The sequence below is a fragment of the Weissella coleopterorum genome (genome assembly GCF_011304355.1).
GTDB lineage: Bacteria > Bacillota > Bacilli > Lactobacillales > Lactobacillaceae > Weissella > Weissella coleopterorum.
In genome coordinates this window covers 1,499,458-1,557,128 of sequence record NZ_CP049888.1, presented here as the reverse complement: position 1 = coordinate 1,557,128, position 57,671 = coordinate 1,499,458, and the positions used below count along the sequence as shown (strand labels likewise).

47 protein-coding genes and 7 tRNA genes (2 of these 54 only partly in view) are annotated in these 57,671 nt (G+C 37.3%); 45 read left to right on the top strand and 9 right to left on the bottom strand.

The window, feature by feature from the left end:
- A protein-coding gene (locus tag G7084_RS07840; protein WP_166011559.1) for an aldo/keto reductase crosses the window boundary here: on the bottom strand, positions 1-9 show its 5' portion. The gene continues 945 nt to the left of window position 1, outside the view; the window shows 9 of its 954 coding nt (coding positions 1-9); it begins with the start codon at positions 7-9; its stop codon lies off the left edge, out of view.
- 246 nt (positions 10-255) lie between these two features.
- Between G7084_RS07840 and G7084_RS07835 the strand changes: the two genes are divergently transcribed.
- The 3 genes from G7084_RS07835 to G7084_RS07825 all read left to right on the top strand — a co-directional run bounded on the left by G7084_RS07835 (position 256) and on the right by G7084_RS07825 (position 5,181).
- The gene (locus tag G7084_RS07835; RefSeq protein ID WP_166011557.1) at positions 256-1,854 is read left to right on the top strand and encodes an L-lactate permease; all 1,599 of its coding nucleotides are present in this window, start codon (positions 256-258) and stop codon (positions 1,852-1,854) included.
- 212 nt (positions 1,855-2,066) lie between these two features.
- A complete protein-coding gene (locus tag G7084_RS07830) occupies positions 2,067-3,644 on the top strand; it encodes an accessory Sec system glycosyltransferase Asp1 (RefSeq protein WP_166011555.1) in 1,578 nt (525 codons plus the stop codon).
- A gap of 13 nt (positions 3,645-3,657) precedes the next feature.
- Positions 3,658-5,181, top strand: a complete 1,524-nt coding sequence (locus G7084_RS07825; protein WP_166011553.1) for a glycosyltransferase — start codon at positions 3,658-3,660, stop codon at positions 5,179-5,181.
- Between the two features lie 121 nt (positions 5,182-5,302).
- Here the strand turns inward: G7084_RS07825 and G7084_RS07820 are convergent.
- Positions 5,303-5,373: transfer RNA gene (locus tag G7084_RS07820), tRNA-Cys, on the bottom strand.
- Positions 5,374-5,570: 197 nt separating this feature from the next.
- Here G7084_RS07820 and G7084_RS07815 point away from each other — a divergent pair.
- The 10 genes from G7084_RS07815 (at position 5,571) to rpsI (ending at position 10,868) form a co-directional block, all read left to right on the top strand.
- A tRNA-Val gene (locus tag G7084_RS07815) sits at positions 5,571-5,643 on the top strand.
- A 2-nt stretch (positions 5,644-5,645) separates the two neighbouring features.
- Positions 5,646-5,719 (top strand) — tRNA-Asp (locus tag G7084_RS07810).
- A 7-nt stretch (positions 5,720-5,726) separates the two neighbouring features.
- Positions 5,727-5,799 (top strand) — tRNA-Phe (locus tag G7084_RS07805).
- Positions 5,800-5,832: 33 nt separating this feature from the next.
- Positions 5,833-5,903, top strand: a tRNA-Trp gene (locus G7084_RS07800).
- A gap of 12 nt (positions 5,904-5,915) precedes the next feature.
- A tRNA-His gene (locus G7084_RS07795) sits at positions 5,916-5,988 on the top strand.
- Between the two features lie 52 nt (positions 5,989-6,040).
- A tRNA-Leu gene (locus G7084_RS07790) sits at positions 6,041-6,124 on the top strand.
- 745 nt (positions 6,125-6,869) lie between these two features.
- Complete coding sequence (locus G7084_RS07785) at positions 6,870-7,604, top strand: Crp/Fnr family transcriptional regulator (RefSeq protein ID WP_166011551.1); 735 nt, start codon at positions 6,870-6,872, stop codon at positions 7,602-7,604.
- Between the two features lie 149 nt (positions 7,605-7,753).
- Positions 7,754-9,775 carry a YwqG family protein gene (locus tag G7084_RS07780; protein ID WP_166011549.1) on the top strand — a complete coding sequence of 674 codons (2,022 nt, stop codon included), beginning with the start codon at positions 7,754-7,756 and terminating at the stop codon, positions 9,773-9,775.
- A 232-nt stretch (positions 9,776-10,007) separates the two neighbouring features.
- The gene (gene rplM, locus G7084_RS07775) at positions 10,008-10,451 is read left to right on the top strand and encodes a 50S ribosomal protein L13 (RefSeq protein WP_166011548.1); all 444 of its coding nucleotides are present in this window, start codon (positions 10,008-10,010) and stop codon (positions 10,449-10,451) included.
- Between the two features lie 24 nt (positions 10,452-10,475).
- On the top strand, positions 10,476-10,868 hold the full coding sequence (rpsI, locus tag G7084_RS07770; RefSeq protein ID WP_006844908.1) for a 30S ribosomal protein S9: 393 nt from the start codon (positions 10,476-10,478) through the stop codon (positions 10,866-10,868).
- A gap of 597 nt (positions 10,869-11,465) precedes the next feature.
- Here rpsI and G7084_RS07765 read toward each other — a convergent pair.
- Positions 11,466-12,197, bottom strand: coding sequence for a DUF554 domain-containing protein (locus tag G7084_RS07765; protein ID WP_166011546.1), 732 nt, complete (start codon positions 12,195-12,197; stop codon positions 11,466-11,468).
- Between the two features lie 104 nt (positions 12,198-12,301).
- Between G7084_RS07765 and G7084_RS07760 the strand changes: the two genes are divergently transcribed.
- From G7084_RS07760 to gnd, 13 genes are all read left to right on the top strand, one after another.
- The gene (locus G7084_RS07760) at positions 12,302-13,186 is read left to right on the top strand and encodes a LysR family transcriptional regulator (protein ID WP_166011543.1); all 885 of its coding nucleotides are present in this window, start codon (positions 12,302-12,304) and stop codon (positions 13,184-13,186) included.
- Positions 13,187-13,232: 46 nt separating this feature from the next.
- A complete protein-coding gene (locus G7084_RS07755; protein ID WP_166011541.1) occupies positions 13,233-13,889 on the top strand; it encodes a DNA alkylation repair protein in 657 nt (218 codons plus the stop codon).
- Between the two features lie 82 nt (positions 13,890-13,971).
- Complete coding sequence (locus G7084_RS07750) at positions 13,972-14,619, top strand: YdeI/OmpD-associated family protein (RefSeq protein WP_166011539.1); 648 nt, start codon at positions 13,972-13,974, stop codon at positions 14,617-14,619.
- A gap of 123 nt (positions 14,620-14,742) precedes the next feature.
- The gene (locus tag G7084_RS07745) at positions 14,743-15,780 is read left to right on the top strand and encodes a zinc-dependent alcohol dehydrogenase family protein (protein ID WP_166011537.1); all 1,038 of its coding nucleotides are present in this window, start codon (positions 14,743-14,745) and stop codon (positions 15,778-15,780) included.
- Positions 15,781-15,987: 207 nt separating this feature from the next.
- Positions 15,988-16,833, top strand: a complete 846-nt coding sequence (gene kduI, locus G7084_RS07740) for a 5-dehydro-4-deoxy-D-glucuronate isomerase (protein WP_166011535.1) — start codon at positions 15,988-15,990, stop codon at positions 16,831-16,833.
- A gap of 13 nt (positions 16,834-16,846) precedes the next feature.
- Positions 16,847-17,671 (top strand): 2-dehydro-3-deoxy-D-gluconate 5-dehydrogenase KduD, encoded by an 825-nt coding sequence (gene kduD / locus G7084_RS07735; protein WP_166011533.1) that lies wholly within the window; start codon positions 16,847-16,849, stop codon positions 17,669-17,671.
- 96 nt (positions 17,672-17,767) lie between these two features.
- Complete coding sequence (locus tag G7084_RS07730; RefSeq protein WP_281346953.1) at positions 17,768-18,757, top strand: 2-keto-3-deoxygluconate permease; 990 nt, start codon at positions 17,768-17,770, stop codon at positions 18,755-18,757.
- Positions 18,758-18,776: 19 nt separating this feature from the next.
- On the top strand, positions 18,777-19,433 hold the full coding sequence (locus G7084_RS07725) for a bifunctional 2-keto-4-hydroxyglutarate aldolase/2-keto-3-deoxy-6-phosphogluconate aldolase (protein ID WP_166011529.1): 657 nt from the start codon (positions 18,777-18,779) through the stop codon (positions 19,431-19,433).
- A gap of 2 nt (positions 19,434-19,435) precedes the next feature.
- Positions 19,436-20,185, top strand: a complete 750-nt coding sequence (locus G7084_RS07720; RefSeq protein ID WP_166011527.1) for an apurinic/apyrimidinic endonuclease family protein — start codon at positions 19,436-19,438, stop codon at positions 20,183-20,185.
- Positions 20,185-21,147, top strand: coding sequence for a sugar kinase (locus G7084_RS07715; RefSeq protein WP_166011525.1), 963 nt, complete (start codon positions 20,185-20,187; stop codon positions 21,145-21,147). Before G7084_RS07720 ends, G7084_RS07715 begins: the two co-directional genes overlap by 1 nt.
- A 104-nt stretch (positions 21,148-21,251) precedes the next feature.
- Positions 21,252-22,010 (top strand): IclR family transcriptional regulator, encoded by a 759-nt coding sequence (locus G7084_RS07710; RefSeq protein ID WP_166011523.1) that lies wholly within the window; start codon positions 21,252-21,254, stop codon positions 22,008-22,010.
- A 225-nt stretch (positions 22,011-22,235) separates the two neighbouring features.
- Positions 22,236-23,321, top strand: coding sequence for a mannonate dehydratase (gene uxuA / locus G7084_RS07705; RefSeq protein ID WP_166011522.1), 1,086 nt, complete (start codon positions 22,236-22,238; stop codon positions 23,319-23,321).
- Between the two features lie 95 nt (positions 23,322-23,416).
- Positions 23,417-24,325 carry a phosphogluconate dehydrogenase (NAD(+)-dependent, decarboxylating) gene (gene gnd, locus G7084_RS07700; protein WP_166011753.1) on the top strand — a complete coding sequence of 303 codons (909 nt, stop codon included), beginning with the start codon at positions 23,417-23,419 and terminating at the stop codon, positions 24,323-24,325.
- Positions 24,326-24,482: 157 nt separating this feature from the next.
- Here the strand turns inward: gnd and G7084_RS07695 are convergent, their stop codons facing one another.
- Both G7084_RS07695 and G7084_RS07690 read right to left on the bottom strand, forming a co-directional pair.
- Positions 24,483-25,493 (bottom strand): D-isomer specific 2-hydroxyacid dehydrogenase family protein, encoded by a 1,011-nt coding sequence (locus G7084_RS07695; RefSeq protein ID WP_166011520.1) that lies wholly within the window; start codon positions 25,491-25,493, stop codon positions 24,483-24,485.
- Positions 25,494-25,523: 30 nt separating this feature from the next.
- Positions 25,524-27,062: a gluconokinase gene (locus G7084_RS07690; RefSeq protein WP_166011518.1), complete on the bottom strand. Its 1,539-nt coding sequence runs from the start codon at positions 27,060-27,062 to the stop codon at positions 25,524-25,526.
- A 632-nt stretch (positions 27,063-27,694) separates the two neighbouring features.
- On the opposite strand from G7084_RS07690, the gene G7084_RS07685 reads away from it, so the two are divergent.
- From G7084_RS07685 to G7084_RS07660, 6 genes are all read left to right on the top strand, one after another.
- Positions 27,695-29,233, top strand: coding sequence for an MFS transporter (locus G7084_RS07685; protein WP_166011516.1), 1,539 nt, complete (start codon positions 27,695-27,697; stop codon positions 29,231-29,233).
- 35 nt (positions 29,234-29,268) lie between these two features.
- A complete protein-coding gene (uxaC, locus tag G7084_RS07680) occupies positions 29,269-30,669 on the top strand; it encodes a glucuronate isomerase (protein WP_166011514.1) in 1,401 nt (466 codons plus the stop codon).
- Positions 30,670-30,692: 23 nt separating this feature from the next.
- A complete protein-coding gene (locus G7084_RS07675) occupies positions 30,693-32,309 on the top strand; it encodes a mannitol dehydrogenase family protein (protein ID WP_166011511.1) in 1,617 nt (538 codons plus the stop codon).
- A gap of 97 nt (positions 32,310-32,406) precedes the next feature.
- Entirely contained in the window at positions 32,407-33,288 is an 882-nt protein-coding gene (locus G7084_RS07670) for an aldose 1-epimerase family protein (protein WP_166011509.1), read from the top strand.
- Positions 33,289-33,340: 52 nt separating this feature from the next.
- Positions 33,341-34,084 carry a sulfite exporter TauE/SafE family protein gene (locus G7084_RS07665; RefSeq protein WP_166011507.1) on the top strand — a complete coding sequence of 248 codons (744 nt, stop codon included), beginning with the start codon at positions 33,341-33,343 and terminating at the stop codon, positions 34,082-34,084.
- Between the two features lie 271 nt (positions 34,085-34,355).
- Positions 34,356-35,030 (top strand): GntR family transcriptional regulator, encoded by a 675-nt coding sequence (locus G7084_RS07660; protein WP_166011505.1) that lies wholly within the window; start codon positions 34,356-34,358, stop codon positions 35,028-35,030.
- Between the two features lie 100 nt (positions 35,031-35,130).
- Here G7084_RS07660 and G7084_RS07655 read toward each other — a convergent pair whose 3' ends face one another.
- Positions 35,131-37,122 (bottom strand): BglG family transcription antiterminator, encoded by a 1,992-nt coding sequence (locus G7084_RS07655; RefSeq protein ID WP_166011503.1) that lies wholly within the window; start codon positions 37,120-37,122, stop codon positions 35,131-35,133.
- A gap of 164 nt (positions 37,123-37,286) precedes the next feature.
- Here G7084_RS07655 and G7084_RS07650 point away from each other — a divergent pair, with 164 nt between their 5' ends.
- The 9 genes from G7084_RS07650 to G7084_RS07610 all read left to right on the top strand — a co-directional run bounded on the left by G7084_RS07650 (position 37,287) and on the right by G7084_RS07610 (position 49,303).
- Entirely contained in the window at positions 37,287-37,745 is a 459-nt protein-coding gene (locus G7084_RS07650) for a PTS sugar transporter subunit IIA (RefSeq protein WP_166011501.1), read from the top strand.
- A 17-nt stretch (positions 37,746-37,762) separates the two neighbouring features.
- Positions 37,763-38,059: a PTS sugar transporter subunit IIB gene (locus tag G7084_RS07645; protein ID WP_166011499.1), complete on the top strand. Its 297-nt coding sequence runs from the start codon at positions 37,763-37,765 to the stop codon at positions 38,057-38,059.
- 27 nt (positions 38,060-38,086) lie between these two features.
- Positions 38,087-39,457 carry a PTS ascorbate transporter subunit IIC gene (gene ulaA / locus G7084_RS07640; RefSeq protein ID WP_166011497.1) on the top strand — a complete coding sequence of 457 codons (1,371 nt, stop codon included), beginning with the start codon at positions 38,087-38,089 and terminating at the stop codon, positions 39,455-39,457.
- 3 nt (positions 39,458-39,460) lie between these two features.
- Positions 39,461-41,437: a transketolase gene (gene tkt, locus G7084_RS07635; protein WP_206212039.1), complete on the top strand. Its 1,977-nt coding sequence runs from the start codon at positions 39,461-39,463 to the stop codon at positions 41,435-41,437.
- Between the two features lie 264 nt (positions 41,438-41,701).
- Positions 41,702-43,111 carry a glycoside-pentoside-hexuronide (GPH):cation symporter gene (locus G7084_RS07630; RefSeq protein ID WP_166011495.1) on the top strand — a complete coding sequence of 470 codons (1,410 nt, stop codon included), beginning with the start codon at positions 41,702-41,704 and terminating at the stop codon, positions 43,109-43,111.
- A 24-nt stretch (positions 43,112-43,135) separates the two neighbouring features.
- Entirely contained in the window at positions 43,136-45,274 is a 2,139-nt protein-coding gene (gene yicI / locus G7084_RS07625) for an alpha-xylosidase (protein WP_166011493.1), read from the top strand.
- Between the two features lie 28 nt (positions 45,275-45,302).
- Entirely contained in the window at positions 45,303-46,127 is an 825-nt protein-coding gene (locus G7084_RS07620) for an AraC family transcriptional regulator (RefSeq protein ID WP_166011491.1), read from the top strand.
- 196 nt (positions 46,128-46,323) lie between these two features.
- Positions 46,324-47,673, top strand: a complete 1,350-nt coding sequence (locus G7084_RS07615; protein ID WP_166011490.1) for an MATE family efflux transporter — start codon at positions 46,324-46,326, stop codon at positions 47,671-47,673.
- Positions 47,674-47,854: 181 nt separating this feature from the next.
- Positions 47,855-49,303, top strand: a complete 1,449-nt coding sequence (locus G7084_RS07610) for a sugar porter family MFS transporter (protein WP_166011488.1) — start codon at positions 47,855-47,857, stop codon at positions 49,301-49,303.
- A gap of 200 nt (positions 49,304-49,503) precedes the next feature.
- Here the strand turns inward: G7084_RS07610 and G7084_RS07605 are convergent, their stop codons facing one another.
- From G7084_RS07605 to G7084_RS08305, 3 genes are all read right to left on the bottom strand, one after another.
- A complete protein-coding gene (locus G7084_RS07605; protein WP_166011486.1) occupies positions 49,504-51,195 on the bottom strand; it encodes a glycoside hydrolase family 43 protein in 1,692 nt (563 codons plus the stop codon).
- Positions 51,196-51,320: 125 nt separating this feature from the next.
- Positions 51,321-52,184: an ROK family protein gene (locus G7084_RS07600; protein WP_246163799.1), complete on the bottom strand. Its 864-nt coding sequence runs from the start codon at positions 52,182-52,184 to the stop codon at positions 51,321-51,323.
- 89 nt (positions 52,185-52,273) lie between these two features.
- Complete coding sequence (locus G7084_RS08305; protein WP_246163797.1) at positions 52,274-52,498, bottom strand: winged helix-turn-helix transcriptional regulator; 225 nt, start codon at positions 52,496-52,498, stop codon at positions 52,274-52,276.
- Between the two features lie 296 nt (positions 52,499-52,794).
- On the opposite strand from G7084_RS08305, the gene G7084_RS07595 reads away from it, so the two are divergent.
- From G7084_RS07595 to G7084_RS07580, 4 genes are all read left to right on the top strand, one after another.
- Complete coding sequence (locus tag G7084_RS07595) at positions 52,795-54,231, top strand: MFS transporter (protein ID WP_166011484.1); 1,437 nt, start codon at positions 52,795-52,797, stop codon at positions 54,229-54,231.
- Between the two features lie 121 nt (positions 54,232-54,352).
- Positions 54,353-55,738: a xylose isomerase gene (gene xylA, locus G7084_RS07590; protein ID WP_166011482.1), complete on the top strand. Its 1,386-nt coding sequence runs from the start codon at positions 54,353-54,355 to the stop codon at positions 55,736-55,738.
- 102 nt (positions 55,739-55,840) lie between these two features.
- Positions 55,841-57,346, top strand: coding sequence for a xylulokinase (xylB, locus tag G7084_RS07585; RefSeq protein WP_166011480.1), 1,506 nt, complete (start codon positions 55,841-55,843; stop codon positions 57,344-57,346).
- 257 nt (positions 57,347-57,603) lie between these two features.
- Positions 57,604-57,671, top strand: partial view of a hypothetical protein gene (locus G7084_RS07580; protein WP_166011478.1) — the start only. The gene runs 421 nt beyond the window's last position; only the first 68 of its 489 coding nucleotides appear in the window; its start codon is at positions 57,604-57,606; the stop codon falls past the right edge of the window.

Genomic DNA, 57,671 nt, shown 5'->3' with positions numbered 1-57,671 from the left:
ATAGCGCATAGATAGTAATCCTTTCTGAGTTTTCAGGCTAAAACAATAAAACATTAATTAATTTAATTATAACAGGTATTGCAACGTTGGAAGCGATTGCAATTGCTTTTTTATAATGATAATTTTCATGAGCATTGAAGACATAAAAGGGAAAAGTCGAGGCCAGTTTAGATTTCCTGTATAATATATCTTTGAACGAACGATGGTAAATTGAAGATATTTGAAGATAAAAATAAATTGGTGGAGGTACAGTGAATGTTATTGATTGCATTGTTAGCGGTTTTGTTACCGTTAATTTTATTAGCAGGGCTTAATTTGCCGGCGGCTAAAGGCATGGCTATTAGTGCAGGAGTGGTTTTAGTTACAGCAGCACTTTTTTGGAAAATGTCGGGCTTGGTATTGCTCGCATCGATTTTACAAGGGTTACATAAAACTTTGCCTATTTTATGGATTTTGTTTGGTGCTTTATTAATGTTGGAAGTTTTAAAAAAAACTGGGGCAATTGAACGAATTAACCAAGGATTTATGCAGGTGACCACAGACCGGCGCGTCTTGACGGTTTTAATTGTATATTTATTTGGTGGTTTAATTGAAGGAGTATCTGGTTTTGGAACTCCAGCTATGGTGACAGCGCCGTTGATGCTCGCATTGGGATTTAATCCATTGGCAGCGGTCACGTTAGCACTTGTGGGAGATTCAACGGCGGCTTCGTTTGGAGCAGTTGGAACTCCATTAACTGTTGGATTAAGTAATTTATCAGGTGGAGCTAGCTATATTCAGTTAATTGGTCAAATGATTACAAGGGTTGAGTTAACGGCCGGAACCTTTGTGCCGACATTAATTATTTGGCTCTTAATCAAGTTCTTTGGTTCTAAAACTGATGATCAGGGTAAATTCAAAGAGATGATACCATGGAGTTTGGCTTTGGGGTTAAGTTATTCTTTGATAGCGTTTATTACGGTTCATTTAATAGGTTATGAATTCGCTTCAATCGTGACTCCTCTAGTGGTTTTGGGGCTAGCACTTTTGTCAATTCGGTTACATTGGTTGTTACCAGCATCGGTTTATCAAAATAATTTTGGATCGGCGATTGGAAAAACACCGGCTGATAATCCAGAGACCACGAAAACTATGCCGCTATGGTTGGCATGGCTGCCATATTTAATCGTGGTGTTGTTACTATTAATTTCACGGACAGTTGGCTCAGTTCGTTATTTGTTTGGGCAATATCTAGATTTATCGTGGGTCCAAATTTTAGGCTTTTCAGAGATTAATTCTAGTTGGCAATTCTTGTCATCCCCAGGAACGATATTAACGCTTGCTGCGGTGATTGGATTGATCCTGCAGAAACGAACCCTTAAACCATTGGTGGGAAGTGCCAAAAGTGTTTTAAGTGGAATGAAATTAACAGGTTTTACATTAGCAGTAACCTTGATGATGGTGCAAATTTTTAGTAATTCAGGTTTAAATCAAGGTGATTTAGCTAGTATGCCAACGTATATTGCTAATGCGGTTGCCGACGTGTTGGCCCCTGTTTGGCCATTTGTTGCTCCGTTACTTGGTGAGTTGGGGTCCTTTATTACGGGGAGTGCCACCGTGTCCACCTTAACTTTTGCACCAATTCAAGCCGATGTGGCGCAACAAGCAGGGCTGAATGGTCAATTAATGATGGCATTACAAGTCATTGGAGCAGCTGCTGGAAATATGATCTGTGTGCACAATATTGTGGCTGCCAGTGCAGTGGTCGGTTTAGCTGGGCAAGAAGGCCAGATTTTAAGACGGACCGCTATCCCGGCATTAGTTTACTGGATTCTCTTAGGAATAACCGGGGTATTTTGGTTGCTTTGGATTTAATGAAATTGCAGAAAATAGTTGATTAAAGTTGCAGGTGCTAAAAAGAGCCCTGCAGCTTTTTTTTGATGCGCTGGTATTGCGGGTTTGGGCAAAGTGCCGTGTTATAATTAATGAAATCAGATACTAATTTATGGATAATATAAATGGAACGAACGCAGCATAAATTGTTAATAGTCAAATCCGTAAAATAGGCGATCAATGGGGAGAAATAGATGATTTTTCATATCAACGCAACTTTACCAGCTAAAAAATCTGGAATTGAGCATGCCGAATTAAAGCGAATTCGTTTGTTTAAAAAAAATAAGTTATCTCAAAAATTGATTTTACGGGAATGGGATCCTAACTTGCATGCTCAAGCACGAAAAGAAAATTTAGATGATGACCAAATTTTAAATTTATTTGATTATTTTCAAGGGACTGAGGTGGTAAGCGCTAAGCATGTCACGTTGGAAGACCTTGATTGGGGCGTGCCAAATTGGAAAGTTGACCCGGAGCCGCAAAAACAACGTTTTTTAATTTGGCAAGGAAGTCAACTTTTGGCGCGGGTTAACTATGACCAAAATGATGGAGAACGAGTTAAATCAGTTGAGTGGTTTGATGCTTGGGATAATCTGTATCAAGTTCAACATTATGATGAACGGGGGTTTGTATCATTGGTGCAATGGTATACGCCTGACAATCAAATTCATCAAGAAGTTTGGTTAGATTTAAACGGTCGGCCAGTACTGGAAAATAGTTATAAGTATACGATGCAAAGTAAGCATCAACTATTGAAGACAAATTGGCTATTACGGCATGCAGGAAAAACTTATCAATTTGATACGCTAGATGAAATTATGGCGTATTTTTTGAATACAATTAATAATTTATATTATCAAAAAACGCAACCTAATATTTTTATTTTGGATCGAGCGCACTTGGGCGATGCAGGGCTATTGAAATTGGACTTACCAGCTTACCGTGTTTTACATTTGCATAACGCACATACTAGTGATGCGCAAAATCCGTTGGAAGCGGATTTGAATAATCATTATGAGTATGCGCTCGCTAATTTATCAGCGTATGATGCTGTCATATCGGCGACACCGCAACAAACGCATGATTTACAGGCGCGTTTTCGCCCTCAGAGTCAATTATTTACGATTCCAGTAGGGATTATCGAGCAACGCCTATTAGATCAGCCACCAGTGCCGTTGCAAGCGCGAACTTTTGGAAAAATGGTTGTCTTTGCTCGGATCGCCAATGAAAAACGGTTAGATGATTTAGTTCGAGCAGTTGCCCTAGGCCATCAAAGTATTCCAGAACTAACCTTGGATATCTATGGCTATGCTGATCCAACGGATAATTATGGTGCCCGGCGTGCGATTGAACAATTAATTACCACCGAAAAATTAGAGCAAGTCATCACCTTACAAGGTTATACCGAACAAATTGATGCGGTCGAAAATGATGCAATGTTGTATGGATTGACGTCGCGCATGGAAGGATTTAATTTAGCCCTCATGGAGGCGACTTCGCATGGATTAATTGGAATTACCTACGATGTTAACTATGGGCCTAATGAAATTATTCAAGATCAAGTCAATGGGCGCGTGGTTGAATATGGTAATTATGAAGCTTTGGCGGCGGCCATTGTTCAAATTTTACAAAATCCAGCATTATTAAATAAATATATGCAGGGCGCTTATGATCTATCCCAACGTTATTCTGAAGCAAATGTGATGCAGGCGTGGCAAACATTATTTGATGCTGCCAACACGTCTTTTAGTCCAGCTTTGAAGCACCATTGAAAGAAGTAAATAAATGAATTATTTAATTAATGAAAATATTTTTACACTTAATTCTGGAACCGAGCATGCCCAGGCCCGCCGGATTAAAATGCTAAATCAAAGTGGACAATCTAGTAAATTTGTGACGCGTCAGTATAACCGTTATTTAGATCGGGATCGCCAAAATTTAGATCTAAAGACCGATCAAATTATCAATATGTATGATTTTTTTCAAGGTACGCTTGAACGGACCAGCCAACCACAAAATCTTAGGGATCTGCCTAGTTTACCACTGCAAAAGTATCATTTGGAAAATTCATCGCCAGATTATGCCATCGTGAAACACCATGGGCGCCAAATTTCCCGTGTTAATATTTTACCCGCTACGATTGGGTTGGTGGGTGAGGTGCTTTACAATGATCGGGCCGATAATGTTACATTGCGTGAAAATTGGGATTGGCGTGGGTTTTGTTCCTCAATTGACCGTTTTATGCCCGATGGCAAACTCAGTAGTCGTCAATTTTTAAATTTAGCTGGGGAAGTGGTTATTGAAGTTGTCTATATGGTCGGCGCGGGTGAGCTTCAACCAACTCAATGGCACTTAATTCAATACCATGGACGCGATTATCGGTTTAAAACAGAGAATGAACTCTTCCGGTTCTTTTTAAATGAATTGGGACGTCTGGATCCAACGGCGTTATTTATTTCAGAGCGGCGGTCGATGGATTTGATTGTGGCACAAATAGAGACTGTTAAGCATAAAATCGCCATTCTACATGAAGCACATACTCCTGATAGTGATCATCCTCAGCAGGGCGCATTATATCCGAGTTATCAACCGTTATTAGAATCAGTTGGCAGTCAATTTGACCTGATTTTGACGGCTACTAACGAGCAATGTAGTGATTTAGCGCAACGGTATCCATCTTTAAGATTTGCCCGAGTCCAGGATACGACGTTGTTTGCCCCAGAACTCGCTATTCAACCAAATGATAAGCGGATTGCTAGGCATTTGTTATGGTTGGGTCGCTTAAGTCCCGAACGTAATCCTGAGGGAGCGTTGAAATTATTAAAACAGATTCAAAGCCAGGTTTCGGATGTGACTCTTGAATTTATGGGATATGCGCAAAGTCCAGAATATTTAGAACAGTTTAAGAAGAAGATTATTCAAATGGGCTTGGGGCAAGTGGTTTTTATTTCGCCATATGGTGGTCCAAAACAAGTCCAAGTGGCCCTGCAAAGAGCCAGTATTTTAATTAGTACCGCGCCTGGAGAGGGGCAAGGAATGCACTTGGTAGAGGGCTTAGCGAATGGTTTGCCGCTTGTAGTAGTGGAAAACCGGTACACAACGCAAAATAATCATATTATTGAGGATGGTCAAAATGGACTAATCATTAATTTGAAGCAACCAAAGAAGTGGTTGCCAGCGCTACAAATCATATTAGAAGATGAAACCGCTTGGGTGGCGCTGCAACAACAGAGTTATCACAAAGCCCAAGCCTTTACGGTGGCAGCAGGTATAAAAAATTGGCAGGCAATCTTAGCACAGCTAGGATAAATAATAAATAAAATAAAAAGTCTCTTAAATGATAAACAGGACTTAATCCAAGCGTTAATTAAACTAACCTGGATAAAGCTGTCACCATTTGAGAGACTTTTAAAATTTGGGCTGATTTAGAAGGTAGTGACCGGAATCGAACCGGCGATCACGGTTTTGCAGACCGATGCCTTACCGCTTGGCTACACTACCAAAATATCCTCAACAATCAAATATTATACGATATAATGTAAATAAATTCAATGGTTTCGATGGTTTAGGCCTTGATCTAGGTTGGTGATAAGTATGTTTAAAAAATAAAATATAAAAACTTTGCTGAAAAGGGTTGCTAATATCAAAAATATCTTGTATACTTATTTTTGTTGTTGCGGTTGTAACAAATTAAAAATGGACGTTTAGCTCAGCTGGGAGAGCACCTGCCTTACAAGCAGGGGGTCACAGGTTCGATCCCTGTAACGTCCATTGGTCGCATGGTCTAGTTGGCTAGGACGCCTGCCTGTCACGCAGGAGATCACGGGTTCGAGCCCCGTTGTGACCGTTATAATGGCTCGGTAGCTCAGTTGGTAGAGCATACGATTGAAGCTCGTAGTGTCGGGGGTTCGATTCCCTCCCGCGCCATTTGGGACATCAAGTTCCATTAAAGAAATAAATAGGGATATAGTATAACGGTAGTACGACGGTCTCCAAAACCGTTGGTGTGGGTTCGATTCCCTCTATCCCTGCTTGATATAATGGCGGATGTGGTGAAGTGGTTAACACATCGGTTTGTGGTACCGACATGCGTGGGTTCGATTCCCATCATCCGCCCTCGAGATTTATTTCTCAGTATATATCTCGATTACGTTTAAACGTAGTCATTGCCGTTGTGGCGGAATAGGTAGACGCGCGGGACTCAAAATCCCGTTCTCGCAAGAGAGTGTGGGTTCGATTCCCACCGACGGCATAAAGTGTTTCAAAGACTGTATAACAAAAAGATGATTGTTATCTTAATGTTATACAGTTTTTTTGAACAATATTTTTACTTGATTCAAATCAGTTTGATGCATTAATTGATAGTATTCGTTCCGATTTTTATTGAGAACATTGTACGCTTTTCGTGAAAATAGCCTGTAACAGGCGTGCTGAAATTATATTTTGGGGCTGTAGAAAGCAAGTTTAAATTAAAAACTTAATTACAATTATTAGGATTTTGATTCTTTGGATCAAGTGTAAATAAATATAAAAGAAGAAAGTGATCGGTGAATGATTCTCTTTTTAATTTGGGAAATTATCATGACGGAGTGACCACGGGGTATTAAAAAAATTGCGGATACGGATGGTTAGTGGGTGTGAATGAATTTTGGGTTGTATTTTATTGAATTTAAATAATTGCTTTGATCTGAGCCGGTTAGAAAGCTGGTGATTCGTATTTTGCAGAGAGTATGTTAGTGAGTTAAACGGGCGTTATGTTTGGAATCTGGCTTAAAATGTCTTCCAATTTGCTTGGTTCTTCCTAAAGGTAACAAATGTAACTTTATTCCAACGCAAAAAGCATGTTAATTGATCAATCAATTGTGATGTTTCAATGAATATGCCGTTATAATTATGATGGGGAAAGTATGAATAATATGATCGTACTATACAAGGTGGTCAAACTTAGAAATTAAAAGATAAAAAAGCTATAAGAGGGCGTTAGGAGGTTGAGGATCATGGATTCGAATCAAGTCGCTCAAAATACTTTCAAAACGGAAAGTGAATATGTCGATTATTTAATGCGTAGGTTAGATAAGCTCCCTGTTGAATTTGCTATTAAACAAACCCTTAGTGAGGGGGCAATCTTGGCATCAGCTGGAGGAGTTGAAAATAGTGTCTATATCTTAAAACGTGGGGTGATTAGAAACTCCATTGTGACTGAGTATGTTGATGAAAATTCAGAAGGTCTATTCATGAATTTTTCATATGTTTATAAAACAGGCCTGGTTTCCTTGTTTTATGATGATCAGGAGCGTTTGGTAATCCAACCCTATGATGTGCATATCGAATCAGAGACGGCAGAGTTTTATAAAATTGATCGAATCTATTTTTGGAAATTAGTCAAAAGTGATCCAATTTTAAATAATTATGTTTTATCTTATTATCAAAGTCAGTTAAAAGAATATATGAAAATGATCAAAACTTATACTTTCAATGGTAAGTATGGGATGATATGTTCATTCTTATATGACTGTACTAAGATATTTGGGATAGAGCTTGATGGTGGACGGATTGAAATTAATCATAATATTTCACAACAAACGATCGCTGATTTTTGTGGTATTTCTACTCGTAGTTCCGTCACCCGAATTATTACAAAGTTAACTCATTTAGGAATTATTGAAAGTAAAAACCACCATTTTATTATTAACGATTTAGCCTATTTGAAGCAATACACCTTTGAATTTTAATGCAAAGGGTTTAATGAAGCATTAATCTCAGACTTAGGTTAGAACTAGGTTTGGGATTTTATTTGAATTAAGTACCAAATCATATCACTGGAAGATAAATTAATATGTGATAATGATACTTAAAATGCGGAAATAAAGGAATAGATTTAATGAAATGGCTTGAAATTAGAAGACAATATAAGGCGCAAAGAACGCGCCATATTCAATTAGCGAATGATTTGAAGCAAATAATGGGCCAACTGGCAGATAGCCGCCGTCAATTATTTCAATTGGTTCAGACCTCAGTAACGACCATAGATGATCAAAGTGACCTGAATTTAGAATTAAAACAAGCTATTCATTACGAGCTTAAATATTTTGCCAACGTGGCGGAGCCCCAAGTGATGGTGAAAAGCTGGATAGCTGACTATAATTTGGTGCAATTGACTCAAGTTGGTAAAGTGAGAGATCGTTTGATTTTTAATATTGTTAGTATCAGTTTAATTACACTGAGTTTGTTGTTGATTTTTCAAGGGACGGGGTCAATTAAACGTGAGGGCTGGATGATGCCTGGTTTAATTATTTTAATTAGTTTTAGTGTGGGGATGGGTTCCACATATTTGGAAGAACGTAAGTTGCAAAATATTTTACAGCAACAAATGGCGAAATTTGACGAAAAAAAGTCGCCGTTGTTAAAAATAATGGCTGAATTTAAGCGTACGCTTGAATTGACCCAGAGTAAAGTTAGTGTAATTAAAGACGGCCCAATTATGTCGCAAGATACGCCAGTTAATTTCGCTAGAGCTCGTGAAATAAATGTTGAAAATCATCTTATAAATTTTAATCAAGCTAGTGATTTTCAAAAAAATTTGTATCTCGACGCAATATTAATGAACTTGAAGCTTAATGGCGGTCATCGGTTTGATGTTTATCGGATTCCAGCATCAATTGATGATTTGCGCTTCGTTAAATTAAAGCTGACACGTGGACCTTGGGGGACAATTGATGCACCTTTCCCATCCACAGTAGAATTACCAGTAGTATATCCTTTTAACTTTGAGATGGTTTTGCATCAATTAGCGGAGCAGGATTACTTTGGGAAACTGCAAACGGATGCGGTGTTGATTATTAAGCAAGATGAATTTGAGATTGGTACTGTGACTCAACATGGTTGGCAAGTATGGCGTCATCCATTCAACGTTGGCGATTCGGAGATTACATTTGAATATTATCCATCAAGCTGGGCACGTGCTCGGCAAATTTATTTTAGATATCAAGGAAATAAATATTATATGTCCCTAGATGGTATTTTATATGAATACAGTAATTACGATATTACAGAAAAAACAGAATTAGCATGGCAAAAGGACTTTGAAGCTGATGATACGACCTTGATTGCGGAAACAGATTTAAACCAATTCAAGGCCCATACGCAAAAACCCATGCTTCACTTAACTTTGACGCCGCTTATTTCAGAAAATCAGGCGAATTTAGTCGTTAGTAAAGTTGGGGGGCAACCATATTGGCCCAGTCAGCAAACTTACCCCTTAGATGAGAATGGTCAAGCCATGATTCTATTAGCCCAACTTAATTTCGCACAATTACCAACGTTAGAAGAATTCCCCAACCATGGGATTTTACAATTTTATATCACTCGTAATAGCTATACTTATGGTGCGGATTTTGATGACTTAATAACTCAACGTAATTTTCGAGTGATCTATCATGAAAATATAACATGGCCTGGTGAGTATGCTCCGAAGTATCAAATGGATGCAGAACTTGATAAACTACCGTTTGATCGCACGTATCAAATCTCTGGTCAGCGCAAGCTGCAAGCTTTAACCACTTCGGCCAAAGAATTTGAAGCCGAAATAAATCAATACTATGCTCAATATCGCCTCAAGGACGACATGAACTCTGTCGATTCTCAGATTTTTGAGGATCAATTTATTGAAAAATTACAGAAGGATAATTTTGAATATGACCATCAATTGGGCGGGTATCCTTCGTTTACCCAGTGGGATCCACGATCGGTAGATTCAGATTATGATGTCCTACTTTTACAATTAGGTTCTAGTAAAGATGATACATATTGGGGAGATATGGGAATTGCCAACTTCTTCATTAGTCATGAAAAATTAGCTCAGCTTGATTTTTCAGATGTTGTGTATACTTGGGACTGTTACTAATTAGTTGAATTGGGAGACTGTAACTCAGCATTTGGGGATGGATTTCACGATGATTTTTGATGAAAAATTAGAAGATTAAATTATTGATATTTCATAGATATCCATTGACTACTTCTCAAAAAAAGGGTAAGATAATCGTTGGTATTGTTTACCATGCCACATTTGGGAATGTCCTGGTACGACTTTTTATTATTGGTAATGTAAACAAACAGAATTATTGGAGGAAATTTCCATGCGTACAACTTATATGGCAAAGCCAGGTGAGATCGATCGTAAGTGGTATATTGTTGATGCTACTGACGTGCCTTTGGGTCGTTTATCAACGGTCGTTGCATCAATCTTACGTGGTAAGAACAAGCCTACTTTCACACCACACATCGATACCGGAGATAACGTTATTGTTATCAACGCATCAAATATTGCGTTGACTGGTAAGAAGGCTACTGACAAGATCTATTATCACCACTCAAACCACCCTGGTGGATTGAAGGAACGCCAAGCTGGTGACTTGCGCGAGAAGAACCCACAACGTTTGATTGAACTTTCAGTTCAAGGAATGTTGCCAAAGGGAACTCTTGGTCACCAACAAGCTTTGAAGCTTCATGTCTTTGCTGATGCAAATCACAAGCACGAAGCCCAAAAGCCTGAATTGTTGGATATCAACAGCTTAATCTAATTTAGCAGAAAGGAGAAATAAGTTATGTCTACTGTACAATATTACGGAACTGGTCGTCGTAAGAACTCTGTTGCGCGTGTACGTTTAGTACCTGGAACTGGAGCAATTACTATCAACGGTAAGTCAGCCGAAGAGTACATTCCTTTCGCTAATTTGCGTGAGGTTATGATCCAACCATTTAACACTACTGAAACTTTGGGAAACTATGATGTTTTGGTTAATGTTAACGGTGGTGGTTTCTCAGGGCAATCTGGTGCCATCCGTCATGGTATCTCACGTGCCTTGTTAGAAGTTGATCCTGAATTCCGTGGAGCATTGAAGGCAGCAGGATTGTTGACTCGTGACTCACGTATGAAGGAACGTAAGAAGCCAGGACTTAAGAAAGCCCGTAAAGCTTCACAATTCTCAAAGCGTTAATCTTTATTATCGTTTCAGAATTATTAAAACACTCACCTTGGTGGGTGTTTTTTTATAATTTTAAATTAAATAACTTTGGTATAATGCAAGTAATTTGGATGGAATTAAGCGGGTGATAACATGACAAATACTGATACTGATACTGATATAAATGTAACTGGTGCGCTTTTTTAAACAAAAATGAAAATGGCGTTGCAGTTTCTTGAAAGATGATCAATATTATAGATGCAATTGGTACATACAAGATCGAGTTTGAAAAAGCAGTCCGTATGTTAAACGATAATCACCATTTTTAAGGCTTAATCCTAAGAAAAAATGGATATTAATATTTTTTCTGATCATCGGTTGGAAATTGTAAAAATTACCAAGAGGAGCAAGTTTCCAAAGATCGATTTCATAATAATTTACGACTCATGCACTCAAATGAATTAAATGAAGAAGTTACGGCTTGGATGCGGTAAGCGTAACATTCTTAAAAGCCTCTTTGAAATTTTAAATTTAAGATTGAAGGGTACTGCTAATTCATTTCTCTGAAGTTCAACGGTTCATTAAAAATGATGCAAAAAAAGGGGTCCAATATGGACTCCTTTTTTAGATTTAATTTGCTAATATTGGTAAAATCCAATTTATCCAAGCCCAACTGAAGGGCATGATTAGTAACATCGACGGAATCATGTCAGCAGTGGGAAAAATTTTAATTTTGGTCATCCGGAAGCCAGTGGCTAACATCAATGCACCACCCACGGCTTTGAAATCCACAATCATCGCGGGAGTAGTTAATGGATAAATAAAACCAGCTAATAGGAATAATATGTAAAAAATAATAAATTGTGGCACAACAATAAATGAAACCACGTATCCTAAATTAGCCGCAAAAATAATGGCGGTGAAGAAATCCAAGATTGATTTTGAAATTAAAATTGTGGCATCGCCAGTCATACCATTGACTAGTGAGCCGTAAATTCCAGTTCCTGAAGCCGTGAATAAAACAATGGCTGTGATTAATGTAGACATAAATTCATCTTCTGGTATCTCGGATTTAACAGGTGCAATTTTAGCAATCCCTCGTTGCATTAAACTCGCACCACGGTTAATCCAAGCCCCAAAGTGTAAAATCAAACCAAGGGCGGTTCCAATAATAATAGCAAAAATAACAGCTGCCATATTTTTAGTGGGTGCAATGGCAATAATTCCCATCACCATTGATGAAATTCCAAAGATGAGGTTGATTTCCTCTTTAAAACGTTCTGAAAGTAGGTGGCCGGCAAGGCCGCCAATTAAGCCACCAATAAAAATGGCGGCGACATTTATAATAATTCCTGTGGGCATGATCATCCTCCTCAATACTTGTATTTTAGAAGTTCTCTTTGCCATCAGCAATTCGGAAACAATGATATAATATTCCAAACAGGAATAGATGAGGAGGAGCTTGAATGGATCTTCAAAAATTAGAGATTTTTTTAAATCTTGCTAAAACAATGAATTACTCAGAGACCGCGGCCCAATTATTTACAACCCAAGGAAATATCTCTAAACAAATTATGGCTTTGGAAAAAGAATTTGGTACCAATCTAATCGACCGCCAACATCGGCAAATTAAGTTAACATCAGCAGGGAAGATAGTTTTAGATTTGGCACCGAAAATCATCAATGATTTTCAAAGAATGCAACAAAAAATCCAAGCCAGTCAGCAATATGCAGACCGTGTATTAAAAATTGTGACCGTCCCATCGGTGGCAAATTATCGGGGTTTAGAATTAATTATCAATTTTCAGACACAGCACCCTGAAATTAAATTAGATTTAACCGAGGTGGAAGGTGATCATGTGATGGATTTCTTAAGAAATGGCGAGAATAGTGTAGTTTTTGGTCGTGATTTTGGATCACAGCAAAAAAAGTATGACAGTGTCATTACTGAAGATGATCAATTTGTCTGTCTCTTGCCGCGTCAACATCCTTTAGCACAACAGGACCAGATTGCTTTGACATCTTTAGCTCAAGAAAATTTTTTATTATTAGGTCGGGAAACGCTGCTATTTGACCGGGTTATGGTTTTGACGCAAAAAGCAGGATTTGAACCCCATGTCAGTTATTCTGGACGTCAACTTAATATTATTTTAAGTATGATTGCTAGAGGATTAGGGATCTCGATTGTGATGGAAAAAAGCGTTGATTTGCCTGATGATGGCAACATTGTAAAACGTCCGCTAGATTTGACTGAAAGTAGTCAAATGTTATTTATGCGAAACTATAATGTTAAGTATTCACGGTCGGTCGAATTGTTTTGGACTTTTTTGCAAAAACAAAGCCAAGGCTGAACATAAACTAAGGCTCCATCAAAGATAAATATAAAGAGGATGAAAAATGAAGATTAAAGACCTAACCGAAGTGTTCAACGAGTACGCAAATCTAGAAAACGCACTGAAGCAAAAGCAATATCTTCGCAATAAATTTGATTTTTTCGGGATTGCATCACCAAAACGAAAACAAGCTTATCATCATTTACTTAAGGTCGAAAAGGCACAACAGGTGATCGATTGGAACCTACTCAAACAAATTTGGGAGCAACCGCAACGTGAATATCAATATTTTGTAATTGATTATTTAACGGAACTAAGAAAATTTATTCAGTTTGAAGATGTATCTCAAATTGAATACTTTCTTCGAACGAAACAATGGTGGGATTCCATTGATGGCTTTAACCGTATTATGAGCAATTTAGGATTAGTTGATGCGCGATTGGATCAAGTTATGTTACAGTGGTCGCAGGATAATGATTTTTGGCTTCGGCGAGTTGCCATTGACCACCAGTTATCACGTAAAGAATTGACGAAGATTGCGTTATTGGAGCAGATTTTATTAAATAATCTCGGTAGCGATGAATTTTTTATTAATAAAGCAATTGGTTGGGCGTTGAGAGATTATTCTAAATATAATCCCCAGTGGGTTGAAAAATTTATTAATAATAATCGATCAAAAATGGCGCCTTTAAGTATTCGAGAAGCTAGCAAATATCTATAATTTTAAGAATCAAGCATGGTTCTTCTGATGATAAGATCCAATTTTCATAGTACAAATGATTGGAATAATAAGGTGAGTTACGATGGAAAATAAAACCATTATTGAAAAACTGAAATTAATACAATTTAAGCATCCAATTGTGATTAATCCAATTGAAGATGATTTAGTAAAACGATTGAAAGCCCAAGTTAATGTGCTTGAGGCGACGGATTTAATGATTATTTTTATTAAAAATGTGGACGAACTTCAAAATTATTTTAAAAGGGTACAGGGACTGATTGAAGAAGGCGGAGTGCTAGCTTTTGCATATGCCAAAAAGGGTAATCAACGCTATACGACATATGTACATCGTGATGATCTTTTTCCAGCGCTCCGAGTCGATGATGATGGGTATCCGGAAAATAGTTTACTGAAATTTAATCGAATGGTAAAGTATGACGATGATTTTACGTTAGTTGCTCTAAAAAGAACGCTGCAACATGAAGTAACGCAAAAAGATGCTCGGGTGGCAGACTACGAGCAGTACGTTCCTCAAATTATGAAACAACTAGTCGGGGAAAACCGGGACTTTTTTCAACAATTAACGCCCGGCTATCAAAAAGCATGGGCTCGTTACATATATAGTGCTAAAACTAAAGCGACGCAGGACAAACATTTTGATGAAATGCAAAAGATTCTGGCGCAAGGCTACAAATCGAAAGAATTATATCAACGGAATAGGCAGATATAATGAAATAGAACAATTAAAGCGATTGCTTTAAGTCTAATTACAATGATACGATTATCATAATAATTCAAATGTTGCAGGATGCCATTAAAGGATCCAGTCAAGAAAATTGGGAGCATATATTTTATGAAAGCAACTATATTTATGAAACCCGGAAAAGTTGAAGTGCAAGATTTAACTAAGCCAGTGATCGAAAAAGAAACGGATGCAATTGTTCGCGTCGTTCGAGCCTGTGTCTGTGGATCGGATTTATGGTGGTACCGTGGTATTTCAGATCATCAATCAGGGGCGGCAGTTGGACATGAAGCCATTGGAATTGTCGAGGCTGTTGGCTCAGCAATTGATGCGATTCAGCCTGGTGATTTTGTCGTGGTGCCCTTTACGCATGGTTGTGGTCATTGTGTGGCTTGTTTGGCGGGCTTTGATGGCGATTGCTTGAATCGTGATGGTAGTTCAGTTGGTTATCAAGCCGAATATTTACGTTATGATAATGCAAATTGGGGCTTGGTAAAGATTCCCGGACAGCCAGCAGATTATTCTGAGGAAATATTAAACTCATTATTAACTCTATCAGATGTTATGGCCACTGGGTATCATGCGGCAGCGACCGCTGAGGTTAAAGCCGGTGATACGGTGGTAGTGATGGGAGATGGTGCAGTCGGCTTATGCGGTGTCATTGCGGCCAAGTTACGAGGCGCTTCTCGTATTATTGCTATGAGCCGACATTTGGATCGTCAAAAATTAGCCCTTGAATTTGGGGCGACAGATATTGTTGCTGAACGTGGTGACGAGGCGGTGACTAAGGTTCTTGAGTTGACTAATGGTGGAGCTGATGCGGTGCTCGAGTGTGTTGGGAATGAACAATCTGTTGATACTGCCTTAAAGGTTGGTCGACCTGGAGCGATTGTGGGTCGTGTCGGAATTCCGCAAAAAGCCGAGATGAATACTAATGTTTTGTTCAGACGTAATATTGGGTTACGTGGTGGAATTGCTGCGGTTACTACTTATGATAAGAATATATTATTAGATGCGGTTTTGAAGGGACAAATTAATCCGGGCAAGGTCTTTACGCAAAGCTTTACGTTGGATAATATTCAAGCTGCTTATGCTGCGATGGATGAACGGAAAGCGATTAAGTCGTTAGTAATTGTGGCTGATAAATAAATTATAAATAAAAAGCATTAGTTAATGACATCCATTAGCTAATGTTTTTTTGCGATTTTATTTATTGATAATATTATTTTAGGATGCGTGACTTAAAAAAGATAAATAAAGCGTTTACATTTAAAAAACATGGTTGTATAATTGCGTCGTAAACAAATAAGAAACTTTGTTTCCTTATAGGAAATTAAGAATAAAGGAGAAATAATCATGACTTTTAAAATGGAAACTAAATATGCTCATGCACCTAAAGATATTGAACATTATTCAACCGCTGAAATGCGAGAAGAATTTTTAATGGAAAAGATCTTTAATCCAGGGGATGTTTTGTTGACTTATACTATGAATGATCGACTTATTTTTGGTGGTGTTACGCCAACGATTGAACCCTTAGAAATTATTTTAAATTCAGAACTTGGGGTAAATTTCTTTTTAGAGCGTCGTGAATTAGGATTTATTAATATTGGTGGTGCGGGATACGTTACCGTTGATGGTAAAAAAGATCTTATGAATAAACAAGATGGTTACTATGTCAGTATGGGAACTCAGCATGTGATTTTTGAATCAGTTGATGTTAATAATCCTGCAAAATTCTATGTTGCATCGGCACCTGCGCATAAAGTATATCCGTCAAAAAAAATCGCAATTGAGGATATAACTCCGTTGACTCCTGGAGATCAAGAACATATGAATAAGCGTAAAATTTATCAATATATTCATCCAAATCAAGTTGAAGCTAATCAACTACAAATGGGATATACGGTCTTAGCAAATGGGTCTTCTTGGAATACAATGCCAGCGCATACCCATATGCGCCGAATGGAAACATATATGTATTTTGATTTTGCAGATAAGGATACGCGTGCCATGCATATCATGGGAACCCCTGATGAAACAAAACACATTTTCTTAGAATCCGAACAAGCAGTTACGAATCCATCATGGTCAATCCATTCTGGTGTAGCAACGGGATCGTATACATTCATTTGGGCAATGTGTGGTGAAAATATTACGTATGATGATATGGATCATGTTGATATGCATAATTTGAAATAGAGGTAGATAAGTAATGGCAGAATATTATGAACCAATCGAAGAAATTCAAGCGCGTGCTAAAGATTTACAAACATTTAGCATGAAACAATTTAGTTTGACCAATAAGGTGGCAATTGTGTCTGGTGGAAACACTGGATTAGGACAAGCTTATGTTGTCGCTTTTGCAGAAGCAGGAGCCGACATTTATGTTCCCACGTTTACTAGTGAAGGCTGGGAAGAGACGAAAAGGTTAGTTGAAGCTAAAGGGCGAAAAGTTATTTTTGAAGAAGTCGATTTAACTAAAGAGGATGCACCGAAACAAGTAATTGAACATACATTATCTGCGTTTGGTCATATCGACATTCTAGTTAATAATGCTGGTATGATTCGGCGAAATAATTTGGTAGATTCTAAGCAAACGGATTGGGATGCTGTTATGAATATCAATCTTAATGTTGTCTATCGCCTATCGATGGCAGTTTTACCTATTTTTAAGAAACAAAATTCAGGAAAAATTATTAATATTGCATCAATGCTTTCATATTTTGGTGGGAAATTTGTACCAAGTTATACGGCTTCAAAACACGGTGTTGCGGGATTGACTAAAGCTTTTGCATCTGAAGCTAGTGCCTGGAATATTCAAGTCAACGCTATTGCTCCTGGGTATATTGCTACTTCAAACACGGCTCCAATTCGAGCTGATCAAGAACGTAATGATGAAATTTTAGGTAGAATTGCTGCTGGACACTGGGGACAAACAAATGAATTGATGGGCGGAGTGGTATTCTTAGCATCACCTGCATCAAATTATATTACCGGAATTATTATGCCAATTGACGGCGGATACTTAGTACGATAGTGGTTAAAGAATAGTATTTTAATATGGTCTTAATAGGACTTAAAAAAAGTATTGTTCGCGCCTTATTTGTGAAAAAATACACAAAAGTGTAGGAAGATAGAGAAAGATCATGGAGATAAAAAAACAATAGAGAAGGTTCCGGGTGGAATGATGGTGGTGCCACTCCTTTTCGGGGCCGTGATTCATACTTTTTGGCCTAAATCTGCTGAATTCTTGGGTGGGTTTACGGGGTCGTTTATGACAGGAACAGGAGCAATTTTATTTATCTTTTTCTTTGCGCTAGGGACAGGATTAGATATTCGGTCGACAGGACGAATTGCTCGTAAAGGGATGAACATGCTTCTTGCAAAAGTATTCTTAGCCGCACTATTGGGGATTTTAGCAAGTCGAATATTACCAAATGGTGGTGTAACAAGCGGTATTTTTAGTGGATTATCAGTTTTGGCAATTATTGCTTCTTTTAATGCCATTAATGGCGGGTTACTTGTTGCTTTATTAACGCCTTTAAATCGAAAAATTGATGTTGCATCATATCCGTTCTTTTCAATTCAATCAGGGCCCTTCTTTACCATGATTACCCTAGGGGCTGCCGGCCTTGGTCAATTTCCTTGGCAAGCCTTATTATCGACATTAATACCTTATATTCTAGGAATTCTATGTGGATCATTAGATCCTGATATGCGCAAAATGTTTGCGCCGGTGGCTGGAACATTAGTTCCATTTTTCGCATTTACGCTTGGATATTCATTAGATTTGAGTATGATAGTCCGTTCTGGCTTTACAGGAATTATCATGGGAATCGCAGTTGTATTGGTAAGTGGACTTGTTATGTGGGCTGCCGATCGCTTTATTAGTGGGTCTGATGGTTTGGAGGGAATTGCAGCATCGTCTACTGCTGGAGCTGCGGTCACAGTACCAGCTACTATTGCTATGATGGATAAAACCTATTCAGCTACGGCAGATTCAGCTACAGCAATTGTAGCGACTTCAGTAATTGTGACGGCCATCTTAACTCCGATGTTAACAATGTGGTACTACAAACGATTAATTAGGACTAATCGTTTAGAAGATCAAATGAAATATTAAAAAAATGGAGAAAAATATAATGCAAAAAGTTGAAACATTGAAAAAATTAACTCAAGCTGGTGTGATTGCAGTTGTTCGAGCTAATACTGGTGAAAAAGCGGTTAAGATTGTTGATAAATTAATTAGCGGTGGTATTAGAGGAATTGAATTAACATTTTCTGTTCCAAATGCGCCCCAAGTTATTGAAGCATTGGTCAAAAAATATAACGATAAAGAAGATATTGTCATTGGTGCCGGAACGGTTCTAGACGCAGTTACTGCACGTCTAGCAATCCTTGCAGGAGCAAAATATATTGTTTCTCCCTCATTTGATATTGAAACCGCCAAAATAGCTAATTTATATCAAATTCCATATCTGGCTGGGGCAATGACTATTACTGAAATGAAACTAGCTTTGGAGTACGGGGTTGATATTATCAAGTTATTCCCTGGGTCAGAAGCATCACCTTCTATGGTTAAAGCAGTTAAGGCACCATTACCACAGGCCAATATTATGCCAACTGGAGGGGTCAATTTAGAAAATATGCATACATGGATTGAAGCTGGCGTGGTAGCCGTTGGAGTTGGCGGTAGTCTGTTAAAGCCCGCTGATACGAATGATTGGACTGGGTTAGAACAAAATGCTAAAAAATATGTAGAACGGTATGCGGAGATTATAAATAATAAGGAGTCGTAGTTATGGCTAAAACAAAAATTATTATTAATACCCTGGTGTATGAACAAGCGCATAGTAACGGAATGCAACAAATTGATTTTGTAGATGACGTTAAGGCGCAAGGAATTGACATGATTGAAGTTCGTCGTGAATATTTTACAGATATCAAAAAAGAAATCCCTTCCTTAACAAACAAAATAAGGCAAAATAATTTTAAATTATATTTGAGTATTCCAGATATGATCTTTGATTTTGACGGACATGTAAATGGCAAATTTATTCAATATGTAAATGAAGCTGAATTAATGTCTGCAACCGCTATGAAGATGAACATTGGTCATTTTGAAAAAGCTCAATTGTCAGATTGGATGATACTTGAGCAGTCAATGTCGAAAAAAATTCAATTAAACGTTGAAAATGATCAAACTATTTTAAATGGGACTTTAACTCCAATTGTAGATTTTTTTAAAATTATTGAAGAGAAACAACTTAATATTAAATTTGTTTTTGATTCATATAACTGGCGTTATGTAGATGAAGATGAGATAGTTGCGGCTCAAAAATTGTATCCATACATTTCAATTTTACATTTAAAGAACGTTATTAAATGGGATAAAAGCTATAAAGTAGTAGCTTTTGATCAAGGAATTGGTGAGTGGCGAACATTATTAAATGACATGCCAAGGAATGTTTTAGTTGCTCTAGAATACCCAGAAGCATCATCTGAGCAGTTAAAAAATCAAATTAATAAATTAGAAAAGGAATTGAAATAATGAGTGAAGTTGTAACGATGGGTGAAGCAATGGCAGTTTTTGCTGCGACAGATTTGGACCAACCATTGTGGAGCGCAAATCACTTTGATAAATATTTAGCAGGGGCAGAAGTAAATGTAGCTACGGGAGTTGCACGCTTAGGACATTCAGTAGAATATATTACTCAATTAGGAATGGATCCAATTGGGAAATTTATTCAATACCAACTGGAAAATAATAATATTGGGACTGAATATGTTAATTTTTCGGATGAATATCAAACAGGATTAATGTTTAAACAGCGAGTTAGTGTGGGCAATCCCGAAACAGCAAATTATCGTAAAAATTCTGCAGCCTCGCATTTTAATGATAAGAATATTGATAAAATTGATTTTCATGATACTAAGATAATTCATTTAACTGGTATTTTCCCCGCATTATCAGAAACTACAAGACTAGCTACGGAACGATTATTTGCGATGGGGAAAAATTCCAAAAAAATTACAACGATTTTTGATACAAACTTACGACCCGCATTATGGCATTACAAACAAGAGATGATAGAAACTGTTAATGATTTTGCACATCAAGCTAAGATTGTATTGCCAGGAATTCATGAGGGCGAAATTTTAGTTGGTTCCAGCAACCCCGAACAAATTGCTGATTTTTATCTAACAAATTCTGATATTACTGAGGCAGTGGTTGTTAAATTAGGATCGGATGGAGCGTTCGTTAAAGAAAAAAATGGAAATAAATTATTAGTTCCTGGTTATAAAGTAGATACAATTATTGATACAGTTGGTGCGGGAGACGGTTTTGCAGTGGGGTTGATTACCGGAATTTTAGAACAATTATCATTGGCTGATTCAGTTAGGCGGGGTAATGCGATTGGATCATTAGCAGTCCAATCAGCAGGTGACAATGATGGTTATCCCAATGCAGATGAATTGATGGATTATATTGCCCAACGTTCGATTAATTAATGAATTTATCAATCAATTTGAAAGGCTAAGATATAATGTCTTGGCTTTTTACATTTTTTAATAAATGTTATGCTGATAGCATAATTAAAGTGAGGCAATAATTTATGATAAAAAATGAACCAAAATTATATGGTAGTACTTTAGTAAAAGCAAAGATGATTTTAGACTATTTAGCCAAGCAAATAAATTCAACAACTTTAACTAAACTTAGTCAAGAAATTGGAATAACAAAACCCACTGTTCGCAAAATTATGGATACGTTGGTTTATTTAAATTGGGTAACTGAAACACAGAATGGTTTTTTATTAGGAACGGGAGTTATTCAGTACGCAGAAGCAGCTCGAAATCAGTTTAATATTGTACAGATTGCTGAACCTTATCTCAATCGGCTAAGTGAAAAATTTGGTGAGACTATTAATCTAGTTATGCCCCATGGCAATCATGTTATTTTGGTTAACAAATATGAAGGCAGTCACTCAGTGGCTCTAAAATCGGTCATTGGGGGGCAAATGGATCTGTATTCGACCTCGGTAGGTAAATCAATATTAGCCACATATGATGATAATAAATTAAATCAGTATCTAGCGGTTACAGAATTAAAAGCAAAGACCTCTTCCACCATTGATAATGCAGAAGATTTGCGTATAGAATTAGAGAAGGTGAGAATTCGGGGATTTGCTTACGAAAATGAAGAGAATGAATTTGAAATATCATGTGTTGGGACTTCGTTGGAGGTTGGTGGGCAAATTTTAGGTGCATTTAGTATTTCCGCCCCTTCATATCGGGTTACAGATGAATCAATGCGTGAATTTTCAAGAGCGATTTTGAAAACGAAAGCTGAAATTTTGCAAAAGTTTAATTAATGGTGATGTCGTAATGTTTAAAATGTGATATATTAACAACGTTAGAAAACGCTTGCATTACAAGCGGTTTTTCTCTGAGTGAAAGCAAATGTATCAAAATACTGAGGAATAAAACTCATTATTTTTATATAATTTAGTATATTAGTATCCTAGTTGTAAAAGTGGCTGTTGTTGTTTAGCTAGATGAATTTGAATCTTTAATTACTAAGAAAGAGAGTAAGTATTATGAAAATGATATTTCGTTGGTTTGGAGCTCAAGAAGACACGATTACTTTGGAACAAATTAAACAAATTCCAGGTGTAAGGGGAGTCGTACCCGCGTTATTTGATATTCCGGTTGGTGAAGTTTGGTCAGAGCGAGCAATAAAAAATATGCTTGATGAAATTCATCAGGCTAATTTAAGTGCTGAAGTAATTGAATCAGTGAACATTTCAGATGATATAAAAAATGCGGGACCACTGCGCGATCAACACATTGCTAATTATCAAACTACTATTCGCAATTTAAGTAAGTATGGGGTTAAAGTAATTTGTTATAATTTTATGCCTATTTTTGATTGGCTTCGTACTGATCTAGCATATCCTTTGTCAGATGGCTCGCAAGCTATGGCATATTTTAAAGATGAAGTACCTCAAACGGCGGAAGAATTGATTGGCGATATGGAAACTGCCTCAAATGGATTTAGTTTACCTGGTTGGGAAAAAGAAAGATTATCTGATATTGAATCCTTATTTAAAAAGTATCAACAAATTGATAATCAACAATTATTTGAGAACCTAGTTTATTTCCTCAAAGCTATTATCCCAGTATGTGAAGAAGTGGGCGTTAAAATGGCATTACATCCGGATGACCCATCTTATCCACTTTTTGAGTTACCAAAAATAGTTAGTACAGAAACAGATTTATTGAGAATTGTGCATGCAGTTGATAGCCCAGCGAATGGTATTACACTTTGTACGGGATCATTAGGTTCTAATCCAGAAAATGATCTTATCAGTATTACTGAGAAATTAAGTCACTTGGATCGAATACCGTTTCTTCACTTAAGAAATATTAAGTTCATGGATCCACAAAAACAAAATTTTCATGAGGCATCACACTTAACAGCAGATGGGTCAATTGATATGTATGGTGTGATTCATGCTTTGGTGCAAAACGGTTGGGATGGTTATGTTCGACCAGACCATGGACGAATGATTTGGGGTGAAGATGGTCGGCCTGGTTATGGACTGTATGATCGTGCATTAGGCGTAGCATATTTGAATGGACTGTTTGAAGCGGAGGAAAAAAATAAGAAGGATGAGGCATAGCGTTAGTATTTTTTGAAAACGCTTGCACTTAAATGATATAATCCGTATAATCATTAATGTAGAATACTAATATATCAGATAAGAGGTAATTAATGATGAAATTAGGAATGATCGGTTTAGGTAAGATGGGGCTTGGCTTGTCAGAAAATGCAGTAGACAATGGAAATGAAATTGTCGCATTTGACTTGAATAAGGACTTTGTTAAGGCAGCAACTGACTACTCAGATAAGATTTCTGGTGCAGAATCAATTGAAGACATGTTGGCACAATTGCCATCACCAAAGATTGTATGGGTTATGGTCCCTGCGGGAGCCCCAACGAACTCAACAATTGATGACTTGATCTCAAAGATGGATGCTGGAGATATCATCATTGATGGTGGAAACTCAAACTACAAGGATAACTTGGAACAAAACAAGCGGACCACTGCAGCGGGAATTAAGTTCTTCGATGCAGGAACATCAGGTGGAATGGATGGGGCCCGGAATGGTGGAAACTTCATGATTGGTGGAGATGATGCCAAGGCATGGGAAATTTTGGAACCATTGTTTGAAGGAATCGCTCAAGAAGGTGGATACCTTTACACTGGACGATTGGGATCAGGACATTACTTGAAGATGGTTCACAATGGAATCGAATATGGAATGATGCAAGCGATTGGAGAAGGATTTGAAATTCTAGAAGCTTCACCATTTGATTACGACTTGGAAAAGGTGTCACATTTGTGGAACCACGGATCAGTGGTTCGATCATGGTTGATGGAATTGGCCGAAGAACAATTCGGTAAGGATCCAAAGTTGGACGATATCACAGGACGAGTGGTAGCAACAGGAGAAGGAAAGTGGACTGTTGAGGAAGCTTTGGACAACCAAGTACCAGCACCAGTAATTGCAATGTCATTGATGATGCGTAACCGATCATTGCAAGCTGATACCTTTACTGGAAAGGTTGTTTCAGCCTTGCGGAATGGTTTCGGTGGTCATGCCATGGAAAAGAAAGACTAATTCTTAAATTATTAATGAAAACGAATCAAAGCGGTTGTGTTAAAGACAACCGCTTTTTGTTTGTGTAATATAAAAAACGGCTGAATTATGAAAATATTCAGTCGCTTAAAGAAAGTATTAATGATTAAATGTATTATTGATTTTAGTAATATAGATTTTATAAATTCTTTAATTCATCAGTTAGCGTAATTTCGCGGACTAGTGGTTGATGATTAATGAAATTTTCAACATCACTAACACACTTCTCACCCATTGCATGAAGGCAATCATCAGTATAGGCAGAAGTATGTGGGGTTACGATGATATGATTGTTTTTCAAAAACGGATGATCTTGTTGAACGGGTTCTTCAATCATCGTATCCGTTCCATAACCAGCAATTTTACCTGATTCAATAGCATTTAATAGGGAGGGTTCATTAATTAAAGCTCCACGAGCGGCATTGGTTATATAGACGCCATCCTTCATTAAACTAATTGAATCAGTGTTAATAATTTCTTCGGATGTTGCATTTAATGATGCATTTAGTGAAATGAAATCTGATTCTTTGAGTAATGTTTCTAAGGAAACATGTTCAATTTTAGGGTTAGCTTCAAACCACCCATCAGCGGCATGGGGCTCCGGATCAGCAACTAATACGCGACCATTGAAGGCGTATAAAAATAGTTCTGCAACCCGGCTACCAATATTTCCGCAGCCAATAACACCGTAAGTTTTACCAGTAAAATTAGTTCCTTGAAAATCAGCTCGGTTGGACCAATCGCCTTTGTGAGTTGCTGAGTCAGCGGCAACGGTTCTTCGCGTAATAGCTAAAAGATTTGTGAAAGCATTTTCGGCGACAGCATCACGTTCAACTAATTGTGAAACTAGGGTTACCAGTGTACCGTGTTCACGAGCAGCAGGAACGTCCACATTGTTATAGCCAATTCCGTGTCTCGAAAGTAATAATAATTCGTCTTTATTTTCAAAAAATTCACGTGTGAAATTTGGAGTAACACTGGCAATAATAATATTAAATCCGTGAAGTAATTCTGCTAATTCTTTCCCTGGTATTTGTTGATCCACTATGAAACGTTGAACAGTTCCAATTTTTTCTAGGCGTTGTATGTGTTCGGGATAGATTTTCCCGAAACTATTTGAGTTAACTAATGCAATTTTGTATTCTGGCATAATAAAGGCTCCTTAAAGACCATAGTTTTCTTATTCTGTAAATTCACGTTGATAGTCAGCAATCGCTGAAAAATCTTGTTTTAGATCACGAGTGACATTAATAAAAATTTCCATCATAGCTCGATAACGAGCAAAATTTTTAGGATTAGGTTTATATGTAGTAACATCACCAATATATTGGTTAATTTCAGATAATTCTTTAGCTTCACCTAGGGCCATCTTAGCTAGAAACATTGCAGCCAATGTTCCAGATTCAAAGGCAATCGGCACATGAACCGGTGTTTCAAAAATATCTGCCATCATTTGACACCAAACTTTGGACCTGGAGAAACCACCAGTAGCCATAATTGTTTTTGGTTCACCCGTGACTTCCCGCATAGTAAGCATGACTGAATAAATATTAAAAATGATACCTTCAAGAACTGCACGAACCATATCGGCTCTAGTGTGGGACTCAGTCATTCCAAAAAATGATCCACGGGCATTTGCATCCCAAATTGGAGCACGTTCACCCTCTAGATAAGGTAAAAATAAAAGGCCATTTGCGCCAGCAGGAACGTTAGCAGCTAAGTCAGTTAAGTAGTCGTAGGGGTCCATTTCAAGGTTCTTAGAATCTAGGTCATCAAATAAATGGTCGCGAACCCATCTAAAAATAACGCCACCATTATTGATGGGACCACCGACAATCCACTTTTTATTAGGTAAGATTGGGTAACAATACACTCGACCTTTGGCATCAATTAATGGTTGGTCAACTAATGAACGAATGGCAGCAGATGTTCCAATGGTCACCGCGAGTGTTCCTTCTTCAGTAGCGCCAACACCAATGTTTGATAACACGCCATCTGAAGCGCCAAGAACAAATTTAATATTTTCTGGTAATCCCATTTCTGATGCATACTCAGGATTAATACCGGTAATAAAATCAGTACTGCTAGTCAATTCTGGTAATTGTTTTGCAGAAATACCAGCAAAGTGCATTGCATCAAGATCCCAATCTAAATTTTTGAGATTGAGAAAACCAGTCGATGATGCTACTGAATAATCGGTGACATAACGATTAAATAATTTATAAAAAATATATTCTTTAATGCCGAGCCATTGAGCGGTCTTATTAAAAATAGAAGGTGATGTTTTTTTCAACCAAGCTAATTTAAAAATAGGAGCCATGGGGTGCGTGGGGACACCTGTATTTTCGAATAATTTTTTTGCTAATTCGGGCTGGTTCTTTTTGAGATTGGCAACAATTTTTTCAGAGCGATTGTCTGCCCACGTTAAAATGTTAGTTAATGGGTTACCATCCTCATCGACTGCCATTAAACTATGTTGTTGGACCGAGAATGACACTGCTTTAATGGGATTACTTGTTGTGTCAATTTGTTCGGTAACATTTTTAATACTGGCAACAACAGCTTGAAAAATTGTATCTGGATTTTCTTCGGCCTTATCCGGACGATCAGTAATGAGTGGATAATATTCAGTCGCAGCTCCGAGAATTTTTGCATCGTCACTGTAAATAATTGTTTTAGTACTAGTTGTACCAATATCGACACCAATATAACTTGCCATAGAAAACTCCTTTTAACCTTATTATTAATATATTAGTATTTCACAATGTTATTATATTGATTTTTGTAAGCGCTGTCAACTCGTCTTTACAGGTTCATTACAGATTCATTTTTTAAATATTATTGTTAAACAATTAGAAAAAAACAATTTGGTCGAACATTAAAGTTTACATAAACACCCATTTATTTAATTAAAAAAAGATGCATTAATGAAGCTTATTATCGTCATTATGGAAATTAAATCAAACATGTCATTAAAATATACATTAATTTTTCGAATCTAAAATAAAAGAATCTAGACTAACATTTGGCTATATACATGTATTTATAAAATATATTTAGAATTTAATATATAATTTTTGATTACCAGTCGGTAAACGGAACAGAAGTATACGATCATTGATTTAGATGAATGATGAATTAATCTAGGGAAAGATAATTTGATGGGAAGCACATGGCTAGATGGGGTGTGATAACTTACGTTAAGTAAATTTTTTTATTAATAAATGTAAAAAAACAAAAAATTAATATATCAATTAACTCTTTAATGTGATATATTAATTTTGTACAGAAGGAAAGCGCTTTCATTGTTACTTGTAATTTTTCTTGGATTTATTTAATAGGAGTTTAGACATGGAACATACGAATTGGGTATATACCTCTAAAGACATTAATGTCTTTAGAGGGATTGAATATGGTTTGACTGATTTAATGGGTGGGGGTTGGAATAACATCGTTTCTGGTGTTATTTTTGCATATCTCACACTCTCTGTAGGACTTGATCCAGCAATGGCGGGTGCTATTACTGGAATTGCTCGAATTGTCGATGCAATATTCTCATTACTGTTTGGAGCGATTACAGATGGCTTCTATAAGACCAAACTTGGTAAAAAATTTGGTCGCCGGCATTTTTGGATGTTTGTTGGAATGGTAGGATTTGCAATTTCATTTATGAGTTTCTGGATTCCCGCTACTTCCATTTTTGGACCTGGACATGATTTTATTTATTATTTGATCGTGTATTCATCGACAGAAATTTTTGTTGGAATGATTTTGATACCTTGGGAAACATTGCCAACAGAAATGACTGATGACTATACAAAGCGAACTATTTTGTCTGGATCGCGTATGTTTATCTCAGCTACTGGAACGACATTAGTATTCTTTATTTTGGCATTTCTACAATCGCTACCATCCGAAGAAGCTAAGAAAAATGCCTATTTGTTAGCAGGTGTATTTTGGACAATTATGTTTGTGATTGCAATCTTCATCTCATACCGTTCAACTTGGGAGCGTCCGTTAACTGAGGAATTTGTGAAAGAATTAGATTCACGCCCCAAACTGACTTTGGGGCAGTTCTTAGCTCAGACGGTGCATGATTATGCCGCCACTTTTAAAAATGCCTCATTCCGTAAACATTTGGTCATTTACTTGTTTTCATTCACAGGAAAAGACTTTTATGCTACTTTGTTGCCAACGTTTATTATTGTGGCGGTCGGATTGAAAGATAATATTCCATGGATTTTGAATGCCTTTGCTGCATTTGGAATTTTGTCAACATTATTGGCTACTCGGCTGATGATCACTAAGGGACCGAAATACCTTTACCAACTTTCATATTTTAGTATTATCATTGCCATGTTTGGCTATGTTGTCGTTTACTTTATGCATATTCACAACCCAATCGTAATTTTGATGGTAATTACAGCCCTTTATCAAATGGGACGTGGAATTCTAGAATTTACGCCATGGAATGTATTTCCTTTCATTCCAGATGTAGATCGACTAATTACGCGTGAAGATAAAGCAGGAACCTATGCCGCTGTAATGACTTTCTTCCGTAAGTCGACCGGAGCCTTAGCTACTTATGTTGCCGGACTACTTTTGGAAGCTGTAGGATATACAGCAGGTAATTTGCATCCTTCAATGGATGTTCGAAATGCGATTACTTGGATTTTCTTCATTGGTCCGATTGTACTATTGATCATTGCTTTGATGGTGTCGTGGACATTTAAGTTGAATAAGAATACCCACGCAGTCTTAAAGGCAGAAATTAATCGTTTGGAAGCTGGTGGTTCAAAACAAGATGTTGATCCTGAAACACAAAAGATTGTTGAAGAATTGACAGGTCATGCTTATGCAACGCTCTGGCCAGAAGATGTCCAGTTATAATTTTAAATTACGATTTAAATTTAGGAGGAATCAAAATGGAACTGCTTGATCAAGATTTTTTACTAGAAAATGACGCTGCAAAAACCATTTTCCATAATTACATTGAAAATTTACCAATTATTGATTTTCATTGTCATTTGAGTCCACAGGAAATTTATGAAGATCAAAAATATGAGAATATTACTCAAGCCTGGCTAGGAGGAGATCATTATAAGTGGCGTCTCATGCGAGCGAATGGTGTACCAGAAAAATTAATTACAGGTGATGGGGACGATTTTGATAAATTTGATGCCTTTGCTACAACTCTCGAGTCAGCTTTTGGTAATCCAATTTATGAGTGGACTCATTTGGAGTTGAAACGATTCTTTGGTGTTGATTTGGAGATTACACATGATAATGCCCAGCAAATTTGGGATCAAGTAAATGCCAAATTGCAAAGCGATGCTTTTTCTCCGAGAGCGTTAATTCGAAATTCCAAAGTAGAATTAGTTGCCACCACTGATGATCCAGCATCAGATTTAAAATATCATCAATTATTAGCAGAAGAAGAGTCTGAATTTAAAGTTTTACCAGCTTTACGTCCAGATAATTTAACAAATATTAATGCAAAAGGATTTGGCGTTTATTTAGATAAATTATCTCGAGTAGTTGGATTTGAGATTAAGACCTTTGATGACATTATTCAAGCATTAAAAGCACGTTATAATTTTTTTGATTCAATCGGTGGACGTATTTCGGACCATTCATTATCAACTTATCATTTTAAGATGGCAACAAACGAAGAGTTAAACAAGATTGTCTTAAAATCAATTAATAATGAAGAAGTTGCTGATGAAGAAGTTGATCAGTACTTGACAATGCTTTTATTAGAATTAATGGTAATGAATCGTGATCATAATTGGACGATGCAAATGCATGTTAATGTTAATCGTTCGATTAATGTACCAATGTTTGAAAAATTGGGTCCTGATACTGGATTTGATAGTATGGGAACGCAGTCAGATATGGTACAAGAATTAACTAAGTTATACCATCAAGCATCAAAGGATGATCGAATTCCTAAGACTATTTTCTATTCATTAAATCAAAATGATTGGATGCAACTAGCAACCATGATGGGTAGCTTCCAATCACGGGGTGTCCAGCAACTCCAATTAGGTGCTGGATGGTGGTTTAATGATACAGCTGATGGAATGGATCGCCAATTAGAAGTCTTTGCTTCACAGAGTTTACTAAGTCATTTCGTTGGAATGTTGACTGATTCGCGAAGTTTTCTTTCGTATACTAGGCACGAATACTTTAGACGTGTATTGGCAAACTATTTAGGTAAGTTAAGCGAACAAGGCAGAGTGCCAAAAGATATGGATCGTCTGGGTGAAATGGCGAAGAAGATCAGTTATAAAAATGCACAAAAATATTTTGGTTTTTATGACTAATAAAATGATTAAGAGGTATTAAAATGGTTAAAGTTATCGATGATTATAAAAATAATCAATCTGCATTTGATCAAGCGGGAATTGTGATTCCACAATATGATCAAAATAAAATTATTGAAAATGCACGTAATAATCCGGTGTGGGTTCATTTTGGTGGAGGTAATTTATTTCGTAGTTTCCATGCTAAAATTGCTCAAGATTTAATTAATCAAGGTTTGATGAACAGTGGGGTGATTGTAGCAGAAACATATGATGATGAAGTAATTGAAAAAATGTATCAACCTTACGATAACCGATTCTTAAGCGTCGTTATGAAGAGTGACGATAGTTTTGATAAAGAGTTAATTGGAAGTGTAGCGGATAGTATTTACTTTAATCATTCGAATCCAACTGGATGGCAGGCTTTAACTGAAGTTTTTAAGCAAGACTCATTACAATTTGTCACGCTATCAATTACTGAAAAAGGATACTCTATTACAGATATTGATGGAACCTTAAATAAAATGGCTCAAGCGGATATCACGAATGGACCAGATGAAGCAACAACTAATATTGGGGCTATCACGCATTTATTATTTGAACGATTTAATCATGGAGCAAAACCAATTGCGATGATTAGTACAGATAATTTTTCTGAAAACGGGAAAAAATTAGAAGACTCAGTTCGTATAATTGCAAATGGATGGGTAGCTAACGGTAAAGTTGAGCCAGAGTTTTTGGATTATCTATTTGAATCTGGGAAAGTGAGCTTTCCATGGTCGATGATTGATCGAATTACACCTAATCCATCAGAAGTGGTGGCACAAAAGCTCAAGGAAAATGGGTTTGAAGATACTGAAATTTTGCATACTTCAAAACATACAAACATTGCTCCTTTTGGAAATACTGAAGAAGTACATTATTTAGTCATTGAAGATGATTTTCCAAATGGTCGCCCTGATTTAACTCAAGCAGGTGTAATTTTGACTAATCGTGAAACGGTTAATAATGTTGATCAAATGAAAGTGACAGCGTTATTGAACCCGCTGCATACAGCGTTGGCAATCTATGGAAGTTTATTAAAAATTGATACGATTGCTGAAGCCATTAATAATCCTTTACTACTTAATTTAGTAAAACGTTTGGGATATGATGAAGATCTTCCAGTGGTAGTAGATCCTGAAGTGATTGATCCTAAGACCTTTATTGATCAATTAATTCAAAAGCGTTTACCAAATAAAAATGTTCCCGATCGACCACAACGAATTGCCACTGACACATCACAAAAAATGGCCGTTCGATATGGTGTAACTATTAATAGCTATTTAGATTCAGATAAACTGGATATTAATAACTTAGAAGCAATACCATTGATTATTGCTGGGTGGCTTCGTTATCTTTTGGCGATTGATGATTTAGGACAACCATTAGAACTTAGTCCAGATCCCTTAAAAGATGAGTTGCAAAGTATGTTAACTGATATTAAGTTTGGGGCGATTGATCCAGAAGTGGTACATCAAAGTTTAAATCAAATTTTAGCTAATAAAGCAGTATTTGGATTAGATCTGACTGAGACACCATTGGCAAATAAAATTGAAGCATATTTCAAACAATTAATTGAGAGTGAAGGAAGTATTGAAAATACTTTAAAAGCCTTTTAGTAATAAATATTAATGACATTTAAAGCAAATCTAATGTAATGATGACAAATCAAAATACATGTTAGATTTGCTTTTTTCTATAAGCGAGGAATATATCATGCTAGTTATTGAAAATAATGATTTAAAAGTCGAAATTAATCAACTGGGTGCCGAAATAACACATATTTGGAATAAAAAGGAAAATTTTGATTATATATGGAATGGTGACATCTGGCCAAAACATGCACCAGTTCTATTCCCATCGATCGGAAGGTCAGCTGAAGATCAGTATTCATATGATGGGAAAATATATAATATGCCTCAACATGGCTTTGCTCAAGAACAAATGTTTACGGTAGATAATAAATCATCAGAGGTGTTGATACTCGAATTGACAGATAATGATGAAACACAGAAATTGTTTCCATTTAAATTTAGTTTAAAAATAGAATTTAGACTAAACAAAAATCAATTATTTATTAATTTTAAAATTAGTAATTTGGATAAAAAGGAATTTAGCTACTCAATTGGTGCTCATCCAGCATTGAATGTTCCGATTAATGGGTTAGGTAGTTTTAGTGATTATCAACTATCATTTGAGCCTGTTGTAGAAGAATTAAAACAGTTTGAAATTATTAAAACACCAAATCCATATCGAACAGGTAATTTAATACCGGTTAGTGCATATAGTGATGGAGTTATTAATCTAAATTATGATATGTTTGAAGCAGGGCTAGTCATTTTGGAAAATAAAGATTTGGATAAAATTATTTTACATTCAGGAGTTACAAAGCATCAAATTGAAATTAATATTAAAGATTTTCGGTATCTGTGCTTGTGGACTAAGGAAGGGGCTAATGCTGAATTCTTATGTATTGAACCATTCCAAGGCTTACCTGATATTGATAGACATGTGAGTGATTTATTGAATAAGGAAGCAAATGTTAAAATAGGTGTAGGCGAGGAAAATAGCTTGGGATATTCATTGAAATTTGAATGAATAAAATACCATAAATAGGGTTAAAAGATTTCTAGATAAGAAGGTTGATCAAATGTTTATTGGAATTTTAGTTTTGGCGGGAATTGTGGCGGGTATTTTTGCCTCAGTTGCGGGAATGGCATCAATTGTGGCTTACCCGGTATTGATTTTCTTGGGATACCCCCCAATTATGGCAAACATACTCAGTACTGGTTCGCTAGTGTTTTCTGGCGTAGGATCAATTTTTTCTTCTTATAGTCTAATCAGAAAGAATTTTAAGATTGCAATAACCATAATTATTTCTGCCTTGGGAGGCGGTGTATTAGGAAGTTATTTATTATTATATTTACCTAAAGATAATTTTGAACATCTAGTGCCGTACTTTATTTTGTTGTCAGCAATGCTACTTTTTATCTCAGGACGAATGCCTAGTAAAATAGCTACAAATAATAATGTCAAAATTAATTACCCCTTATTACTACTAGTTGGTTTTTTAATTGGAATATATATCGGTTATTTTGGTTCAGGTGCCGGATTGATGCTGGTATCAATTTTATTGATGATATTGAATTTACCGTTTGTAGAAGTTAATGCGATCAAAAATATTAGTACTCTCGCTACTAATATACTGTCGTTTATTATTTATCAGTCATCAGTTGCCATTGATTGGCGAACGGTTGTTTTCTTAGGGTTAGGAATGTTTATTGGTGGGTACTTAGGTCCCAAATTAATTCTTTATTTCCCTGATCGAAAATTAAAAATATTTATTGCAGTCTGTGCATTGTTATTGGCAATATATTTATTCCTGAATAATTAATGCTCTTGTTTTAGATATTTAAAAGTCATTGCCCAAATTATATAAATTTTTATTTTATGTATCAATGTATCAATTTATTAATAACTTTTTCACTTTTAGGACGAATTGGGGTTGACTTCATAAGCCTAATATAGTTTATTGTGTTGGTAATTTATAATAAAAAAGTTAAAAAATTGATATAATAGATAAAAATATTTAAATAGGAGCTAATTAAAAAAATTTAGATAGCCATCTCTGTTTAAAAATAAAATATAATTTGGAGAATTATGTCATGCTAAATGTTTCTAATATGCAATTTGATGCTTATCGAAGTATCATGCATAAAATTATGACTCTAGAATTACTACCCGGACAAAAAATTGTAGAAAAAGAATTAATTGAAGAATTAAAAATGAGTAGAACACCTGTTCGAGAGGCTATTTTGAAGTTACGAAATGATGGGCTAATGTATTCGATCCCACAATCCGGAACTTTTGTATCTAAAATTAATATGGATAGTGCCGAAAATGCTCGCTATATTCGCCAGACTTTAGAAATGCGGCTCTTTTCTTCAACAATTAGCGTGGTGACCGCATACGATATTGAGCAACTACGTGAAATTATCAAGCGTGAAAAGATCTTTCTAGCTAATAAAGAATACGATCTGTTTTTTAAAGAAGATGAGGCTTTCCATAAATATTTCTATCAAATGGCCGATAAATTATTAGCTTGGGATAGCGTTCAGAGTATTTCGCATCAATTGAATCGGTTTCGATGGATTCGATTGAAGGTCTCAGGATTATCATGGGGAACTTTAGATCATGATCATGAAACCATTTTAGACGCACTAGAGGCAGGGGATGATCATGAAATGAAAAGAATCGTCGGTAAACACGACGGATTAATGGTTCAAGAACAATCCGATGTTATCAAAAACTACCCAGAGTATTTTGAGTTTAGTCATTGATCTTTATCTAACAACCAATTTATCAAATGATTTAACTTCCCTCATTAGGATTATGAAATCAATTCAAAATGAGAGAAGTTTTTTATTGTTTAATTCCTTTTTAAATTTCTAAAATAGCAAGAATATCTTGCTTATTTTTACTATGCCGTAATTGATTTACATTGGTTGGGTTAGTTACAATTTTTAATAAGTCTGATAACCCTTGTAGGTGTGCAGATTCATTAATAGTGGCAAAACAAATGATAATATCAATTAAATAATTATTATGATCTAAACTAATTGGTTTTTCTAAAATTAAAATACTGAAACCCGTTCCTAAAACGTGGTTATTGGTTTTACCATGGGCCAGTAAAATATTTTGGTTTAGCATCATATATGGTCCATTATTTTTGATTAAATCAATAATATCGTCTGCATATTGGAGGGTCGTGATTTGATCATTGAAGAGCGGCTGGTTGACCATTGCTATGGCTTCGGTAAGGGTAAGTGAGGTAGTTTGAGTTTGAATTCGCTGGTCCAATAATTCAATTAATCCTGGCTGGTAATTTTCATGCAGAAGGGGCTTTAATTTTGCAATTGGATCGAGATAATTGCTTAAACTTTTTCGTAAACCAGTATAATCATTTACTTTACAATACATATCAATGATATCTAATAAAGCCTCAATACTGGAATTATTTGGGATCAATTTTAGTTGAGTTAGCTGGAGATTGATGGCGTATAGGTCTTGGTCAGTTGGAAGGGGATGGACCACAACTACAGGTACGCTAAAATTATTTTCGAGATGCACGGTGGAAATAATTAATTGAGCTTGTTGGAGTTCCTGTGAATCAGGTGATAAATTATCAAATGAAATTTGAAATAGTAAATTGGGATACATTTTTTGAAGTTGTTGTCGCAGAATTTGGGAGGTTCCTAAACCATTTCCACAGACGACTAAAACTAAGGCCTGCTCGTTGTTTTTAGGAAGTACTTGGTTTTCTAAAATGCCACCAAAATACAAGCTAATTAGTGCTAATTCAGCATTACTGATTGGATATTTTACGATTGATCGAAAAGGATCGATCGCATAGTCCGTTAAGCGGATTAATTGACGATAATTATGGAAGATAGGTTTTAACTCTAGATCGTTGACGGGTTGTTGGTTATTGATTCGGTAGTATGCGGTAATTAGATGAGTTGCTAAATGATTGATCAAAGTCTGATCATTAAATTCTACACCAGAAATATTGCTAAACCGATGGATTATTTTTTCGGCAATTTGATTCATTTCATGTTTATAGCCATAATCTTCATTGGCTGAGTTTAATTGCGTCTGAAAGATGGTATTCACTAAATAATTAGCTTCAGGAAGGGAACTAATCTGAAAAGTTTGGCTTAGGATTTTGTTGGCCCATTGAATTCCGAGAATGTTGTTGGACTGTGAAATAATTTTAGATAAACGATTATCTGCAATAGAAATGTATTTAAAATACCAACTAAAATATTTTTTTAATAACTCTTGCGATGAGTTACTTAATTTATTTCCAGTTGCTTTTTCAAAATCGGTTAACATTTTTTCAATTTTATTTTGATGAAAAGTTTCAATTTGAGAAAGATCAATGGTTTCAAAAAATTGAAAGATCAAACTCCGTTGTTCCACTTTTGGTCCGCTAATTAAATGGCCTTGATTTGAAGTTTTCAATTTGAGATTAGGGGGGAGCACCTTTTGAATTGTCTTTAAATCAGAAATGATCGTTTTTTTGGAAACTTGGTAACAATCAGCGAATGTTTTCAAACTGACGGGATCTGGCTCATTAATCATTTTAAAAATAATATTATTTTGTCGGGCCTGAATTGATAACTGTGGCTTTAAACTGACGCTCGTGCGGTTTAAAGCCTTTTTTGTGTTTTCAGGTAAAAAATATCCCATATGACGAATGTTTTCAACTGGTTCAAGATTTAGATCGTCGGCAAGCCAATGATTGAGTTTACTCAGCTGATAGAAAAAAGTTCTTTTGGTAATTTGAGTTGTACTTATAATTTCATCAATAGTTAAAAAATAAGACGCCTCTAATAAAGGCTTCAGAATTTTTGATTTTAAAATCAGCATAGCTAAACCTCCGTGGTTTGGGAATGGGAATGTTGGTCAAAGTATAGCATAGATTTCTAGTAAAAAAATTGCACTTTCAGATAGTGCAAGCAATCATCTTGGTAGCGCTTACATTTTGTATTAGTATAGGTTGTGTACTAGTACTAGAGAGGGAGAAAACGAGCATGTTAAAGAAATTACTTAATGAAAAGACGATTCAAATTTCAGATGATTTATTCGACAGAAAAGACTGGCGAAAAGCCATTACCGTAGCAGCACAGCCGTTATTGGAAGAATGCGTGATTAAAAGCACTTATGTCGAGGCAATGATTAAAAATGTCGAAGAAGCAGGACCATATATTAATATTGGTCCTAAAATTGCACTTGCGCATGCCAAATCGAGTAATGATGTTAATCAAGTGGGAATTTCTTTATTAAAAACTAATTCTGCAGTTGATCTTGTTAACGCAGAACATCCGGTCACCTTGTGGTTTGTTCTAGCGGCGCCTGATGATACATCACACTTAAAACTATTGCAAGAATTAACTCAGTTATTGATGGATAAGGATTTATTATTACAGCTAAACGAGGCATCTACAATTCGCGCAATCGCAGACATTATTGAATCCGTAAATATTAAATAAATATAGGAGAAAGAAATATGAAATTTTTAGCTGTATGCCAGTCTGGATTGGGAACCAGTTTCATGGTTGAGATGAATATTAAACAGGTTTTAATTGACTTGAATGTAACAGAAAATATTGAAATTGAACATGTTGATGTGGGGAGTGCAACGGCCGGTTCCGCAGACTATTTTTTCATTGAAAGTACTTTAGCTGAGGCGGTATCAAATTTGCCCAGGGAACGTTTAGTCTTGTTAAAATCAATTATTGATGCAGATGAAGTTAAAGCCGCTGTAGTTCAGGTGCTTGATCGAGAAAACATTGCTCACTCTTAGTAATAAAATTAGGAATGGTATTGAATTATGAAAAATATATTGAGTTTATTTGTTTCAATTGCAACTCAGCCAGCTATTTTAGTCTCCTTAATTGCTTTACTGGGGCTAGCTTTACAAAAGAAGAAAACAACTGAATTAATTTCTGGGACCATTAAAACATTTGTAGGATTTTTAGTTTTAACTGGTGGTGCAGGGATTTTAGTTACTTCCCTCGATCCGTTTGCTAAAATGTTCAAATTTGCTTTACATGTACAAGGAGTAGTTCCGAGTAATGAAGCCGTAGTGGCAATGGCCTTGACAAAATTCGGGTCTTCCACTGCTTTAATTATGTTAGTGGGAATGGTCGTAAACATTACCTTAGCCCGTTTTACTCGGTTTAAATATGTTTTTCTAACTGGGCAGGCGATGTTATATGTTTCATGTTTATCGGCCGTTGTCTTGACTAGTGCGGGGTTAGGACAGTCTTGGATGACGATTTTGTTAGGTGGTATTTTTGAAGGAACTTTGTTGACGGTGACGCCGGCATTATGTCAGCCTTTTATGCGAAAAATTACCCATGCTGATAATGTGGCAATGGGTCATACAGGTAATATTGGTTATGCATTATCTGGTTGGATTGGTAGTTTGTTTGGTGACCCAGAAGATTCAACGGAAAAGATTAATGTACCAAAGTCATTAGGCTTTTTACGAGATTCCACTATCTCAATTACGATTTTGATGGCAATCGTTTATATCGTTTTAGCGGTGGCTGCCGGCCCCGCATTTGTGGAGCGTAAATTAAGTGCTGGGACTAACTTTATTATTTATGCTTTAATTCAAGCCGGAACATTTGCGGCTGGTTTCGTCGTAGTCTTACAAGGTGTACGTATGATTTTAGGTGAAATTGTTCCTGCTTTCCAAGGAATTGCTAAAAAGCTAGTCCCAAATTCAAAGCCGGCCTTAGATGTACCGATCATTTTTGGGTATGCACCTAATGCCGTGCTCATTGGATTCTTTGTCTCATTTATTGTCGGAACATTAAGTATGTTAGTCATGATTTGGATGAAGACGACGGTAATTATTCCCGGTGTAGTAGGTCATTTCTTTTGTGGCGCAGCGGCCGGGATTTTTGGGAATGCGACTGGTGGAAAACGAGGGGCTATCATTGGATCAGCTGTTAATAGTTTATTGATTTCATGGTTGCCATTATTGATTCTACCGGTATTAGGTTCACTTTCACTTGCCTCATCAACGTTTGCCGATACTGATTATTTAGTTCCAGGTATTTTATTGGGAACTGTGGGACAAAATGGAGCATTGGCCTTGACGATTGGAATCTTGGGATTCTTAGGTGTTGTAGTATTGACGAGCTTTATTTTAAATCAACGTGACAAAAAAATAGTATCGGGGGAGGCATAAATTATGAATTTGGCAGGAATGGATCAAGCCGCAATTAATGCGATTCGTTTTTTAAGTATTGATATGATTCAAAAAGCGCAAAGTGGGCATCCAGGGCTGCCACTTGGGGCAGCCCCAATGGCGTATGCTTTGTGGAAAAATGAATTTAACGTTAATCCGCAGGATCCGACCTGGATCAATCGGGATCGGTTTGTGTTAAGTGCTGGGCACGGTTCATCTATGCTTTACGCTCTTTTACATCTCATGGAATTTGATGTTTCAATTGATGATTTGAAAAATTTTCGGCGAATACAATCTAAGACACCTGGGCATCCAGAATGGCAGGTAACACCAGGAGTAGACGCTTCTACGGGTCCCTTAGGTCAAGGCTTGGGGATGGCAATCGGTATGGCTATGGCTGAAAAACATTTAGCCAGTTTATATAATCGTCCGGGTTTTGAAATTTTTGATCATTACACCTATGCTTTGGTTGGCGATGGGGACTTAATGGAAGGTGTAAGTCATGAGGTCTTAGGTATTGCAGGGGATAAACAGCTAGACAAATTAGTGGTTTTGTTTGATTCGAACAATGTGACGCTTGATGGGGCCTTGAACTTATCCACGAATGAAAGTTTAAGGCAGCGTTGTCAGGCAGATAATTGGGATTATTTCTTGGTTAAAGATGGCAATGATCTATTGGCATTACAGCAAACGATTGAATTAGCAAAACAAACTGAACGTCCAGCGATGATTGAAGTTAAGACGATCATAGGATATGGATCACCACAACAAGGAACTAATCAAGTGCATGGAAGCGCCTTAGGTTCAGCAAATATCGAGGCCACACGTGCATTTTATCAATGGGATTTTCAACCATTTGAAATTCCGGATCAGATCTATGATTATTTTCACGAAATTGTACTGCAAAAAGAGACCGTTTATGATCTGTGGCAAGCTCAGTGGGATCAATATCAAATTGAATACCCGAACTTGTACCAACAATTAAAACATTCTTCACTTGAAATGCCTGATGGTATGAATATTGATAAGAAAGATATGGCAACCAGGACAACCAACCATATCATTATGCAAAGGCTTAGTGCTGATAATTGTAATTTTTGGGGTGGTTCGGCTGATTTGTCATCATCAAACCAAACCAAATTGGATCAGAGTGGGGCGTTTACTAATCTAACTCCGCAGGGTAATAATATTTATTATGGAGTGCGGGAATTTGGGATGGCCACAATTGCGAATGGAATTGCTTTAGCCGGCGGGACGACCACTTTTGTCTCAACTTTCTTTGCATTCAGTGATTATATGAAACCAGCAATTCGGTTAGCAGCCATTCAAAACTTACCAGTTATTTACATCTTTACGCATGATTCGATTGCTGTTGGTGAAGATGGAGCCACACATGAGCCGATTGAGCAATTAGCCAGCTTAAGGTCTATTCCGAATGTTACTGTTCATCGTCCGGCAGATGGAAAGGAAGTTCTAGCTAGTTGGCAATCAATTTTAAAGAATACTCATGGGCCGTCGGTATTAGTTTTAACACGGCAAAAAGTGCCATGTTTAGAAGCAACCAAGGTGGAACTAGGACAACATGGTGCTTATATTCTTGCCGAAGCCAAGACAATGGAGCCAGATGGGATTTTAATTGCGACTGGTTCGGAAGTTCAGCTGGCATTAACAGCGCAACAACACCTAGCAACAGAAGGTTATGATGTGAGAGTGGTTTCTATGCCGTCAATGGAATTATTTGATCAACAACCGCGCGAATACCAAGAAAAGATATTCCCTAAAAATGTTACTTCGCGGCTATCTATTGAAATGGGGACCACGTTTGGTTGGGCGAAGTATACTGGATTAGCCGGAATTAATTTGGGAATTGATCAGTTTGGTCTGAGCGGTAAAGCCGAACAGGTATTGGACTATTTTAATTTCACTGCTGATCAGATTGTTGAACAATTTATTATGAATTTCCAAAAAAACCATCGATAGTAATGTTAAAGGGAAATTGAATTGAAAAGAGACTGATCACCAGTCTCTTTTTTTGATGGAATTTACTATATCGGAGTTAGTTGTTAGGTAATACCAATAAATGGATATATCTTACTTGTCACTATATGGTTCCTGACTCTTTCACGTAATTAAATTGATTATTTTTAAGATCTGAATGATACTAACATTTGTAAGCGCTTGCATTAAAAAACTAATAAATTGTTTTTATATTTTAGCAATGGAGTAATTCGAAGGAGAAATATTATGAATAATGGTAATCAAGTTAAATGGCCTGAACGGCTAGCTTATGCCATGTCAGATTTTGGTTGTAATACAATTTTTCAAATTGTAGGGACTTATTTTATGGTGTTTAGCACTGATACGATGGGGATTAAAGCATCGGTTGTGGCAGGACTATTCGCATTAACAGCAATTATTGATTCAGTTGATGGTGTGATCTGGGGGCAATTTATTGATCGAACGCACACTAAGTGGGGAAAGTCACGGCCATACTGGCTTTGGTTCTCTGTACCATTCGCGCTTTTCTGTATTATGTCATTCTCGGCACCTAATTTGCCGATGACGTGGAAAATTGTCTGGATTTACGTTGCATATATTGGAGCGAAAGTATTGTATTCAGGAATTAATATTCCCGTAACTTCAATTTTACCGGCAATGACCAGTAATCCACAAGAACGTGTGACACTTTCAACGGTGCGTCAATTCTTTGGAAACTTAGGTGCCGCTGTATTTCTACCATTAACATTACCAGCTGTGGCTTTCTTCGCTGGAATCTTTGATAAGCATAACTCAAACCCATCAACTTCAGCTACTGGTTGGTTCATCTGGGCAGTGATCCTTGGAATCGTAACTGTGATTTGTTTAATGACTGCCTTTAAAGGAACTCGGGAACGAGTAGTAACCAAAGATTCAAATCGTTCTGTACCAATGCGTGAATCAATTAAAGCACTGAAAGGAAATTATCCTTGGGTTATCATTATTTTCATTAACTTTGTTTACTGGGGAAGTTTTTCCATTCGTCAAAGTTCTCTACCATATTATTTCAAGTACGTTTTGCATAATGAAGCTTTAGGGAGTGCAGTTTTAGCTGGAACCATTATTACTTTGATTTCAACGGCAATGGTTCCATTCTTCTCAAGATTAATTGGAAAAAGAAATACTATGTTGATCGGAATGGTTGGAACTGCCATCTCACAATTGATTTTGCATTTTGCTGATCAAATGAATGGGAATGTACCTATGATTTTGTTTGGAATGCTAGTTTACTATATTAGCTATGGTCTAGTCGGAGCATTGATTGCTGTGATGCTTTCCGATGCTGTTGATTTTGGGGAGTGGAAGAATGGCGTCCGCGCCGAAGGTTTTGTCACTTCATTTAGTTCATTTAGTGCCAAGTTAGGAATGGGATTGGGAAGTATGTTGCTTTCAGCTGTTTTGGCGGGCGGCGGCTATGTGGCAGCAACGGCTGGCTCATCAGCTGGTCAAACCGCATCAGCGCTTGATGCTATTCGCCTTGGATTTATTTGGATTCCATTGATTGGTTATGTGGCGTCTGGTTTGGTGTTGTTGTTTAACAATGTTGATAAATTGGAACCACAAATGGTAAAAGACTTAGATGAAAAACACCAACGTGAAACTGAAGGATTAGCATAGAAAATATAAAAGAGGGTATAAATTATGAAATTTTCAAATGGATACTGGTTAGGCAAAGATGAATATATTATTAATTCACCCATTGAAGCCTTTGATACCAAAGTTCTCACCGCTCAAGAAGCTGATAAAAATAGTGAAACTTTAGTGGTTAACTCAAGTTACCAACAATTGGCTTCGCGAAGTGATATGTTAGATGTTGGTAATACAACCATGTCCGTGTTTAGCCCAGCACCAGATGTGATTGGGATCGAATTAAAGCATTTTGATCAAGATGATCACAATCCTTTATATCAATTGGAGCAACAAGCTGTTACACCAGACATTAAGGTGGATCCCAAACAAGCTAGATTTAAAAGTGGTGATTTAGAATTAACGGTTGATCTGCATAATAAATTCAACCTAGATTTTAATTATCAAGGGAAGCGGATTACTGGTTCAGAGTTTAAAGCGCAGGGATCGATTGATGATTTATCTGGTCAGCAGCTTGGTCAAGTTATGCATCCCAATACGGTTGTAGGGGCACAAGCCATGGTTAGTGATCGCCAAATCACTCGGGCAGATCATTATATGCGGGAACAACTTAGTTTATTGCCAGGAACCAAGGTTTATGGTTTTGGGGAAACCTTTGGACCATTCGTTAAAAATGGTCAAACGATTGATATTATTAATCGTGATGGTGGAACTGGTTCTGATCAAAGTTATAAATCAATTCCCTTTTATATCGCAGCAAAATCCGGAATTTCAAAAGATGCCAAGGGGACTTATTATGGCGTTTTTGTAAATGAAAGCCAACCCACAAGCTTTGAAGTGGCAACGGAAGTTGTAGATCGTGTCAGCTTCTCAACCCGGGGTGAAAGCCTTGAATACTACATCATTGCTGGTGAAACTCCCAAAGATGTTTTAGGTAAGTATAATAAGTTAACGGGTGGTTCCACCTTACCACCTGAATGGACTTTTGGACTATGGTTATCAACTTCATTTACAACGGATTATTCAGAGGAAACCGTGATGAAGTTTATCGATGGGATGTTTGAGCGGGATATTCCATTATCAGTCTTCCACTTTGATTGCTTCTGGATGAAGGGCTTTGAATGGAGTAACTTTGAATGGGATAAGGAACAATTCCCTGATCCTGAAGGCTTAATTCAACGGTTGCATGACCGAGGTTTGAAAGTTTGTGTTTGGATTAATCCATATATCTCACAAAAGTCACGTCTGTTTAAAATTGGTAAGGAAAAAGGTTACTTCATTAAACGAACTGATGGGAATGTTTGGCAATGGGATTTGTGGCAACCTGGAAATGCAATTGTTGATTTTACAAATCCAGAAGCCGTACAATGGTATCAAGGTTTGTTGAAAAATCTCTTAGATATGGGAGTAGATTGCTTCAAAACTGATTTTGGAGAACGAATTCCAATGCATGATGCAGTTTATTATAATGGTAATAATCCAGAGGGTGAGCATAATTATTACACCCATCGTTACAACCAAGCAGTCTTTGAGCTCTTACAGCAAGAAAAAGGTGCAGACGAGGCAGTAGTCTTTGCGCGTTCGGCCACCGTGGGTGGACAACAATATCCGGTCCATTGGGGTGGTGATAATTTAAGCCAATTCCACTCAATGGCTGATACTCTGCGTGGTGGGTTGAGCTTAATGTCATCCGGATTTACTTTTTGGAGTCATGATATTGGCGGATTTGAAGAAAATGCGAGTGCCGCAATTTACAAGCGCTGGACTCAATTTGGTCTTTTGTCGAGTCATTCGCGGTACCATGGTAATATTCAATATCGGGTTCCATGGCTCTTTGATGAAGAAGCAGTTGATGTAACACGTAATTTCGCCAAACTAAAACAAAAGATGATGCCATATATTTACAGCGAAGCTAAGGCCTCGGTCACAGCAGGAATTCCACTCATGCGTCCAATGTATTTGGAATTCCCAAATGATGCTAATTGTGCTGACTTGGATCGTCAATATATGTTTGGAGCAAAGCTTTTGGTTGCACCCGTTATGAGCGAAAATGGGGATGTTGATTATTATTTGCCAGCTGGGCGTTGGCAACATGTGATTGATGGTCGGGAAGTGATCGTGGATGCTCATGGTCAATGGATGGCTGAAAATTATGATTATTTGAGTTTACCAGTTTGGAAAAAAATTGATTAAAAAGATGAAATAAGAGGACAGCGATATTATGGCGGATGAAAAAGGTGGTGAATACGAAGTAGTCGTTAATAATAACGATGTCGACGTACGAATTTTTGTCTCGCGGGAAGATCCAGGGTTTAAGCCGTCACACTGGCATCGCCATATTGAAATTGTCTTAGTTTTGTCAGGAACAGTCACCTTTAGTTATGAAGCACAACAAGTTGTATTACAAGCAGGTGAGTTTATTGCGATTGGTTCGGGGGTGCTCCACTCCTCAAACCATGAGAAAAATTGTTCCGTCGTCTTACAAATTCCGATTTCTTATTTGGAAAAATATTGGGATAATCCTGATAATATCTTATTTACCATTCAAAAGCAGGATCGACTTGACGTTGTATATCAAGACATCGTCGCGAGCTTACGGGAAATGGTTCAAGTGTATCAGCATAAGGAGCGGGGCTATCGCTTTAAGTTTAACGAATTGATGTTACATTGCTTATATTTGATTTTCACGAAATATGGTCAAGATAGTGTGCTAATTAATGTTGGTCAAGATAAACGTTTGAAAGAAGTGCTGGCTGATATTAATGAAAATTATGCAACTACACTTACAGTCAACGATTTAGCCCATAAGTTTCACTATAATCCTGACTATTTAAGTCGTATTTTTAAACAAAAAACGGGTGTTTCGTTGAATCGTTATATTTATTTGGTCCGCTTGTCACATGTACATTTTGAGATTGTAAATAGTGATAAACCGATTCATAATATTTTTGAAGATAATGGTGTTAATAATATTCGATTGGGTACAAAATTGTTTGAACAATATTATGGTGCACTGCCGCGTGAAGTTAGGAAACGACGAAAATAATCCGTATGTTTGAGTCGGATTCATCTACACCCCAGAGTTATTTTAACTTTTGGGGTGTTTTATATTAAGAAGAAAAATGGTAAATTAAAACATAATATTCAGTTAGTTGTGAAAGGCGACTAGGATGGGTCTGATTTGAACTTCAATTGAAAAATTATACCAAGGTTGAACTGAGGGGAAGAGGAGTAGTAGGAAGATGCAAGATTTAACAAAGGGTAATCCAGTTAAATTAATTATGCTGTTTACGTTACCCATTATCGTAGGATATTTATTTCAAAATTTATATAATATTATTGATATGTTAATTGTTGGTCAGACATTGGGAGTTCAAGCGCTTGCGGCGGTTGGGTCAACTGGTTCGGTGATGTTTTTAGCATTAGGATTTGTGGGCGGGGTGACATCGGGAATGTCGATCATTACTGCCCAGCGATATGGTGCTCAAGATTGGGCCGGTGTACGGCGCTCATTTGGGCAGAGTATCCTAGCCTCCGGTCTGATTACAGTGGTTTTAACCTTGGTCGGAGTCGTCGGATTACGCGGGCTTTTGACGTTGATGCAAACTCCGCAGAGTATTTTTGAGATGGCCTACGCCTTCATCGTAATTATTTGGGGGGGACTGGTAACTCAGGTAGGTTATAATATTTTAGCTAATGAAATGCGTGCGGTTGGAAACTCGCGCGCCCCGTTGTATCATTTGATCTTAGGGATGGTTATTAACATTTTATTGGAATTATTATTTATCATCGTCTTTCGTTGGGGCACGGCAGGAGCAGCAGCGGCAACCGTAACAGCGTATGGAATTTCAACGGCGACAAGTTGGTGGCATATTAAAAAATTCATCCCAGTTTTGCATATTACAAAAGCAGATTTAAAATGGGATGCTAATGAAATCAAAATTCACTTGTCTGCGGCGTTACCAATGGGCTTTCAACAATCCGTCATCGCAATTGGTTCAATGACATTACAAGCCGCAATAAATTCATTGGGTACAGATGCGGTAGCTGGATATACTGCGGCTTCAAAAGTTGATCAAATTTTGGTGCTCGTCTTGATGTCTTTTGGAGTGACCATGGCAACTTACGTGGCCCAAAATTATGGAGCGGGTGAATATCGTCGTATTTTAGTGGGTATGCGACAAGCTTTGAAAATTAATATTGGTTTTGGAATTATCTTAGGTATTTTTGAAATCAGTTTTGGTCGGTACCTGGTTCAACTATTCTTAGATTCCCATAGTGGGGATGGTGCGGTAATTCAACATTTAGCTCAAACTTATTTTGGGGCGAACGGACCTTTTTATGCGATCCTAGGAATCTTGTTTATTTTGCGGTATGCATTACAAGGTTTAGGAAACACCAAAGCGCCTACACTGGCTGGTTTTGCCGAAATGTTCTCACGTTCATTAGGTGCCTTTGTCTTAGTGATCTGGTTTGGTTTTTATGGAGCAAGTCTTTCAAATCCTTTAGCATGGTTAGCGTCAGTTTTGTGTTTAGTACCAGCTTGGAATAAACATCGTCGGGAAATCCTAAGAAAAATTCAAGAAAAATAATTAAATTAATACAGAGATAGAGTACCAGATTGGTTTTGGTACCCTATTTTTTTAATTTTTAAAAAGTTGGTTGCGAGAACCAACCAACTGGAGTACAATAAGTTTTGTAAATTAGTAAGCGCTTTCAATCGCTTGCATCTTAACTTATATATTCTTTTTGTTTTTAGGAGGCAAAATTGTCATGGCTAGTAAAAAACACATGTCAACTAGTTGGATTTATTTCTTTGGAGCCCTAGGTGGGTTACTATTTGGATATGACACTGGGGTTATCTCAGGGGCCATGTTGTTCATTGGAAAGGAACTAGGAATTCAAGCAGGTTCATTTGAAGATGGATTTATTACGGCGTCTGTTCTTTTGGGTGCGATTTTAGGGGCAGCCATTATTGGACCGATGTCTGATAAATTTGGTCGAAAGAAATTACTCTTAACAGCTGCTATTATTTTCTTCGTTGGAGCGATGGGATCAGGAATTGGTTTAAATTATGCAATGTTGGTCACTTCACGAGTATTATTGGGGGTTGCGGTTGGTGCTGCTTCGGCCTTAATTCCCACATACTTAGCTGAATTGGCTCCTGCCGATAAGCGTGGTGGAGTGGGGACGTTGTTCCAGTTGATGATTATGACTGGAATTTTCTTTGCATACGTCTCAAATGAATGGCTTTCACCACACGGTTTGTTTGGTCTTTCGAGTCATGTTGGTTGGCATTGGATGCTTGGTTTAGCTGCGATTCCAGCAGCATTATTATTCTTTGGTGGTTTAACCTTACCTGAATCACCACGTTACTTGGTTAAACAAGGAAAAGAAACTGAAGCCCAACATGTGTTAGAGACATTTAATGCAAATCCACAAGTAGTTCAAGAAGAATTACATGATATTAAGTTGCAAGCTCAAATGCCTTCGGGCGGATTTAGAGAATTATTTGGACCAATGGCGCGTCCGGTCTTAATTATGGCTTTAGGTTTAGCTGTTTTCCAGCAGGTGATGGGATGTAATACTGTTTTGTATTATGCACCAAAGATTTTCATTTCAGCGGGATTCAGTGAACACTTCGCTTTGCAATCGCATATTGTAATTGGAATCTTTAACGTAATTGTGACGGCCATTGCGGTTAAAATTATGGATAAAATTGATCGTAAAAAGATGTTAACGTATGGAGCCTTAGGAATGGGGGCGTCATTACTATTAATGTCAACGGCGATGTTAGTTTTGAAAGCAGGGGCTGGTAACTTTGGATCATGGATTTGTGTGGTAGCCTTAACTTTGTACATTGCATTCTTCTCAGCTACCTGGGGACCTGTTATGTGGGTAATGATCGGTGAAGCTTTCCCATTGAATATTCGAGGATTGGGAAACTCGTTTGGAGCTGTAATTAACTGGACTGCCAATTTCGCTGTTTCACAATCATTTCCAATGTTGTTAATTGCCTTTACACCAGCACACGCCTTAAATGCGGAAGGGCAAGGAATTGCCAAGCTGTTTATCATCTATGGAGTGCTATGTTTCGTAGCCATCTGGTTTATCAAGAAATTCACTATCGAAACACGAAATCGTTCTTTGGAATCAATCGAAGCTGCCCTACGTTCACGGGCGCATGCTGATGGTTATTCGGATGGAACGGAAGTACAATAGATCTATTAAATACATTGTTCATGCAATATGATAAAAGAGTCGGTTATGTTAGTCTTTACTAGCATTACGACTCTTTTTTGTAACGATTAAATTATCTACGACTTTTGATGTGCGGCGCCTCAATGCAACTGATAAGGAATGATAATATCAAAAAACCAGTTCGAGCTCACGAACTGGTTTTTAATTAATACTGAATTTAATTAGTCGAATTGACGTTCTTCAGAAGCAGCAAACGTATATTGATCGGGAGCAACTTGGACATCACCTAATTCCTGGTAGTCAAAGAAGTCAAAGGTTGCAGTGGAATGATAGCCAGCGTAGTCTACCGCAGCCAATCCAATATAGGCGCCGGTGAAGAATCCGCCATATTCTTGTACGACATAATCGTCGGATAGAATGGCGGCGTCCAGCTTAACACCGGTATCAAACCAATTTTCACCATCAAATGAATATTGGTAAGTATAGTAGGTTTTACGATTTTGTGACTTGAACCATACATATTCGGTATTTTCAGGAATGACAATGGCTGCATCTTGTAGGTACGACGTGTATTGGCCATTACGTAGACCACCTTTATTTTCGGCAACTTCAATCACGGATTGACCGGCATCATTTTTGGTAATGAAAATCCACGACCAATGAGAATGATTATAGTAATTGGTTAGACCAGCCATGGCTTGATATGAGTACGGTGTGAATTTAACCTTGGTTGTTGCATCAAAGTAAAAGGCCTGCCAACGTCGCGCAATAAGTGAGAGATCATACGGATTAGCGAGTGAACCCTGACCGATGAGTTGAAGTGAACCCTGACCAACCGAACCCATTTTATCGGTAAATGGAACTCGGAGTGTGTTCCAATTTAGATCAAGATGGTTTTCTGTGAATTCATCATGTTGAGAGTGATCCGTGGGCGCTTTAGTTTCGATGGCGTCTTTTGGCGCATCCACGAAGGTAGTTCCACCGTGACCGCCCACGACACGAGGCCAACCTTGGGCATCCCATTCCACTTTTTGAATTGATGTTTCTCGTCCCAAAGTTGACCAACCACGTGGATCGGTCGCCGATTCGGTAGCATGATTCCAGGGCCGAGCAGTTAGTGAAGCATAATACCATTCACCACCGGGGGTATTAACTAATGAGCCATGCCCTTGCTTTTGTAGGTAGGTGCTTGGGGTATCAAAATTAGTTAGGAACGGACCGTCTGGCTCAGTTTGGAATGAGTTAGCATCTAAATTGTTTGATCGCGCGACAACTTCTTGGTGGGTAAAAATAGTTCCACCTTCTGCGGCAAACAAATAATATTGACCATTAATTTGATAGATATGAGGACCTTCTACTAATTTAACGGGGGTTCCTTCCCAGATTGTTCGAGCCGTTGCTGGCATTAATTGCATCGTCTTGACATCAAATTCCGTTAAAGTAATGCCATTAAAGGGATGCCGGTATTCCCGGTGATCCCAAGTTTGTTGGACGAGATATTTTTTGCCATTTTCGTCATGGAAGAGTGAGGCATCGAACCCAACCCCGTTGACAAAAATGGGATCAGACCATGGTCCATCAATTTTTTCTGCGGTGGTTAGATAATTTTTCATATCTTTAAACGAACCATCAGTGATTTTAACATCAGTGTAGATTAACCAGAATTTCCCATCATGGTATGAGAGATCTGGAGCCCAGATTCCCCCTGACGAAGGATTTCCCTTCATATCCAATAATTCAACGCGATCTAACACGTTGGTTACTAAGTTCCAGTGCACTAAATCTTGTGAGGCGTGAATGCGAACCCCGGGGAACCATTCAAAAGTTGATGTGGCAATGTAGTATGTGTCATCAACTCGAATCATTGAAGGGTCTGAGTTAAAGCCAGGTAAAACCGGATTTTGTATTTTCATAATATGCTCCTTTGAATAAAATATGAAAACGTTTACTTCAAAGTAATATTAACCTAGTTAGTTGTTCAATGCAACTAACATCAAAAAAGACCAACTATCTAAAACGACAATCGGTCCGGATAAATTTAATGAAAAGAAAGCTTGAAATTATCAAAGTTAAGTAATTTACGGGTTACTAAGGCGACACCGCCAAGCAAGATTGCTTTATCCACAGTTTGGTGGGCAAATAAAATTTTGGTATCAGAGTTAGGTGTAATATTTTGATAAAAATGCTGGAGTAATTCGAAATATTCTGGCCTTAACGCAATAATACGTGAATAAAGCAGAATAGCATCTGGAGCAGTCTGTTGAGCCATATTGTAACAAATCATTGCTAAGGCTTGGAGCCAATGATGTAACATATCCGTTGCGATCGGATCTTTTTGATCCACTAAGGAACAAAATTCTTGACGACTTAATTGTTCAGTTTTTAAGGCCATCGCCGTCCGTTGCAAAATCGATTCTTCTGAAAATAAATCTTCCAAATGAATGGGAGAGTAATTTTGATTAAGATCAGTTTGAAAAGTGATAGAACGCCCAACTTCGCCGGCTTCACCATGTTTACCAATAAAGAGTCGATCATTTTGAATCATCCCAGAACCGATTCCATCATGAATATTTAAAGTACTAAATGTTCTGATATTGGGATCTAACAAATGCCCTTGAAAATCTCGTGTATAGATTGCGGCTAAGTTGGCTTCATTTTCTAAGTAGACGGGAACCTGAAATTGATCTTCCAAATTTTCGACGATATTTAGGGTTAATAAATCTTCGTGATAGGGGACATAACTAATTTTATTTTTAAAAACTACACCATGAATGCCCAGACCGATACCAATTAAGCCATGATTAGTACCTAAATCATCCAATCCTTGAATAAAATCAATGGCTAGTTGTTGAATATTTGAAATTGGTAAATTACGTGTTTGAAATTCACCGTTTTGGATCACTTCGCCGGTAATATTGGCAACAAGATATCGTAGATGACCACGGCTTAGATCAAAAGTTACAATGTAACCATAATTATGATTAAAGCGAATTAACTTAGGACGCCGTCCCCCGCATTGGAAGCCACACCATCACCAAGTTCCTCAATAAAATCTTCTTCCTCCAAATTGCGATAAATAGATGAAATCGTAGATTTGTGCAGGTGAACCTGGTCGGCAATCTCAACCCGAGATGTTTGTTCAGCATTGAAAAGGACCTGAAGCATCAGTTTGCGATTGGTCTCGCGCATTGAATCTTGATCGATTTTAGAAACCATAAATATTAAAATCTCCTAGCATTGAAATTTGAATTAACTAGGTTGCTTGACTCCACAAAGACACAGTCAAAACGCCTAATATAACATACATAAGTTAAGTATAGCGGTTTTACTTGATTCCGGAAAGGATAACCTAAGATAGTTGCACCGAACAACCAACGATGATATAGTGGTTTCGTAATATGAAAGAAAGCGGATACATAAATGATTGTGAATAATTTTTGTTGTTATACAATCATGAAAGGATCTGTTCTCAAATGCTATTTTTTTAATTATGAAAGGACCGGTATCAGTTTATGAATAATGTTGGAACGCAAACAAATGAATTTGCGAAATTATCCTTTGGTGAAAAATTTGCCTATGGACTGGGAGATTTTGCCCAGAATTTGGTTTTTGGGACAGTAGGAGGTTTCTTGTTATTTTATATGACGAATATCAATGGAATTTCGGCTGCCACTGGTGCCACTATTTTCCTAGTTGTCCGTTGGATTAATGTTTTTTGGGATCCGTTTGTCGGAACGGTGGTGGACAAAGCTTCACCTAAGAATGGTAAATATCGACCATATTTGATTTGGTTTGGAATTCCGTTAACTATTCTAGCAGCATCGTTGTTTCTTCCACTTGGTTTTGCGAAGGGGAATGTCTTATACGCGACTATTTCTTATATGGCAACCGCGATGGTTTATTCATTTGTGAATATTCCTTATGGTTCAATATCGGCATCATTGACACGTGATAATGACGAAATTGCTAGTTTAACTTCGGTTCGTATGACACTAGCAAATACGGCAAATCTACTAGTTTACACACTATTCCCACTCTTTGTTCAGTTAGTTTCACCTGATCGTAAATTAACTGATACTGGACTGTTTGGTCTTAAATTACACTTAGGAAACTACGGGATTCAATCAGCCCAAGGTGCCTGGTTCAAAGTTTATGGCGTATACATGGTCCTCGGTCTGATTGCCTTGATGATTACTTACTTTGGAGTAACTGAGCGAGTGGTTCCTTCAAAGAAAGAATCAAGTTCAGTTAAATTCGCTGATTTATTTAAGGAATTTATGGAAAATAAGCCCTTACAAATTTTGGGATTATTCTTCCTAATCGCCTTTACCTTCATGTTTTTTGGTAATACAGTTTGGCCATATTTTATGCAAACTTCAATTGGGCATCAAGAATGGATGGCTTCCGTTGGATTGATCGGATCAATTCCTGGAATTTTCTTAGTCTTCCTTTGGCCTAAATTACGTAATATTTTGGGTAAAAAAGGTTTCTTCTTCTTCTTTATCGGTATCTTTATTGTCGGTCAATTGATTTTGTGGTTCTGGACTAAGTCGCCAGATAATATTGTTATTGGTTATGTTGGACGTTTTCTACAACAATGGGGCTTAACTTCAGCAACTGGATTTATGTGGTCAATGGTTCCAGAAGTGGTTACCTATGGTGAATACACTTCGAAGAAACGAGTAGCTGGAATTATTAATGCGATTATGGGCTTGTTCTTTAAAATTGGCTTGGCTTTGGGTGGAATCCTTCCTGGATTTATCTTGGCAGCAACCCACTTCAATGGTCAAGCAACCCACCAGGGTCAAAGTGCTATGACTGGAATTGAATTTTCGATGATTTGGGCACCAATTGTACTTTCGTTGATTGCGATGGGAGTTATGGCGTTCTATCCATTAACGGATGCTAAGGTGAAGGAAATGAATGAGAAGTTAGTTGATAATAAATAAATCTATTGAAAACGCTTGCATAATTTTATACAGGTGTTTATAATAAAAAACATAAGTTAGTTGGACGGAAAAACCAACCGATTGAAAAATAATAAATTAACGTATTTTGGAGGGTAAGATTTTGGCAGAATTATTTGATTTTCCTAAGGTAGAATTTATTGGTGGTAAGAAGGGCTTGGATTTTGAACAAGCGAAGGGTTATAACTTCTATAATGCCGATGAAAAGTTCACGATTAATGGTGAAACTAAAGCAATGAAGGATTGGATGAAGTTTTCAGTTGCATATTGGCATACAATGGATCAACGCTTGGTCGATCCATTTGGTGAAGGAACTGCAATCCGTCCTTGGGATGTAAATGGTCAAGATGACATGTCAGATATGGAACATGCCAAGTCAAAGGTTAAATATATGTTTGAATTCATGGATAAGTTGGGCGTAGAATACTTCGCTTTCCATGATCGTGACCTTGCCCCTGAAGGTAAGACGTTAGCTGAAACAAACGCAAACTTAGATGTCATTGTTGATATGATTGAAGCTGAGATGAAGCGGACTGGTAAGAAGTTACTTTGGAATACTTCATCATTGTTCACTAATAAGCGTTTCGTTGCTGGTGGAGCGACAACACCTTTCGCTGATGTCTTTGCGTACGCAGGTGCTCAAATTAAGCATTCACTTGAAATCGCTAAGCGTTTGAACTCTGAATCATACGTTTTCTGGGGTGGTCGTGAAGGGTATGAATCACTTTTGAACACTGACACAAAGCGCGAATTAGATCATATCGCTGACTTCTACAAGTTGGCAATTGATTACGCTAAGGAAATTGGCTATACTGGTCAATTCTTGTTGGAACCAAAGCCTAAGGAGCCAACTGCTCATCAATATGACACTGATGTACAAACCACAATTTCTTTCCTATATACTTATGGGCTCCAAGATAACTTCAAGTTGAATTTGGAAGGAAACCACGCTTTCTTAGCTGGACACACGTACGAACACGAAGCCCGCTTTGCTCGAGAGGCTGGATTGCTTGGTTCATTGGATGCCAATATGGGTGACAAGCAAACGGGTTGGGATATTGATGAATTCCCTAATGATATCTATGAAGCAACTTTGGTTATGTACGAATTTATCAAGAACGGTGGTTTGACTACTGGAGGATTGAACTTCGATGCGAAGGTTCGCCGTTCATCATTTACACCTGAAGATTTGTTTTACGGTCACATGGCTGGAATGGATGTTTACGCTGCTGGCTTCCGTGTGGCTTATAAGATGGCGCAAGATAACTTCTTTGAGAATATCTTGAAAGATCGATATGCATCATTTGATTCAGGAATTGGAGCTGACTTTGAAGCTGGTAAGGTTACCTTTGCCGACATGGAAAAGTATATTTTGAATAAGGAAGATAGCGAAATCCTTGATACAGTTAAGTCAGGTCGGATTGAAGCAATCAAGGCTTCAATGAACAACTACATTTACTCAGTTTTGGGTGAAACTTTTAAGAAGTAAGTTATTTTAAATATTAATGAGTTAGTAAAGGGACTGGACTATAAAATAGTCCGGTCTCTTTCTGCCTAAATGGAAATTAACATATATGATAGGAGAAAAAAGATGGAAGAATTAGTCTTAGGAGTTGATCTTGGAACCTCTGCGGTCAAAGTCTCAGCAGTGAGTCGCGGTGGTAAAATTGTAGCACAACGCTCATTTGATTACCCTCTCTCGCAACCAAAACCAGGATTTTCAGAGCAAAATCCAGAGGATTGGGTGAATGGAACCACCATGGCAATTGTGGAATTGATTTTAAAGGATGGAATTGCTGTTGATGCGATTAAGGGAATCTCATATTCGGGTCAAATGCACGGATTAGTATTGTTGGATCAAAATAAACAGGTTTTACGGCCGGCGATCTTATGGAATGATACCCGGACCAGTCAACAAACCCAAGAAATTTCCGAGCAAATGGGTGATGAATTTATTGATATTACCCGTAATAAGGCCTTAGAAGGTTTTACTTTGCCTAAGATCCTATGGGTTAAAGAAAATGAACCTAACATTTTTGCAGCGGCCCAAACCTTTGTCACACCTAAGGATTACCTCCGCTATCGGATGACAGGGCGATTAGCGATGGAAATTTCAGATGCTGCTGGAACTGTGATGTTAGATGTAGCTAAAGGAGATTGGTCAAGCGAGATTCAGGCGGCCTTTGATTTACCAGTGTCATTCTTCCCACCTATTATTCAAGGGATTGAAGCGGCTGGTAATATTTCAGAGTCGTATGCATTGTTCTCAGGCTTAGATACGAATACACAAGTCTTTGGTGGGGCAGCAGACAATGCTGCTGGCGCAATTGGTTCAGCGATTTTGAAGCCCAACATGGTTTGGTCTTCAATTGGGACTTCTGGGGTAGTTTTGAAATACGAAGATAACGCTGATGTTGATTATCATGGTCAAATTCATTTCTTTAATCATGCAATCCCAAATAAGTATTATTCAATGGGTGTGACTTTAGCCGCAGGGCATTCATTGAACTGGTTTAAGAGTCGCTTCGCACCAGCAGAAGATTTCACTGATTTGGTAGCCAGTGCTGAAAAATCAACAGTAGGGGCGAATGGATTGCTGTTTACTCCTTATATTGTGGGTGAGCGGACTCCATACGCCGATGGCGATATTCGCGGATCGTGGCTAGGCATTGATTCAATGCACCAACGTTATGATTTTGTGCGTTCGGTCTTAGAAGGCATTATTTTCTCTTTTAAGGATATTTTTGAAATTTATGAGGCTGCTGGAACTCAGTTTGACACAGTGATCGCTTCCGGAGGTGGCGCAAAATCACCTCTTTGGTTACAAATTCAAGCCGATATTTTCAATAAAAAAGTGATTGTCTTAGAAAATGAGCAAGGTCCTGGAATGGGTGCCGCCATTTTGGCTGCCGTTGGTTTAGGTTGGTTTGAGAGTGTAGAGCAAGCCGCAGAAAAGTTTGCGAGCTTTGGTCAGGTCTATGAACCTATGGCTGAAAACGTGGCAAAGTATGCGCAAATTTATCAAATCTACAAACAAATGTATCAGCAAACGGCTGAAATTAGCCACGAATTATTAGCTTATCGTCGTGAAAATTAAGTTTTCCATTACTAAAACATAAAATGTTTTTTCATACGAAATAGAGTCATCATTGATTATGATGACTTTTTTTATTTATCTTTTCAATCATTGGGTTAACTGTCGTGAGTATGCTACACTTCATTTTTCCGTTTCAACATATTTTTTATAAGCTAAAAAATCAGCTAGATCACATTTTTGAAAAATTTTTGGTTAAAATAGATTTTGACCAACGTTAATCCAATTAGCGCTACTTTGATTGGAGGAATATTGAGAAGATGAATACTTTGGAAGATTTTGAACAAATTATTGGTGGAGTGTTGCAACATCAACATATTTACCACTT

Coding starts and splice junctions, on each gene's coding strand:
- gnd (WP_166011753.1), top strand. CDS start 23,417: ATGAAATTAGGAATGATCGGTTTAGGTAAGATGGGGCTTGGCTTGTCA.
- rplM (WP_166011548.1), top strand. CDS start 10,008: ATGCGTACAACTTATATGGCAAAGCCAGGTGAGATCGATCGTAAGTGG.
- G7084_RS07750 (WP_166011539.1), top strand. CDS start 13,972: ATGGAAAATAAAACCATTATTGAAAAACTGAAATTAATACAATTTAAG.
- G7084_RS07785 (WP_166011551.1), top strand. CDS start 6,870: ATGGATTCGAATCAAGTCGCTCAAAATACTTTCAAAACGGAAAGTGAA.
- G7084_RS07615 (WP_166011490.1), top strand. CDS start 46,324: ATGCAAGATTTAACAAAGGGTAATCCAGTTAAATTAATTATGCTGTTT.
- G7084_RS07825 (WP_166011553.1), top strand. CDS start 3,658: ATGAATTATTTAATTAATGAAAATATTTTTACACTTAATTCTGGAACC.
- G7084_RS07655 (WP_166011503.1), bottom strand. CDS start 37,122: ATGCTGATTTTAAAATCAAAAATTCTGAAGCCTTTATTAGAGGCGTCT.
- G7084_RS07760 (WP_166011543.1), top strand. CDS start 12,302: ATGGATCTTCAAAAATTAGAGATTTTTTTAAATCTTGCTAAAACAATG.
- G7084_RS07835 (WP_166011557.1), top strand. CDS start 256: ATGTTATTGATTGCATTGTTAGCGGTTTTGTTACCGTTAATTTTATTA.
- G7084_RS07595 (WP_166011484.1), top strand. CDS start 52,795: ATGAATAATGTTGGAACGCAAACAAATGAATTTGCGAAATTATCCTTT.
- G7084_RS08305 (WP_246163797.1), bottom strand. CDS start 52,498: ATGGTTTCTAAAATCGATCAAGATTCAATGCGCGAGACCAATCGCAAA.
- uxaC (WP_166011514.1), top strand. CDS start 29,269: ATGGAACTGCTTGATCAAGATTTTTTACTAGAAAATGACGCTGCAAAA.
- G7084_RS07715 (WP_166011525.1), top strand. CDS start 20,185: ATGAGTGAAGTTGTAACGATGGGTGAAGCAATGGCAGTTTTTGCTGCG.
- G7084_RS07630 (WP_166011495.1), top strand. CDS start 41,702: ATGAATAATGGTAATCAAGTTAAATGGCCTGAACGGCTAGCTTATGCC.
- G7084_RS07645 (WP_166011499.1), top strand. CDS start 37,763: ATGAAATTTTTAGCTGTATGCCAGTCTGGATTGGGAACCAGTTTCATG.
- ulaA (WP_166011497.1), top strand. CDS start 38,087: ATGAAAAATATATTGAGTTTATTTGTTTCAATTGCAACTCAGCCAGCT.
- G7084_RS07620 (WP_166011491.1), top strand. CDS start 45,303: ATGGCGGATGAAAAAGGTGGTGAATACGAAGTAGTCGTTAATAATAAC.
- yicI (WP_166011493.1), top strand. CDS start 43,136: ATGAAATTTTCAAATGGATACTGGTTAGGCAAAGATGAATATATTATT.
- uxuA (WP_166011522.1), top strand. CDS start 22,236: ATGAAAATGATATTTCGTTGGTTTGGAGCTCAAGAAGACACGATTACT.
- rpsI (WP_006844908.1), top strand. CDS start 10,476: ATGTCTACTGTACAATATTACGGAACTGGTCGTCGTAAGAACTCTGTT.
- G7084_RS07660 (WP_166011505.1), top strand. CDS start 34,356: ATGCTAAATGTTTCTAATATGCAATTTGATGCTTATCGAAGTATCATG.
- kduD (WP_166011533.1), top strand. CDS start 16,847: ATGGCAGAATATTATGAACCAATCGAAGAAATTCAAGCGCGTGCTAAA.
- G7084_RS07610 (WP_166011488.1), top strand. CDS start 47,855: ATGGCTAGTAAAAAACACATGTCAACTAGTTGGATTTATTTCTTTGGA.
- G7084_RS07780 (WP_166011549.1), top strand. CDS start 7,754: ATGAAATGGCTTGAAATTAGAAGACAATATAAGGCGCAAAGAACGCGC.
- G7084_RS07710 (WP_166011523.1), top strand. CDS start 21,252: ATGATAAAAAATGAACCAAAATTATATGGTAGTACTTTAGTAAAAGCA.
- G7084_RS07755 (WP_166011541.1), top strand. CDS start 13,233: ATGAAGATTAAAGACCTAACCGAAGTGTTCAACGAGTACGCAAATCTA.
- G7084_RS07695 (WP_166011520.1), bottom strand. CDS start 25,493: ATGCCAGAATACAAAATTGCATTAGTTAACTCAAATAGTTTCGGGAAA.
- G7084_RS07605 (WP_166011486.1), bottom strand. CDS start 51,195: ATGAAAATACAAAATCCGGTTTTACCTGGCTTTAACTCAGACCCTTCA.
- G7084_RS07685 (WP_166011516.1), top strand. CDS start 27,695: ATGGAACATACGAATTGGGTATATACCTCTAAAGACATTAATGTCTTT.
- G7084_RS07745 (WP_166011537.1), top strand. CDS start 14,743: ATGAAAGCAACTATATTTATGAAACCCGGAAAAGTTGAAGTGCAAGAT.
- G7084_RS07675 (WP_166011511.1), top strand. CDS start 30,693: ATGGTTAAAGTTATCGATGATTATAAAAATAATCAATCTGCATTTGAT.
- tkt (WP_206212039.1), top strand. CDS start 39,461: ATGAATTTGGCAGGAATGGATCAAGCCGCAATTAATGCGATTCGTTTT.
- xylB (WP_166011480.1), top strand. CDS start 55,841: ATGGAAGAATTAGTCTTAGGAGTTGATCTTGGAACCTCTGCGGTCAAA.
- G7084_RS07670 (WP_166011509.1), top strand. CDS start 32,407: ATGCTAGTTATTGAAAATAATGATTTAAAAGTCGAAATTAATCAACTG.
- G7084_RS07665 (WP_166011507.1), top strand. CDS start 33,341: ATGTTTATTGGAATTTTAGTTTTGGCGGGAATTGTGGCGGGTATTTTT.
- G7084_RS07650 (WP_166011501.1), top strand. CDS start 37,287: ATGTTAAAGAAATTACTTAATGAAAAGACGATTCAAATTTCAGATGAT.
- G7084_RS07720 (WP_166011527.1), top strand. CDS start 19,436: ATGGCTAAAACAAAAATTATTATTAATACCCTGGTGTATGAACAAGCG.
- kduI (WP_166011535.1), top strand. CDS start 15,988: ATGACTTTTAAAATGGAAACTAAATATGCTCATGCACCTAAAGATATT.
- G7084_RS07725 (WP_166011529.1), top strand. CDS start 18,777: ATGCAAAAAGTTGAAACATTGAAAAAATTAACTCAAGCTGGTGTGATT.
- G7084_RS07830 (WP_166011555.1), top strand. CDS start 2,067: ATGATTTTTCATATCAACGCAACTTTACCAGCTAAAAAATCTGGAATT.
- G7084_RS07765 (WP_166011546.1), bottom strand. CDS start 12,197: ATGCCCACAGGAATTATTATAAATGTCGCCGCCATTTTTATTGGTGGC.
- G7084_RS07690 (WP_166011518.1), bottom strand. CDS start 27,062: ATGGCAAGTTATATTGGTGTCGATATTGGTACAACTAGTACTAAAACA.